The following is a 57,671-nucleotide window of genomic DNA, read 5'->3' as shown; positions in this document are numbered from 1 at the left end:
GACCTGCATAAGGAATAAGGTTGGCGACAGCTGCAAACACCGCTATAGTCAGTGCATACTCAATTCCCATGATGGTCAGACCGATGGAAGCTAATGAAAAAATACTGGTCAACTGGATCAATAAACCCACCAAGTAATTGGATAGTAGCCGTTCAACTTTGTTGAAGGTTGAGACTGCCAATTCGAAGTAAGCATTTGGGATCAAATTCATAATGTTCCTTCTCAAAAGGCCATTTTCCAAAAGCAGGAAAAAAGTAATAAAAGAAACTGCCATAATGGCAATAAATATTGTACTGGTCGTATTAAAAACAGTATTGAGGATGCCTTGTACATTGATGCCTCCAATGTTGGATATCAAATTTTCCCTTACCTGAGTGATTAAAAAACCAGGTTCGCTTTTTACAAATTCATATTTGATCAAAAGATCTTCAAACTTTCCTACCGGATTTTGGATCTGCTCATAGAGGTAATCCAAGTCATAAGTAGCAATAATTTGGATCTGGGTGCTGATCAAGGGGACAAATAATGCGCCTATCAAAAAAAATACTAGTCCAACAACTGCGAATGATAGAAGGATTGCAATCCAGCGGGGTACATTCTGACCGAGAATATGGAAAGAATTGAGTCTATTGGTAAGCGGTCTAAGTATGGCCGCAATCACCAGTGAAATAACAAAGTATAAGGTAATATTTGAAAAATACCAGCCTGCTGCAAATAGCAGTAACAATATCAATATGAGGTATATAACCGGTTTTTTCATAGTCTATGAAAAAAAGAAAGAAACTTAAGTGAGCATAATATATCAATTAAGCCAACAAGGGGCAAAATAAATATTATCTACATAAGTTTCTTTCCTGATGTAAATGAAAAGACGGGAATTAATCCCACTTCAGTTCATCATCAAATTCACTTTCTGATTCCTCTCTTTCAAACTGTGAAAAGTCAAAATCAGACATCAGATCATTTTTTACATGATCTACGGCTTCTTGAAGCGCCTCAATAAACTTGGCAAAGTCTTCTTTGTAAAGAAAAATTTTGTGCTTCTCAAATGTGAAAGAATCATCTCTCATTCTTCTCTTACTTTCCGTTATGGTCAAGTAGTAGTCATTTGATTTGGTAGCTTTAACATCAAAAAAATAAGTTCTTTTACCTGCTTTTACTCTTTTAGAGAAGATTTCTTCCCTGTCATTACCTCTGTTGTCTTCCACTTTTAAAAGAATTTATGTGTTATGTGTTTGGAATGATTTGCGCAACAAGTTAAATCATTTCGCAAAACATATTCAAGGGAATGTTAAGTTTTTTTTAAATAAAAGGGCCTATTAAATAAGCAAGGGGTTAAAAATCAGAAGTATTTGATCGGATTTAATCAAAAAAAGAGGGTGATGACTCCCTCTTTTTTTATTCTCCGTGCATGAATATTTTTTTGGCAAGCAGTTCTTCCTCGGACTCTCTGTGATCCGGATCATCTACACAGCAGTCAACCGGACAAACAGCAGCACATTGTGGTTCCTCATGGAAACCGGTGCATTCCGTACATTTATCTGTCACGATATAATAAAACTCATCAGAAACGGGGTCTTGTTTTTCATTGGCGTCTATTACGGTACCATCTGCCAAGGTGACTTCTTTTAGTTTGGTACCTCCGGCCCAGGTCCACTCAATTCCACCTTCATATATAGCAGTGTTTGGACACTCCGGTTCGCATGCACCACAGTTGATGCATTCGTCTGTTATCATTATAGCCATAATAGGTTCATTTTTTATTGAAATCCAAAATTACTAATCAAATAACCATTGTTGCAAAAAAAAAGTTGTCATGCTAATTAATTTATATTCATTCTATCAAAAAAAACTTCTTTTCAATTTCAATATCTTTGCAGCAGAACAGGAAAAAGATGACGATACTAGAAAGAATTAAAGCTTTTGGTTTATTGGGCGACGTAATTCGCAATTTAAGTGAGGATGAATTTAATGATCTAGCAAGAAGGATAGAAAATAACAATAATTGGTTTACACCAACCCAAATCAAAGTGGCATTCGAGGCATTGACGGAGTTTTTGGATGAAAAAAAAATGATAAGCTGGCTAAAGTCTTATCAATTGGAGACGCCTGATCAACCAAAGAATATAGGCATTATGATGGCTGGAAACATTCCTGCTGTGGGATTCCATGACTTGTTATGTGTCTTGGTAGCAGGCCACCGCGCATCTGTAAAATTGAGTTCCAGCGATGCAATATCCATTAAATGGTTGGTGGACAAGCTTATCCAAATCGAGCCTCGTTTTGAGAAGGAAGTTACTTTTGAAGAAATGCTGAAAGGAAAAGATGCCTATATCGCCACGGGAAGTGATAATTCAGCTAGGTATTTTGATTATTATTTCGGTAAATATCCACACATCATCCGTAGAAACAGGACTTCTATAGGGGTCATAACTGGAGAGGAATCCCAGGAACAATTGTCTTTGTTAGGGGAAGATATCTTTCAATATTTTGGATTGGGATGTAGGAATGTTTCGAAGATTTATGTCAAAGACGGAAAAAATCTCAGGGATCTTCTAGACAGTCTTGAAAAGTACAGTTATGTGGCTGACCATCATAAGTATCATAATAATTATGAATACAATAAATCTATTTTCTTGGTCAACAAAGAGCCACATTTGGACAACGGCTTCCTCCTTTTGAAGGAAAGCGAAGAGCTTGTGTCCCCAATTGGTGTACTATATTACGAGTATTATCAGGATAAAAAGGATTTGGAAAGGAAAATAAAAGCACTGGAAGATAAGGTACAATGTGTGGTCAGTAATAAAGGCTGGTATCAGGAAAGTCTTAGTTTTGGGAATGCCCAATGTCCAACTTTAAATGATTATGCCGATGGAGTGGATACGATTGCTTTTTTAAAAAAACTTTCAGCCTCCTAATGCGCTGATTTGGGTAAGTTAAAACTAAAAACGCTTCCTTTGTTGAGTTCGCTCTTGATGTGTAGGGTCCCGCCGTTTTTGGTAATGTAATCTTTGACCAGGATCAATCCGAGACCGGTTCCGGTCTCTTTGTTTTTTCCTCTTGTCGTAAAGGATTCCCCAAGATTGAGTTTTTTGAGGTTTTCTTCGGGAATTCCCATACCTGTATCAATAACCTGAATAGAAACAGCATCAAGTTGTTCTGTGGCAGACAAAAGGATTTGGTCTCCCCGTCCACAGAATTTTACGGCGTTACTGAGCAGGTTTCGGATAATCAGGTCAATCATGTTTTTATCCGCAAAAACTTCCAGTTTTCCATCTTTTTCGGTTTTCAGCACGATTTGTTTGTCATTGGCGAATTTTTTAAAAAGTGCTTCCTGCTGATCGATCAGAGGACCGATATTGAATAATTTCTTTTGGATGAATTCACCCTTCATCTGAGCACTTGTCCATGCCAATAGGTTTTCAAGCAATATGGAAACCGAATCCATGTTTTTTGAAATCTCCGGCATCAGCTCAAAAAATTCTTCCTGGCTTATCAGGCCTTCATTGGTCATTTTTACCAATTCCCTAATCCCAAAAATAGGGCCTTTTAAATCATGTGAAATGATCGTAAAAAGCTTGTCTTTTAAAGAATTCAGGTTTTTTAATTCCTCTGTCTGCTTACTGAGCCTTTCAGAAATCTCTTTTTCCTCAGTGATGTCATCAAACATGATGATGGAGCCATTGAAATTCCCCTTTGAATCGAAAATAGGAGTGATGTTTACCCCATATTTCTTTTGTAGACCGTTGTGGTTTAATTCAATTTCTGTTTTTTGGTTTTTCTGGGAGTCAAAGGCTTCCTCGATTATCGGCTTATCTTCAAATAGTCTGTTAAGTTTAATTCCGACAAGTGATTTTTTAGGGTACATCAGAATCGAAGCCATAAAGGGGTTGTAATCGATCACCTGTTTTTGGGAATCGAAGACCAATACCCCTTTGTCCAGGGCATTGAAGATTTTGTCCCGGGCAATAGGCCTGATGTTGAATAACCGGAATTTAATCAGGGCTATTCCAACGATAATGTAGAGAAACAAAAAAGCAAATGGCGTGAGGTCAATATGTTTGAATGGACCCAGTCCCAGCATGTAGGTCATGTTGATCAGCCAGGGTATGGTTCCTGCGGAGATCAAGAGATAGGTCTGTTTTCTGAAAAAAGTATCTTTATCCTTGAACCTGCTAAAAAGCAATAAGTTGCCTAACAAAAGTGCAAGATAGAAATACCCAACATGAACAAAATACCAAGGGCCTGCTTTGATGACCAATAAAGGAAAAGAAGCTGTTTCTAAGTCCAAGGAAGTTTTGGCATAATGAAAATGATGCCAGTCATTTGTTAAAACCAAAGAAAAGGTAAGGATGGGTATAAGAAAAATTGAATAGAAAACTTTTGTTTTGTTCCATCGCTCGAACCCAACATATTGCAGACAAAACCATAGCCAGGTGGCGGGAGCAAAAGATATACCTATATACTCCAGCTTGATCCAAACGAGCATGTCTTCCAAGCTTAGACTGGATAACTCCAATCCATAGCCAATTGCCCAAATGGCTACGAGCATCATGGTAATGGCAAACCATTGGATGACCCCTTTGGATTGTCTGATGATGACAGCGGAAATACCTGCCACTAACAAGCCAGAACTCAGTAAAATAAGGGAGAAGAGGTTGAAGTTCAATTTTGTACTAAGGGTGAAATCGGCTCTAAAAGTAAATATTTTTTTTAAGATTGATTAGTTTTAATATTTTGGTTTTGCGATTATCGTCCAACAGAAATTTAACAAACTGCATCAAGCTGATTTGGTATGAAGAAAAAGCTGAAATTCCCCTCAACTTTTGAGATAGCCTTACTACTGAGTTTGGTGGTGTTTTTGTTTGCTCTATTTCTCACAAAGCCACAAGGTGACCATTATGCTTTTTATGCTTTTAATGTGTTGAAATTTTGGCAGCAAGGTTTTTGGGAGCTCTTGGAGTTTACGATGCAGATGGTCCTCATATTGGTCTTTGGTCATGCCCTGGCTATCTCCAGGACTATAGATAAATGGCTAGGGAATATTTCCGCTGGTGTCCAAAGTAATAGACAGGCCGTACTGATAACAGGCCTTGTCGCAATTTTTGGGGGGTATATCAATTGGGGGTTCGGATTGGTGCTTGGGGCTGTCTTAGCTAAAAAAATAGGAGAAGAAGGAAAGGAGAGGGGTGTGCGGATCAACTATCCTTTGGTGGGAGCTGCAGGGTATCTTGGCATGTTGGTTTGGCATGGAGGTCTGTCAGGCTCAGCGACTTTGAAAGTGGCAGAGCGAGACCATTTTCTGGCCAATATTACTGGGATTATCCCAATCAATCAGACCATCTTTTCCGAATTCAATCTATGGATCAATGCGGTAATGATCCTTGTTTTGATTTTTTTATTGGTTTTCTTGTCCAAAAAAAAGGTCTCGGAGACAGTGGAAAATTTTCTTTCTAAAGAAAAAGTCAGGATTTTTCAGGGAAAAGATAGCTGGGGGTTTCTATTGGGCCTGTTGATCCTTTTGCTCGTACTGGGTGATTTTTTGCAATCCAAGGGTGTAGATTGGTCATTTGTGGACTTGAATTTTGTCAATTTTGTTCTTTTAGGTGCAGGTCTTTTTGCCTATAAAAGCCTCGAAGCCTATGTAAAAGCATTGGGGTATGCGGTCAAAGGTGCCACTGATATTGTGATACAGTTTCCTTTTTATGCCGGGATCTTGGGTATGATGAAATATTCAGGTCTGTTGGTGATGCTGGCGGATGATATGGTCATGAGGTCAAGTGCTGACTCTTTTCCCTTGTTGGCTTTCTTAAGTTCGGCTTTGATCAACCTTTTTGTCCCCTCCGGTGGTGGTCAATGGGCCATACAGGGACCAGTAATCATGGAAGCTTCCATGAAGATGGGTTTGGATTTGTCCAAGATGATTATGGCGTTTGCTTTTGGGGATCAGTTGACGAATATGTTGCAGCCCTTTTGGGCCCTTCCTTTGCTTTCCATCACTGGTATTCCCGCAAAAGAAATCTTCAGGTATACCTTTTATTTCTTTATTGCCGGACTTCTGGTCTTTGGTTTGGGAATATGGTTTTTTGTCGGTTAGGAAGCTGAAAGGTGAAATAATAACTTCTTTGATTAGAGTGATTTGGATGTCAAAGAAAATCTTTTTAGGCAACTTTAAACACTAAAATAGCGGAGATGCTTATGGTAAATTGAAATATCCCGTGGTTAATTTTGGACTTGAATGATATAAATTAAATGGAATCTGATATTTTTCGTCAAAAGCTTGCCTACAGTGTTATTTTACTTCCATTTTTGCCCCGTTTTTTTATCTTTGCGGTCGATTTGAAAATATACATACATTACCTTTAAATTACAACTAGCAATGGCGTTTGATATAGAAATGATCAAGGCGGTCTATGAGAAATATCCTTCAAGGATATCGGCTGCCCGAAAAGCAGTAGGAAGACCTCTTACCTTGACAGAAAAAATATTGTATGCGCACCTCACTCAGGGTGAAGCCTCTGAGGCATTTGGAAGAGGTGTGTCATATGTAGACTTCAATCCTGATAGAGTTGCAATGCAGGATGCTACTGCACAGATGGCTCTTTTGCAGTTTATGCAGGCAGGAAAAGATAAAGTAGCTGTTCCATCTACTGTTCACTGCGATCACTTGATCCAAGCTGAGGTAGGGGCAACTGCTGATTTGAACAAGGCCAAAGATAAGAACAGAGAAGTTTATGAGTTTTTGTCTTCTGTTTCCAATAAATATGGTATCGGATTTTGGAAACCGGGAGCTGGTATCATCCACCAAGTAGTATTGGAGAATTACGCATTTCCAGGTGGTATGATGATCGGTACCGATTCCCATACACCAAATGCAGGTGGTTTGGGTATGATCGCTATCGGTGTCGGAGGTGCAGATGCCTGCGATGTGATGGCAGGTCTTCCATGGGAACTTAAGTTCCCGAAACTGATCGGTGTGAAGTTGACAGGCAAATTATCAGGTTGGACTTCAGCTAAAGACGTTATCCTGAAAGTGGCAGGTATCCTGACTGTAAAAGGCGGTACCGGTGCAGTTGTAGAATACTTTGGAGAGGGTGCAAGATCTTTGTCCGCTACTGGTAAAGGTACGATCTGTAATATGGGAGCAGAAATAGGTGCCACTACTTCTATTTTCGGTTATGATGAAAAATCAGAAGCCTACTTGAGAGGAACTGAAAGAGGTGATATTGCAGATATGGCCAATACCATCAAAGAACACCTGAATGGTGATGCTGAAGTGTATGCCAATCCTGAAAAATATTTTGACCAGGTAATTGAAATCAATCTTTCTGAGCTGGAACCACATGTTAATGGTCCATTTACTCCGGATTTGGCTTGGCCGCTTTCTAAATTTGCTGCTGCAGTGAAAGAAAACGGATGGCCTGCTAAATTGGACGTAGGTTTGATCGGTTCCTGTACCAACTCTTCTTATGAAGATATTTCCAGGGCTGCTTCACTTGCTCAGCAGGCAGTTGATAAAAAATTGATCGCAAAATCTGAATACACCATCACTCCTGGTTCTGAGCAGGTAAGATTTACAGTTGAAAGAGATGGATTCCTGGATGTTTTCGGGAAAATGGGCGGTGTCGTATTGGCCAATGCCTGTGGACCTTGTATCGGTCAGTGGGCACGTCATGGAGCCGATAAGCAGGAGAAAAACTCCATCATCACTTCATTCAACAGAAACTTTGCGAAAAGAGCTGATGGTAACCCAAATACACATGCTTTTGTAGCATCTCCAGAAGTCGTTACAGCATTGGCAATTGCCGGTGACCTGACTTTCAATCCAATGACAGATACCTTGACCAATGAAGATGGTCAGCAGGTAAAATTGGACGAGCCAAAAGGTTTGGAATTGCCTACAAAAGGATTTGCGGTAGAGGATGCAGGATATCAGGCCCCAGCGCAGGACGGTTCTAAAGTGCAGGTGATTGTTGATCCTCAATCTGAAAGATTACAACTATTGGAGCCTTTCAAAGCTTGGGAGGGAACAGACCTGAAAGGACTGAAATTGTTGATTAAGGCTAAAGGAAAATGTACCACTGATCATATTTCCATGGCAGGACCTTGGTTGAGATACAGAGGTCATTTGGACAACATTTCCAATAATATGTTGATTGGAGCAGTCAATGCCTACAATGAAGAAACAAATAAGGTGAAAAACCAATTGACTGGTGAATACGGAGAAGTTCCTGCTGTTCAGCGTCAGTATAAACTTCAGGGTATTGGTTCTATTGTCGTTGGTGACGAAAACTATGGCGAAGGTTCTTCCAGAGAGCATGCTGCTATGGAGCCGAGATTCTTGGGTGTTAGGGCTATTTTGGTGAAATCATTTGCCAGAATCCACGAGACTAACCTTAAAAAGCAGGGGATGCTTGCCCTGACCTTTGCCAATCCTGCCGATTATGATCTGATCCAGGAGGATGATTCCATCGATATCCTTGGATTGACAGAGTTTGCACCAGGTAAGCCTTTGACAGTAGTATTGAACCATGCAGATGGTTCAAGAAATGAGATCAAAGTAAATCATACTTATAATGAAGGACAGATTGAATGGTTTAAAGCAGGTTCAGCATTGAACTTGATTAAAGCAGGTATCTAATTCTTTTTGAATTAAAAAATTGAAGCCAAGTGGGTATCCCGCTTGGCTTTTTTTGTTCGATTGAATTGAAAATTTAAAGCTAGAATCGAGCGGTCCTAGGGTTCCCTTTAAGCGATATTTATTGAATCTATTTGTTTAAAACATGAATTAGGGCTGCTTTTAATGAAACGAGTTTGAAAAAATGATCAAAATTTCATTTGACAGATTAAAAAAGGGGTAGCACTTGTATGGATTTTATATGTAGTTCCCTGTCATTGGTTTCTATTGTTTTGTTTTTGGTGAAAAATCACAAAAAAATGCTGATTTTTTTTGTAAATAATCTGCCTAAATGATTCAAAATCGCTTGTTCTTTTCATAATAATTCTGAAATTGGACAAGAATTAGTTGTTTACTTATTGGCAATAAACAGCCTTTTATGCACCGTTTGATTTCAAAGGTTTTAAAATTTCTTTCCTTTTCACTCCTCTTTTTTCTAACGATACTTGTTAGCGAGGCACAGACTGTGGAGTCTGATGAAAGGGCATTGCTCAAAGTCGATGAGGGTATAGGCTTTTCTAAGGACTCAGTATTCCTGATGAACTTTAGGTTCAGGATGCAGAACCGTGCTGGATTTAATACACTTGATGGGGATGATTTTGAAGTGAACCAGTTTGAGATGCGTGTAAGGAGGTTAAGGTTGCGCTTCGATGGATTTGTAGGCAACCCAAAACTTCAATATTATATTCAATTGGCGTTTTCCAGGGCTGATCTTGATCTAGAATCCGGTCTTGTCGCCCAACCAATCAGGGATGCTATTTTATATTATGTGTTCAATGACAACTTCTATATTGGTTTTGGTCAGTCCAAATTACCGGGGAATAGGCAAAGGGTGATCAGTTCAGGAAATCAGCAGTTTGCAGACAGGTCTTTGGCCAATGCCCTGTTCACCATTGACAGGGATTTTGGATTGTTTCTTTATCAGACTATTCCTTTTAAGAATGCTTCAATTATTCAATTAAAAGGCGTAATTTCCACAGGGGATGGGAGAAATGCACCTGCGATCAACAATGGCTTGGCTTATACCGGTCGCTTGGAATATTTGCCATTTGGGAAGTTTACAAACAGTGGGGATTATTCAGAGGGTGATTTGGAGTTTGAACCCAAACCAAAGCTTGCTTTGGGGATAACCTTTTCCAAAAATTATAAAGCCAATAGGACAGGAGGGCAATTGGGACCAGAATTGTTTGCCACAAGAAATATGGACAGCTTTATCGTCGATGGTATATTTAAATACCAGGGTTTGGCAATTTCTGTGGAGTATCTGCAAAGAACCTCATCAGACCCAATTACAAGTAATGCAGAAGGAGATATCAGGTTTGTGTCAGTGGGAAAAGGACTCAATTCCCAGATCAGTAAAATGCTTGATCCAAAAAATGAAATAGCCTTAAGATATACAAAAGTGACCCCTGATGCCAGTATAGCCCAGTTTCAAAATAGGGCGGATGAGCTTTTGGCAGGATATTCTCATTATATAAACGGTCATAGGATAAAAATACAGGCAAATTTTGGATATAAATGGCTAGAAGGTTTGCGTAGTTTTAACAATACGGGCAACTCTTGGGCAGGAATGTTTCAGGTTGAATTTGGGATTTAATATGTTAAAAAACATTTTCATACATTTTAAAAGCAAAAAATTTGGTACAAAAAACAAATTAATGTATGTTTACAACGTTAAATGATAATGATTTGAATTATCACCCAGTTTTAAGCTTTAAGAATCATATTTAGATTTAACTTTCAATGAAAGAAAGAGGTATTAATAATACTTTTAAGAAGATAATTTTCGAATCCAGCGAAATGGTTTTTTTGGCTGATGATTCTTATCCATATAATATTTTTTATAGTAATCAAGCCTTTGAAAATCAAATAGGTCAATTCTTGGATGAGCGAAGTTTGGTGGGATTGGGACTGGATATCAATTCCTACATCTTCAATGAAGAGTTGATTTTGACTTTCATGGGGGTTGAGTACACCTTTTTCTTAGAATTGCCTCAAGAGAATGCATCTAACTATTTCCTTTTCTATAAGGGCAAGGAAATGAGAGGGCAGGGATTGCCTGCCAAAAAAGACTCTCAATATTTCTTTAGAAACTCCATTGATCTTATCGGTATTGGTCAGGAATCATTTCTGACTTGGGTGAGTAATTCTATAAAGCCATTATTAGGTTATAATCCTGAAGAAATTGTCAATATTGAGCTTTGTAGCTATTTTCATCCTGATGACCTAGAAATGGTCAAGTCTTTACTTTTTGATGTTAGACAGGAGAGAAAAAACAGCAACTTTGTCGCCAGGATTCTCTCGAAAAACAGCAGTTATAGATGGTTTGAGTTTAATGTTCACTTTATCGTCGGCAAGTTTTATGCTATAGGACGGGATGTAACTGATATCCAACAGCAGATAGTAGACAAGCAGAATCTCAACGAACTCTATGTTTTAGGTGAGAAGATCAGTCAGATTGGTTTCTGGGAAGTAATGCCCCAGGATAACGCCATCTACTTTTCAGAAGAGATTTACGATATTTTTGGATTAAAAAGAAATGCGGCATTTGCCATTGAAGATATGGTAAACCTCTTTGCTGCAGGGGATAAGACTTTGGTTAAAAACGCCATTTCTTCCCTTACCGCCTCGGGTAAGGATTTTGATATGGTGCTTCAGGTCAAGGCTGGTGAAGATGGATATAAGTGGGTAAAATTCGCAGGTAGGGCCCACATGCTGACCAATAAACCACCCAGGGTTTTTGGCACTATTCAGGACATTACCAAAGATCAACAGCATCTTAATCAATTGTCTGTATATAAGGAAATATTTGACTTGACTCCTGATCCGGTATTTATCACGGATATCTCAGGCAAGATTACTTTTTACAATCAACAAGCTTTATTAAAATACAGTCCTTCCAATAACCATCAATTCCCTCAGGAAATCCGTGATATTGAACCTTTATTTATAGAAAAGGAAATTTGGGACAATCATGTGGAGCAATTGACTTCGCAGGGGAATAAACTGTACCAAAGTAGTTTCAAGAATGCTTCTGGGGATGAAAGTACGGTGGAAATATCCACTAAGTTTACCCAAATCCAAGGGCAAAACTATTTGATTTCCAGTATCCATGAAATCTCTGAGAGGGAGATAACTGTCAAAACATCCATGAATGAATCTATGGATGCCCTTTATCATTTGACAGAGAATATCCCTGGAGCACTTTATCAGTTTGTAGTGGATAAAGAAGGTGATATGAACTTCACTTACCTAAGTCCCGGTATTAAAAACCTCTTGGATCTTGAGGAACAGGAGTTGGCAGCATTTAAGGATGTAGGCAAAGCAATATCCAAAGTGCATCCTGAAGATATTGCAACCGTACTTACTTCAACAGTATCCTCCGCTAGGAAAATGACTTCCTGGACCTGTAAATTTAGGATAATTGAGCCAGGTACGAATAATTATAAGTGGGTACTCGGAGCTGCCAAACCAGAAGAGTTGGAAAACGGCGATGTGGTATGGTATGGCTACCTGACCGATATCACGGAACAGAAGAAATTTGAAGACAGATTGAGAGACGCCAAGGAAGAAGCGCTAAAAGCCAGTCAGGTGAAATCTGAATTTTTGTCCATTATCAGTCATGAACTAAGGACCCCTTTAAATGCAATTTCAGGTTCTGTTTATTCATTGCTTCAGGACGATCATACCTCTGTTCAAGCCTCTGCTTTCAATACCATCAATTTTGCTGTAGAGAATTTGATCACCATGATCAATGACCTTTTAGATTTCCAGAAAATTGAGGCTGGGAAACTAACGCTTGAAAAGAGTCCTATGAACCTGGAAGAGGTAGTCAGGAATGTGATCAGCGGATTGGAATTCCATGCCAAAGACAGTGGTAATAAACTTAGCCTGAAACTGAAGAATGACCTGGGATTTGAAGTGAAGGGAGATAAAGTCCGACTAGCGCAAATATTGAATAATCTGATTACCAATGCATTGAAATTCACGAATAATGGAAATGTGGAATTGGTAGTTGAAATTAAAGAAAATAAAGATTCAAAAGTCAAGGTTTATTTTGAGGTAAGGGATAATGGTATAGGCATAGCCAAAGAACATCAGGAAAGAATTTTTAACGAATTTGATCAAGTTCAACATTCTTTCAGTAAAAAATACGGAGGTACAGGACTTGGTCTCTCGATCACTAAGAAGCTTCTTGGTCTTATGGGAAGTAAAATTGACCTTCACTCTGAAGTTGGTGTAGGATCCTCTTTCTTCTTCGAAATTAACTTCGATAAATTATTCGCACAAACTTCGGTAAATGCTAAAGTCGAGCAAAAGCCGGTAGTTCCTGTCAAATCAGTACAGGATGTTAAACCGGTTGAGGAGGTAAAGCCTTCCCAGGAAGTAAAGACCGAAGCAGCTAAGGAAGCGCCAACTCCGCAAGCTGAGACACCGGTGACTTATTCCAGACCAAAAAGCTTGTCAGAAGTGAAATTGCTGATGGCTGAGGATAATGACGTAAATGCCTTGGTTTTAGGAAAAATCATCAAAAAATGGGGTATTCAGTACCATCGCGTCAGCAATGGCAAGCTTGCTGTTGAGGCAATTGAGGACGGGGAATACGACTGCGTTCTGATGGATATTCAAATGCCTGTCATGAATGGGTTTGAAGCTACTGAAAAGATTAAAGCCATGTCAAATGTTCCTGTTTTGGCCCTTTCAGCTGCTGACAAAATCGAAGTGATGGACAGAATAGACAAGACCGGCTTTGATGGCTATGTGGCCAAACCTATTGATGCCTCAGAACTTTTGAGAAAAATCAAAGAAGTGCTCAAAATCGCCAATCAGAGCGTCTGAGCCCTTTCCAGATATTCCTGAAGCAATTCCATTTCGGGCCTTTTGCTGAATACATCTTCCAGATATCTTAAAGCCAGTTCTTTGTCGCCTTTAAGGGTGTAGTAGATTCCTTTGTTTCTAAGCGCAAATAGGTTTTTAGAGTCCTGCTTCAATGAATAATTAATGTCTTCAATACCTGCCTCTAGATTCCCTAGAAATAAGTGGTAAAGGCCCCTATTGTTATAATAATAAGGCTCCCTCTGATTCAGTTGAATAGCTTTTTCCACTAAATCAAAGGCTTTCTGATAATTATTCAGATCAAAAGCAATCATGGAACGAAGGTTGAAGATATTGGCTTCGTTGGGTTGAAGTTCTTCCGCTTGTTTCAACAATAAATCCGCCTCCTCATAGTTTTTTTGATAAAACAGAATAGTTGCTTTATTGACAAGAAGGTCAGTGTTTTCAGGTTGGAGCGTGAGACCTCGATCAAAAGATACCAATGCCGCTTCATAGTTATCCATCCTCTCCGATATGAGGCCATGAATAAAATAACTTTGCCACTCATCTGGATAAGTTTTAATCAGTGTTTCTGCATCCACCAGCGCCTTGTAATATTCACCATTGTCCAATAAAGCCAATCCCCTTTGAAACAAGCTATTTTGATGTACTGGATCATTGACCAGGACCTTTCCATAATCAGCAATGGCGTCTTCAAGTCTATTGAGTCTTTGGTAAACCAACCCTCTGTTATAAAGGGCATCTATATAATCAGGGTCTATTTTAAGTGCTTCCGAATAAAAATCTACCGCTGCTTTGGTGTCATTTTCCATCAGTTTTTCATTTCCTTTTAATAGAAAGCGCCCCTTTTTATCTTCAGGACTATCGCAGGATGCGAAGAGAAGCATTGCCAATAAGGGCAGCAGCAAGCTAAGTCGTATCAGTGTTTTCATCAGTTTGGTTATTCTTTTCTTCTCCAAATAACAAAGCAAAGGGCTTGGTTGATTCACTGAGCTCAAATATTTGTCTCAATACGGCCAACGAAGGGATGATAATGATCATTCCGGCCACACCCCAAATCGAGGCACCTGCCATTAGGCCCACAAAGGTAATAAAGGCATTCAGGTTGACATTGCTTCCAACAATTTTTGGAGTAAGAAAATTACTTTCAATTATTTGGATCACCTGAAAAGCAGCAACTACACCAATGGGATACCAAAGGCTATCTTTGGTCAGGAAAGCAAAAATAGTCGGCAAAACAGCTCCCAAAAAAGGTCCAAGGAATGGGATGATATTCAAAACACCCGCAAATACACCAAAGAACACAGCATGTTTGATGCCTAATCCAAATAGTACTGCTGTATTGAGTACAGCTAGTATGGCCATGACTTTCAGTACGCCAATGATGTACTGTTGGATTACTTTTCGCAGATTTTTGATTTCCTGATTTACTTTTTCAGGTTTTTGGTTTTTAAATAGATGTGAAATAAAAGTCGTTAAATGATCTCTGTACAGTAAAAAAAAGAAAATGAATACAATTAACAGGAGAAATGAGGAAAGAGAGCCCAGTGTCCCCAATATAAAATCAGCCACTGATTTACTATTGGTCTGAAGTAGGCTGATCAGGTATTCCTGATCAATCCCTTTTCCGATTCCGATTTCTATTTGCAGCTTATCGCTCAGAAAAGTTTCGATTTGATTTAAATACCGATTTAATTTTTCACCTACATTTTCAAGATCACGACTGAAACTGGCCACTTGAAAGGCGATAAATGTTAGAATTCCCAAGATTCCCAGAATCCCTGATAACAGAGCAAGGATGGAACTTAGCGTTCGGGATACGTTTTTGCTTTCCAGCCAATTTCCTAGGGGTACCAATAATGCAGAAATGAATCCCGCCAAAAAAAGGGGTACTAAAATCCCCTTTCCAAGCACCAAAATAAAAACAATGACGATAATAAGCAGTAGGACTGCAAGTGCTTTGAGATAGGGAGGGAGCATCAGTTTTGTCTGATCCATATTGATTGAACGAGGTTTGAACAGTTTAGTAAAAGGGTATGTTTGTGGAATATTGAAGCAGATTGCGATAAAGTGTTTTTAAATTCATGCTTTGCTTCAGATATCTTTAAAAATAGCTTTATTTTGAGACTTTAAAAATTCACTGGTGGAAAGTAATAAATCTGTTTGGGTAAAAATCTCTTTTGTGGTCAGCTTTTTATTGCTGATTGTCAAGTTCTATTCATTTTACATTACCAAATCAACAGCCATTCTAACCGACGCACTCGAGAGTATTGTGAATGTGGTCGCTGCCAGTTTTGCAACATACAGCATTTACCTCAGTTCAAGGCCCAAGGATGATAATCACCCTTATGGCCATGGGAAAATTGAGTTTTTCAGTGCTGGAGTTGAAGGTACTTTGATCATGTTGGCAGGCCTGTTTATCATTTATCAGGCTGTCTATAATTTCTTTTTCCCCAATGAGCTGGAGCATTTGTTGGAGGGTATTGTCTTGGTGGCTTTTTCAGGTCTGGTGAATGGCGTATTGGGGGTGGTGTTAAAGAAAAAAGGTAAGGAACTGAATAGTTTGACGTTAGAAGCAAATGGGAAACATTTGTTGGCGGATACCATGAGCAGTTTTCTGTTGATTCTGGGTGTCATTGTGATTTTGCTGACAGGTCTTGATTTTCTAGATTCGGTGATTGCCATCTTATTTTCTTTTTACATTATTTATTCAGGATATGGCCTGGTCAGGCGATCAGTGGGGGGATTGATGGATGAGGCAGATCCAGTTGCGGTTGATGCTACGGTTAAAGCCATCAACGATAATAGAAAACAAAACTGGATAGATATCCATAACCTGAGGGTACAGCAATATGGTGGAGACAGGCATATTGACCTGCATCTCACCTTGCCCTATTACCTTGATCTGGGTCAGGTTCACGACGAAGTAGAGGAGTTGGAAAGTGTGCTGGAGGCCGATTGGCCGGGAGTCATGGAGGTGTTTGTGCATGCAGATCCTTGTATCCCGGATATGTGCTGCCATTATTGTCAGATTACCGAATGCCCTGTACGCAAGCATCAGATGGATACCAAAATAGAGTGGACAGCATCAAATATGTCCAAAAATCAAAAGCATTATCATGAACTAATTTAGTGATTTTCAGAGCGGAAAAAATAATTGCAAATAAAATTTTATAAAACTGTTGAAACGCAACAATTTACTTTGTATATTCAACAAAAAAACAGCTATGAACGAGGAAAAACAATTCAGAATACTTTTGGCGGTTTCGTCAATCGTTTGGTTGGTCCTTGTTGGGTTACTCATTGTGGTCTAACAGGATCCAAGAGTGCTAAGCTTGTTTATACAACAGCTAATGCTTTTCAAATGGATTAAGGAGTTTAAAAAGGGATACGGAGCAACCGTGTCCTTTTTTCATTTTTAGCCTATTTCGCTTGGTAGCATCGGTAATAATATCATTTTTAGCCCGTATTGATGTTTTTTTCAAATAAGCGAAACATTATTCTTTTGATCATGACGTTCTTTTTTTGTAATCGGAAAGCTTTTGTTATCCTTTTTATGCTCAACGATTCAACTTGTTTCTTATTATGTTTTGAATTAAAAAACCTTCTCTTAATTTTAGAGGAGAAGAAATTCATGAAATTATCCACTAAAAAATCCGCAATATGAAAAAAACATTACTTGGCATCTTAGGGGTCTTGATTTACCTGCCTATCCTTGCACAGGAAACTTCCCATGATTCATTTATCATCAAGAATCTTGATGCCAATACGGAAAGATATTCCAAAGCTGCCAGAGAAATTTGGGAAAATCCTGAATTGGGATATTTGGAATTCACGAGTTCTAAAGTCCTAATCGATGAATTGAAAGCTGCTGGCTTCAGTGTAGAAACAGGCTTGTCCGGAATGCCCACTTCATTTCTGGCAACTTATGATAAAGGAGGTCCGGTAATCGGGTTTTTGGCAGAATATGATGCCCTGCCTGGTCTTTCTCAGGATGCAGTACCTTACAGGTCTATATTGGTAGATGGGGGGAATGGTCATGGATGTGGCCATAATCTATTTGGAACAGCTGTAGTGGCCTCAGGTGTAGCCTTAAAAGAATGGATCGATGCGAATAATATTAAGGCTACCATCAAAATATTTGGAACGCCGGCTGAAGAAGGTGGTGCCGGTAAGGTTTATATGGTAAGAGATGGTCTTTTTGACGGCGTAGACGCCGTAATCAATTGGCACCCAAGTGATCGTAATGCAGCCAATGCCTCAACTTGTACTGCGGTGATGCAGGGGTATTTCAAATTTTACGGTCAGACCTCTCATGCTGCAGGAGCTCCAGATCGTGGTAGGTCTGCCCTAGATGCCGTGGAAGCCATGAATATGATGGTCAATATGATGCGGGAACACGTAGATCAGGGGAGCAGAATTCATTATGTGATTACTAATGGTGGTTTGGCAGCAAATGTAGTTCCTGATTATGCTGTGGTAGAATATATGGTTCGTCACCCTGATGTCACGGAAGTTAAAAACATCTGGCAAAGGGTGATTAAAGCTGCTGAAGGTGCAGCTATGGGTACTGAAACAAGAGTTGAGGTGGAGGTTGTGGCAGGAATCTATGGTCTTCTTCCCAATGAGACTTTAGCAAAGACAATGCATAAAAATCTTAGCACTGTAGGTGGTGTTGAATATGATGAGGCGGAAATTGAATTTGCCCGTGAAATTCAGACAACCTTCAATACACCAAGGGTGCCGCCGCTTTCCGTGGCCAAAGAAATTCAACCTTATCAATTGACGCATTTTCCAGCTTCGACAGACGTGGGTGATGTGAGTTATGTTGTCCCTACAGTAGGGCTAGGTACAGCTACTTGGGTACCTGGAACAGCAGCCCATACCTGGCAGGCTGTAGCAGCTGACGGGATGAGCATTGGTTATAAAGGGATGATGGTTGCTGCCAAAACGATGGCCTTGACCGGAAAGGATTTGATTTTGAATCCTTTATTGATCAAGGAAGCGAGAAAAGAATTCGATGAGCGTCTGGGAGGTTTGAAATACGAGCCTTTGATTGGTGATATGGCTCCGCCTTTGCATTTCAGAAAAGATCAAAATAAGGTTAAATAAGGTCGTTTTTTAAATCGACAGACATTTTTGTATAGTCCCACAAAGGAATCCTGGAAAGCCCAATTTACTTTCTGCATAAAGGTTCCTATGTGGGACTTTTGATCTACCAATACAATGAATGCTGTTTAATTTGCCAACCCAGCTCTTTTCAGTAAAGCTTCTGGCTTGGGATCTCTTCCTCGGAATCTTTTGAAAAGTACCGATGGATGTTCACTTCCTCCGGCAGAAAGGATATTCGTTTTAAAGGATTCTGCTGTTATAGGATCGAAAATCCCTTTCTCCAAGAACAACTCGAAAGCATCGGCATCTAATACTTCTGCCCATTTGTAGCTGTAATAGCCTGCGGCATAACCTCCCTGGAAAATATGGGAGAATGAAGTACTCATCAAAGTGCCTTCCACCTCCGGCAGCAATTGCGTGGCCTTCATGGTTTCTTTTTCAAAAACCTTGATGTCGGATATTGATGCAGGGTCTGTTCCATGGTATGCCATGTCCAGAAGTCCAAAACTGATCTGTCTCAAAGTTTGGTAACCCTGATGGAAGTTTGCGGCATTTTTGATTTTTTGTATCAGGTCTGCAGGGATAGTTTGGCCTGTTTCGTAATGCCTTGCAAACAGATCCAGACACTCTTTTTCATAACACCAGTTTTCGAAAATCTGGGAAGGCAATTCTACAAAATCCCAATAAACGCTCGTTCCTGAAAGGGACTCATAATTCCCTTTTGCAAGCATACCATGCAAGGCATGCCCGAATTCGTGGAACAAAGTCGTAACTTCATTGAAAGTCAATAAGGAAGGTTTTGTCTTGGTTGGTTTGGTGAAATTACAAACGATGGAAACATGTGGTCTTTGGTCTTTGCCGTTTATGGTTTTTTGGCCTCTGAAGCTTGTCATCCAGGCACCATTTCTTTTACCTGCTCTTGGAAAAAAGTCGGCATAGAAAACCGCTACATGATGACCATCCAAGTCTTGTACTTCATAGGTTGTGACCTCCGGGTGGTATTTAGGGATCTCATTGTTTTCGATGAATTTAATGCCATATAACTTTTCAGCTGTGGTAAATACCCCCTCTATCACATTTTCCAATTTGAAATAAGGACGTAGAAGCTCATCATCTACTTCGTATTTCTGCTTTTTCAGTTTTTCGGCATAATAGGCAAAATCCCACTTCTCCAATCTTTCCAAACCGTCCAGTTTATTGGCATATGAAGTCAGTTCAGCCAGTTCCTCTTGAGCTTTTGGTTTGGCTTTTTCCAGTAGGTTTTCCAAAAAGTCCTTTACGTTTTGGGCGCTTTTGGCCATTCGCTCCTCCAGCACAAAATCAGCATACCTTGGATAGCCCAAAAGGTTTACCCTTTCGTTTTTCAGACGTAGCATGTCCTTGATGAATTGCTGATTGTCCAGTTCATCACCCTTACAGGATTTGGTGTTGTAGGCGATAAAAAGTTCTTTTCTCAATTCCCTGTTGTCCGCATAGGTCATGAAAGGAATATAACTAGGGAATGCTAAAGTGAAGATCCATTTGCCTGATTTACCTTTTTCTTCCGCCGTTTGTGCAGCTGCTTCTTTAATGGCATCAGGTAATCCAGATAGGTTGGCTTCATTTTCTACCACCAATTCATATTTATTGGTTTCAGCCAATACATTTTCCCCAAACTTAAGTCCAAGTTGCGATAACTCCCTGTCTATTTCCCGAAGTCTGTTTTTTTGCGCATCATCCAAATTGGCGCCATTTCTGACAAAGGCTTTATAGGTTTTGTCAAGTAAAGTTTTTTGTTCCTCAGTAAGAATGAGTTGTTCTCTTTGTTCGTAAACTTGCTGAATCCTGCCGAATAGCTCCTCATCCAATAGGATGTCATTGCTATGCGCTGTTAGTAGAGGTGAGATTTCTCTTGCCAAAGATTGTATAGTATCATTAGTTTCGGCACTATTGAGGTTAAAAAAGATAGCTGAAATAATATTCAATTTTTCTCCTGCTCTATCCAAGGCTACGATGGTGTTTTCGAAATCAGGTAAAGAAGCGGATTTGATATTCTCAATTTCTGATTTTGCCAATTGTATGGCCTCCTTGACAGCAGGGAGATAGTGTTCGTTTTTAATGAGATGAAAAGGTGGTGTTTCAAAAGGGGTATTGAATTTTTCCAATAATGGATTCATAAAATCTCTCGTTTATTTATTCCTGTTAACAGCAACAAAGGTAAAGAAGTTTGGCGGAAAGTGGGGAAAATTGATGGGAGATACGGGATACGACAGGCGAGAAGCGAGAAGCGAGAGACTAGATTCTATTCAAGAGGCATGAAACAAGAAACAAGAATCAAGATGTACCAAAAACTAGATGCCAGATACTATATGCTTTGAGAGAAATTGTTTGAGGGGGTAAGAGAAGAAAACGGGGAAAGGTTATTTCCCCGTTTTCTTCTTAAACTTTTTGCATCTGTTTTATTTTAAAATCTGAACATGAATGGCTGTAGGTGCATCAGCATCATGATAGACGGAATGTGTCGCTTTGATAAAATCCCCATCACCTGCTTTGAAAATATTCTCAACATATTTCTGAGGGTTTCTATCGATCAAAGGAAACCAAGTGCTCTGGATTTGAATCTGGATTTTATGGCCTTTTTTGAAGGTATGCATGACATCCTGCAGCTGTAGTGGCACCTCTGTTTTTTGATTCGGAACGAATGGTTTTGGTTCAGAAAAACTTTCTCTGTATCTGCCTCTGATGACCTCAGATCTGACCATCATGTGGTAATGGCTCATTTGGGTACCTTGCTGTATATAGTCATGATTTGGGGTGTCACCAGGGAACACATCCACCAATTTCACAATCCAATCTGCATCTGTTTCAGAAGTGGCAACCATTAATTTGGCCATGATTTCACCTGCCAAAGTCACATCTTCTTCCAGGACATCTGTTTCGAATACCAAAACATCGGGTCTTCTCGCAGCGAATCGCTGATCATCGGCCATGTACTTTCGCGGAGTGAAGTTAAATTTGATATCAGGGCTATGCGGTACTGGTTTGGCAGGATCGGATACGAAAGTTGAAACCGCATTTCCTATTGGTGCTTGCTGACTTAATTTCCCGTTTGCATGAGGATAGAAGATGGTATTTTCAGCTGCTTTTGGAGGCCAGCTGTCGAATTTTCTCCATTCATTTTTGCCTGTGTCGAACACATACGCTTCCGGCAAGCCTGTTTTGCCATCGGCAGCGCCTTTAAGGAAATGGTGGAAAAATTCAGCTTCCACATTGTTTTGGTACCAAGTGGAGATGGAGTCTCCAAAATAAATATTGGACACCGTCTGATACCCTCTCTCCCTGGACCAATCACCATGGGACCAAGGTCCCATCACCAAAGTGTTGTAAGTGTTAGGGTTATTTTTTTCAATGGTTTTGTAGATCGTCAAAGGTCCATACAGATCTTCGGCGTCAAACCATCCGCCCACAGTCATCACAGCGGGTTTCACATCATTTAGATGCGGGATAATGCTTCTTTTTTGCCAGAATTCATTGTAATCTGGATTTTCTTTCAATTGGGTCCAGAAGAAATTGTCCTCACCGTAATATTTGTCAGCATTTTTCAATGAACCCATGTCCATGAAAAACTGATAGGCGTCCCTTGTTCCGGGATTCACCATTTTGTACCAAGGCTTATCTGTTGGGCCGTCATGTTGGTAGCCAAAAACAGGTGTTGCACCCCAGTAACTGAGCATGTATGCACCATTATGGTGGAAGTCATCAAAGTAGAAATCCCCAATAGGGGCTTGTGGGGATACTGCTTTAAGGGCAGGGTTTGCAAATGGCAAAGATGCAGCAGAGTAGAAACCAGGATAAGATATGCCCCACTGACCGAATTTACCATTGTGGTTGGTGATGTTTTTCAATAACCATTCAATGGTGTCAAAAGTATCGGTACTCTCGTCAATTTCTTTGCTGCCTTTTTTGCGGGTTGGTACTGTAGGTCTCATGTTGTCATACAAACCTTCTGACATCCAACGTCCACGTACATCCTGATACACGAAAATGTAGCCATCCTTCATCATTTTAGGGGAAGGACCCAATGCCGTTTTCATTTTTCCTTCTCCATATGGACCGGAACTGTAAGGTGTTCTCTGCATGACAAAGGGATATTTCTGACTTTTGTCTTTTGGAGTATAGACTACTGTGTGAAGTTTGACGCCATCCCGCATCGGGATTTGATACTCTGTTTTTTCATAGTTGACGTCAACATAAGAGGGCTCATTCTGTGCCCAAGTCTGAAAGGACAACAGGACCACGACAAGCCATAAAAGGATTCGTTTGTTAGTTCTCATAGAAATGCTATTTCAATGAGATAAATATAAGATTTAACAAACAGATGCCCCGATGATTTTTTGGGAATGGGCTTATTTATATACCAAAATGTAAAAAATCAGCCATAACAGGAAAAACAAGACATAGCTGAACAGGATGACTAGAATAGACTCTTTGATACTTCGTTTGCTGATGGTATGAAAGCCTAAAATCAATAGGATGATGTAGATCAGTTCAAAAAGGTTGAGGGCCCTCAAAGGGTAATGGTATTTTGAGGCAACTGAATGTGCATCAATCATGGAAAACAAAGAAAATGGATAAAAATCACGTATCTCTTGAAAGGTGACCCCATCAGCAGGTTGAATGAAATAAATCATTTTAAGCAACTCTGGAACGATAAATACAATCTCTGCAAAGAGGGCAAACTGCCAGAGTTTCACAAAAGAGGTTTTATAACCAAAGGCAAAGGATCCTGTCCAAATAATGAAAGCAGTCAATGTAAACTTCCATAAAAGCGCAAACGGAGTCCAGAGATAATTGAGCGTATTGAAAATGTGAAAAATGGTCAGAGAGCCATCTTTTTCGAGTTTTTCGTAACCAGGTATGGATTCCAGGATCAGGTCATTGGTGATATACCTGATCAGAATGAAAAAAATAACCAAAAGGAAAAAAAATAACCTCTTATCGAAATCTAAAACTGATTCCATGCGTTGAGAGATTAGGGTCTGCGGTTTGCTCATGATTTTAAAATAATTATGCCAAATCTAAACGATTGTTTGGAATACCCCTTAATTTTGTAGAAAATTTAGAATAAGAATGCGAGCTAGTCTTAAAATAGCAGTAATAATTTGTGTGTTAGGCTTAGTAGCTTTTCCGGCGTCTCTTTTAGAAGGTCTTCAGGCAAGGCAGTTGCAGGAGTCTTCTGGAATGCAGGCTTTGGATAAGATTGGCGAAGGAGAATCTCCATATTTGCTTTTGGATAAAGGTTTGCAGTTCAGGATTACCGAGACGGTAAATGCGCTGTACAATTTTGAGTTTGAAAAGGCGGAAAGAGGTTTCAAAGTCATGGAATATCAATATCCTGAACATCCGCTGCCATATTTTTTACAGGGGCTCAGTACTTGGTGGAAAATTGCTCCAGATGTAGAAAATAAACGTTTTGATGATCTTTTTCTCAAGCAGATGGATGTGGTCATTGACAAAGCAAAGAAAATATTGGATAATGAACCTGATAATAAAGAAGCTGCGTTTTTCCTCGCTGGTGCTTATGGGTTTCAAGGAAGATTGTTAAGTGAGAGGAAAAGCTGGACCAGAGCGACCTTTGCGGGTAAAAACGCTTTGAAATATCTCAATTTGAGCAGGGGTGAAGAGGAGTTAAATCCCGAACTCTTGTTGGGTGATGCGCTTTTCAATTATTTCTCGGTTTGGATTCCTGAAAATTATCCGATTCTTAAGCCGGTGGTGGCCCTTTTTCCTAAAGGCAACAAAGAATTAGGATTGAAGCAGTTGGAAGATGTGGCCCAAAATGCTTTTTATGCAAGAGTTGAGGCACAGTATTTCCTCTTTAGGTTATATGCTTCCGATGAAAAGCAGCCATATAAAGCCTTGGCCATCACGGATTATCTGCATTCCAAGTTTCCTAACAACCCGTATTTCCACCGATCATATGCTCGGCATTTGTATACAGTGGGCAGAATAGTGGAGTCCAAAGTACATTCTGAAGAAATTCTTAGAAGAATTGAAGAAAAATGGACCGGTTATGAAGCCAATAGTGGTAGGTATGCTGCATTCTATCTTGCCCAATATTATGATAGGGTGAATGATAAGCCATTGGCAAAAAAATATTATTTGCAAACCCTCTCTTATGGGGAAGAGTCCGAAAGCCAGGAAAGTGGTTATTATTTGTACTCCCTGATCGCATTGGGTAAAATGGCCAATGAGGAAAAAAATAAAAGCAAAGCCAAAGAGTATTTCAATCAGGTGAAAAAATACGCTAAAAGAAAGCACCCGGCACACAAAGAGGCAAGAGAATATATCAAAAAGAATAAACTTTAATTCATGTTTTCTCGTTATTTGTTTTAAAATTCAAGAGATAATTTGAATTAATTCAGTAATATGGAGTGAAATCCATGTAAAAATTTCGAAATCACTACAATCATGTAACAATATTTCGAAATTACTCACGTTTTTTGTGAATAATTGCTTTAAAACAATATCAAAATATATTACCTTTGCACGACATAAAATTTTGAAAATTCTTCAATTATGGATAACAGCATAAAAGTGAAATTCGACAAAATAGACCGCAAGATCCTTGAGATCCTTCAGGCTAACGCCAAAATAACTAACGCACAACTTTCAAAAGACATTGGACTTTCACCTGCTCCAACTTTGGAAAGAGTTAAAAAACTTGAGCAGTCAGGTATAATTAAAAGTTATCATGCCAAATTGGATCCTGAAAAAATCGGTTTGGGTGTCAGTACATTTGTGTTGGTGAGCTTAATAGGTCACAACAAAACCAATATTGATGCTTTCATGAAAGAGATCAATGGTATTCATGAGGTGATTGAATGTCATCACATTACCGGTACAGGTGACTTTATTTTGAAGATCATTGCTAAGGACATCACGGCTTACCAAAAGCTGATGCTTGAAAAAGTAAGTGAAATCAAAGAGGTGGATTCCATGCAATCTATGGTTATTCTTTCTACCTTTAAGGACAGCAAAGTATTGCCTATCCCTGCTTAAAACTTAATAAGAATACAAAGTGAAAAGGGTGGCTTCCAGTCACCCTTTTTTTATGTTATATGATGGAAAATCCTTGGAAAACAAAATCGAAGAGGGTCATTTACGAAAACCCTTGGATCAAGTTAGAAGAACATGATGTCGTTATTCCTTCTGGGAAAGATGGTATTTATGGAAAGGTTTCCTTTAAAAACAAGGCGCTTGGAATTATTCCAATAGATGAACAAGGCAATACCTGGCTTGTTGGGCAGTACCGTTATCCCTTGGATGAATATTCATGGGAAATCCCCATGGGGGGCGGGCCGATTGCCAAAGATATTCTTGATTCAGCTCAAAGAGAACTCAAGGAAGAAACAGGCCTTCTTGCTGAAAAGTGGACCATGATAATGAGGATCCATACCTCTAATTCTGTCACAGATGAGGAGGGATTTGTGTTTCTGGCTGAAAATCTCAGTCAGGGAGAAACAGCATTTGAAGAAACCGAGCAACTTCAAATTCTCAAGTTGCCTTTAAAAGATGCAGTTCAAAAAGTGATGGATGGAGAAATCACAGATGGGATTTCTATAGCGGGCTTATTGAAAGTTGCAAGACTCTTGAATATTTAAATCAGCTTATTGATCATGATTTCCAATTTTAAAGATAATTTTTCCAAAACTTTTTCTTTGGCTTTCCCTGTGATGCTGAGTCAGTTGGGGCAAGTGTTGGTAGGTGTGGCGGACAGCATGATGGTGGGACGACTGGGAGCGGAACCTCTTGCTGCTGCTTCGCTGGCCAACAGTATCTTTTACGTCGTACTGATGTTTGGTATTGGGGTTTCCATGTCCATTACACCTTTGGTAGCAATGGCTGATGGTAAGAATAACCCAAAGCGGATTTCCAGACTTTTCAATCATGGTTTTATCATCAATATGGCATCAGGAATCATGCTGTTCCTATTGATCGTGATGTCTTCTCCTTTATTGCATCACCTGAACCAGCCAGGTGAAGTGGTGGTCTTGGCAATTCCTTACCTGGCTATCATTACCCTTTCTTTATTGCCTTTTATGTTTTTTCAGACTTTCAAACAGTTTGCAGAAGGGCTTTCCCAAACAAAACAGGCCATGTATATCACTTTGATCTGTAATGGGGCAAATGTGTTTCTAAACTGGGTTTTGATCTATGGAAATCTTGGATTTCCAGCTATGGGATTGAATGGGGCAGGATGGGCTACTTTGATTTCAAGGGTGTTGATGGGTCTTTTTATGGCATATTATATACTCAAATCAAAAAGATACAAGCCATTCAATATCAGTTTTAAGTTGAAAAGGCTCAGCTTCCCAATGATCAGTAAGATGTTGCGAATTGGTGTCCCAACCGGTTTTCAGTTTATCTTCGAAGTAGGAGCCTTCAGTTCTGCGGCGATCATGATGGGATGGATAGGCGTAACCGCCTTGGCGGCACATCAGATTGCGATTAATTTGGCATCAATAAGTTATATGATGGCTTCCGGCTTGTCCACGGCTGCAATGATCCGAGTTGGGAATCAGTTAGGCCGGAAAGATATCCGGACATTGAGAGAAGCAGGATTCACTACTTTCGTGATGGTGGCCATATTTATGAGCATGACGGCCTTGATATTTATATTGTTCAGGGAGTTTTTGCCTTCCCTATATATTGATGATATGGACGTGATCAAAATGAGTGCAACACTGCTGGTCATTGCGGGATTGTTCCAATTGTCTGATGGAATTCAAGTTGTGGGCCTTGGAGCATTGAGAGGAATGTCCGATGTTCGGGTACCGACGATCGTAACCTTAGTAGCTTATTGGGTAATAGGTTTGCCTTTGGGCTATGTTTTCGGTTTCGTAATGGATATGAAGGAAGTAGGAATTTGGTATGGCTTGCTGATTGGGTTGACTGTGACCGGGATTCTGTTGCTCTACCGTTTCCATTCACTTAGTGCGAAGTTGTTGCAAAAGCAAAATTTACCCCTCTCATCGGTGTAGATTCACTTTTTATTTAAACTTTTCTTTCCTATTTTCCCAAAAGAAAATATGGAACGAGATGCAGCGCGAACGGTTAGCTTTTCCAAGACCGTTATTACAGAATTAATGATTCCTTCCTATGCCAATTTCGGAGGAAAAATCCATGGGGGAATTCTTTTATCACTGATGGATAAAGTGGCTTTTACCACAGCCAGCAAGCACAGTGGTGCTTATTGTGTCACGGTTTCGGTTGATACCGTTGATTTTTTGCAGCCTGTGGAAGTTGGTGAGCTCGTGTCCATGAAGGCATCGGTTAATTATGTTGGAAACAGCTCCATGGTCATCGGCATCAAAGTCATTTCTGAGAATGTGAAAACAGGGGTCGTCAAACATACCAATACCTGCTACTTTACCATGGTGGCCAAAGGGGAAGATGACAAGCCTACACGTGTGCCTGCTCTGATTTTGGAAAGCAAGACTGATGTGAGAAGGTTTGTGGAGGCTATATTTAGGAAAAAGCTCAAAAAGGACCATGATGCCAGCATGAAGGAGATGAAAGAGAATTGGGACAAAGGAGAGATGGCGAAATTGCTGGAAAAAGAAAGATGCATAATACAATCTTAAAATAGAAAATATGAAAAAAACCGTATTGCTTTTGGTGTCCGTGATTTTATTGGCCCAGACAGCTTTTGCCCAAAAATTCCATGTGCTCAGTCAAAGGGAGCAGGCAGCAGTCATCGATCAATGGCTTGAAGAAAGAATCGAGACACTTTTGCCCGATTTGATGGACAGGGCAGGGATTGATATGTGGGTAATCATCTCACGTGAATACAATGAAGATCCGGTCATCCGTACATTTCTGCCTGCTACTTGGCATGCGGCCAGAAGAAGGACTATGCTGTTGATGTATAAGGCACCGGGATCTAAAGAAGTAGAAACCTTGGCTGTGGCGAGATATGATGTGGGTAAATCTTTCAAAAAGGCCTGGGATCCAGATACACAGCCTGACCAATGGAAGGCCTTGACGGATTTGATCGTTAAGAGAAATCCCCAAAAAATAGGGTTGAATATCGCCAAGGATTATGGACATGCCGATGGTTTGAATGTGACTGAATACAATACCTTGAAAGAATACCTCCCTAAGGAGATGCATGAAAAAATCACCTCTGCACAAAATCTTGCTGTAGGATGGTTGGAGAGCAGAACCCCATCTGAGATGGCTACCTATAGACATATTCAGGCAATCGCGAATGATATCATTCAGGATGGTCTCTCAGAAAAAGTGATCACCCCAGGAGTTACCACTACAGAAGATGTTCAGTGGTGGTATAGAGAGCGAATCAAAGAACTGAAATTGGACACTTGGTTCCATCCAAGTGTAGATATACAGAGGCCTGATCCAGGATCGAAAGAACATGAAAGATCTTTTGCCGTAAAGGCAGAATCTCAGGTGATTATGCCAGGCGATATGTTGCACATTGATTTTGGGATCACCTATTTAAGATTGAATACAGATACCCAACAGTTGGCTTATGTCCTCAAACCAGGGGAGAATGATGCCCCACAATATTTAAAAGACGCTTTCAAAGTGGGGAACAGGCTTCAGGATATCCTCACTTCTAATTTTGTGACAGGTAGAACAGGGAATGAAATTTTGAGAGAGAGCCGAAAAGTTATGGAAAAAGAAGGGATCAGAGGAAGTATTTATTCCCATCCTCTTGGTTTCCATGGACATGCCTCCGGACCTACTATTGGTATGTGGGATAATCAGGGAGACACCCCAGGTGCAGGAGATTATCCTCTCTATCCCAACACCGTGTATGCCATAGAGCTGAATGCTGTGGTATTTGTAAAAGAATGGAACAAAGATGTGAGGATTATGTTGGAAGAAGGAGCCTTTTATGACGGGCAAAAAGTGACTTACCTGAATGGTAGACAGCAGGATTTCATGATTATTCCAAGGAATCAAGGCTATCTTAAAAACTGGTAATCTGTAACGCTATAAATTGCTTAGATCTTTATGATCAATCAGCTGTTAATCTGCATACAATTTCCCATGTCTAAAAAGGCATGGGATTTTTTTTAAGGTGTTGCGCCAGTGGTTGCATTAATGGTTTTTGTCTTCTGGCACCAAGAATTTCTGTTCCCTTGGAAGGGTAAACAAATAGAAAAATGCCAAGAGTGAAGTAATTCCTCCAATGGCGAATACCAATGGGAAGTTTTCTGATTTATTGGCAAATACATACCCTGATACAAGTGCACCGATGCCTATACCTGCTTCAAGGGCAATATACATGGTGGCCAGCGCCCTTCCCCTGAACGCATCCAAGGATAAATCGATGGTCCAAGCAGAAATGGTAGGGGAGTTCATGCCCACTGAGCAGCCGAAAATAACCCCTCCAAGCAGGAGCATGGTTTTGGTTTGGGCAAAGGCTATCATCATCATCGCTATGGTCATAGAAATGGTGGCTACTTTCATGACGGGGATTCTTCCGTATTTGTCAGATGTTTTACCCGCTATTATTCTGATGCCCAGGGAGGACAAGGTAAATACTGCGAAGAACAGGCCTTTATTTTGGATGCCCAGAAATTCAGAATAATCCGGAATAATGGTCAAAACTGTGCCAAATGAAAAAACAGTCAGGAGCAATACAAATGAAGGTTTGAGCACCCTTTTTTCGATGATTTCATGGCGGTGCAGCTTCAGGTGTTTTCTGCTCATTTTCTCTTTTTCATTTACGGTCTCTTTCAGCCTGATGATTACCAGGATAGATAGAATTGCTGTAAATGCAGAAGCATAAAACAAGGGTTCAATTCCCCAAATTTGACCGATAAATCCCCCAAAAGCAGGTCCGGCAGCCATACCCATGGAGCCAAATAATGACTGTAAGCCCATTGCTTCACCTCTTCTATTGAAGGGAACGATGTCTGCGACATAAGCGGAGACACCGGTAGGTGTAAAGCCGGTAGAAAAACCATGAACAAACCTCAATAGTAAAAAGCCGGCAACAGAAGTGATTACAGGGTAAAGCAAGCTGACCACAAAGCAGATGGCCGCCCCAAAAATCATGACAGGTACTCTTCCTATTTTATCCGCAAGCTTACCACTAAAGGGCCTGGATAAGCCAGCAGTCAGAGTGAAAAGAGCGATGATCAATCCTTTATAGTCTTCTCCTCCCAAAGAGGTCAGATATGCCGGTAATTCAGGAATGATCATGTTGAAACTAGCGAAAAACAAAAAAGAGCTCAGGCAGAGCAAGAAAAAATTCAGCGTAAAGAAGGGAGGGAGAAATTTCATTGATGATGCTGCAGGATGCTAAAAAAACCTCCCAGGATCAATACCTGGAAGGTTTATAGGTCTATTTAATTTTGATTGGCTTCCTCTTCGCTCTGCGCTAAAAGGAAGGCTTTGATGAATTCGTTCAGATCACCATCAAGAACACTTTGCACATCTGAGGTTTCATGTCCTGTTCTTGCGTCTTTAATCAGCTTGTATGGATGCAGGACATAGTTTCGTATCTGAGAACCAAAGTCTATTCTCATTTTACCCGATTCGATTTTTGCCCTTTCTGCATTCCTCTTCTCCATCTCCATTTGGTATAGTCTGGATTTTAACATCTGCATGGCCCTTTCTCTGTTGGCCAACTGCGAACGTTCTATCTGGCAGACTACCACAATGCCGGTTGGTTTGTGGGTCAATTGAACCTTAGTTTCTACTTTGTTCACGTTCTGCCCACCTGCACCACCTGATCTTGAGGTGTGGAGTTCTACATCTGCAGGATTGATGTCGATTTCTATCGTATCGTCCACCACAGGATAAACATAGACAGAGGCGAAAGAAGTGTGTCTTCTGCCATTGGAGTCAAAAGGAGAAACCCTCACCAATCGGTGTACACCTGTTTCAGATTTCAGAAAACCATAAGCCAAAGGTCCGTCAAATTGTAAAGTAACGGATTTTATACCCGCGACTTCACCTTCTTGAAGGTCAACTTCGGTCACTTTATAGCCGTTCTTTTCACCCCACATGATGTACATACGCATCAGGATAGAAGCCCAGTCATTACTTTCTGTCCCACCTGCACCCGGGTTGATTTCCAGCATGGCAGAAAGTTGGTCTTCCTCACCACTAAGCATTTTCTTCAGCTCTAGTTCTTCTACAGCTTTCTGGGCTTTTTTATATTCCACTTTGATTTCCTCTTCGGAAACTTCATCCATGGAATAAAAATCATATAGGACTTCTAGATCCTGAAGGATAGTCTCCACTCCTTCGTAGGAACTGGTCCAACTTTTTCTGGCCTGTATCTGCTTCATTGTTTTTTCAGCCTCTTCCGGATTGTTCCAAAATTCAGGCTGTGCAGAAACTGCCTCTAAATCTTCTATCTCAGCTTTCTTTTTATCGTAGTCAAAGATACCTCCTCAAAGCCGAAACGCGGGCTTTCAAGTCTTTCAACTGGTCTGATGTCATAAATTATTTTGTTTTTCGAGGTGCAAAATTCGGAAAAATTATGGTCTAAACCTATTTCTTTTCAATCTCAGTAAAGCAGTACCAACTGTATTTTATTTCTGCCCTTATGTTTGAATTCCTTATACTGTATTTTTGAAATGATAAAACCTGCTGTGAAAAAACCAATTGGCCAACCAATGGAGTTTCCTACTGTAGATAAATCACCTTCTTGGTATAAGCTATTGACAGAGGTGACAAGTAAAAATAATCCTCCAGCGCCCATGCCCAGCGAACCGAGATTTTTCAGGGTGGAGTTTCGGGGATCTTTTTTGCTGATATCTACCGCCACAATGTCTGAAGGTTGAAGTACATTTTCTGTCAATACAATAATATCGGTCTTGATATCCACAATTTTATCCGTTACATAAAATGCCATGTCTTTGGATTTGTAGGTGAAATCTTCCCCGATTTCATATTTTAACCTGGTTTTTTGATTAGCGCCTTTTTGTAGGAGTATAAATTTTTGGGAAAAAACAGGATTTGCTATCAGGCTTAGAAAAAAAGTAAAAATGAAAATCAGGCTTAAATTAAACTTCATAGACTTAAAGGTTATACTTACTCCTAAATAAACGAAAAAACCACCCTAAATGGATGGTTTTTTATGTATATGTTAAAATATTAAAATTTCATGATCCAGCCTCTGGTATCTGCCACTTTTCCATATTTGATATCATCGAGTTTTTTCAAAACCTGATGAGAGAAGGCATAGCTTGGTTTAGCTGGTAGCTCATAATCGGTTCCATTGACATGGATTGTTGCGATATGGGCAATAGTTGCAGCTGTTCCGGTCCCAAATGCCTCCTGTAAAGCGCCTTTTTTCAGGGCATTTTCCAGTTCACTGACCGTCAGGAATCTTTCTTCTACTGTATATCCCATTTCTTTGGCAATTTTTAGGACAGAGTCGCGGGTGATGCCTTTCAAGATGGTTCCTGTATGAGTAGGAGCGGTGATAAGCGTATCATTAATCATGAACATCACATTCATGGTACCACTTTCTTCTATGTTTTGATGTGTCTTGCCATCTGTCCAAAGCAACTGATCGTAACCTAGTTTTTGGGCTTGAAGGGCAGGATAGAGAGAGGCGGCATAATTTCCTGCAGCCTTTGCGAAGCCAGTACCTCCTTCAGCAGCTCGGGTGTATTTCTGTTCTACTTTTACACTCACAGGCTTGGAATAATAGTCTCCAACCGGGCAGGTGAAAATCATGAATTTATAAGTTTCTGACGGTCTGACTCCTAGGTAATCATCTGTAGCAAAAATAAATGGGCGGATGTAAAGGGAATGACCAAGTTTGTTTGGGATCCATGCCCTGTCTAAATCCAGCAAAGTAGTCAAGCCCTCCATGAAAATTTCAGCAGGAATCTCAGGGATACACATCCTTACAGCAGATTCATTCAGGCGCTTTTGATTGGCGTCGGCTCTGAAAAGCAATACCTCACCGGCTTCATTTTTATAGGCTTTCATGCCTTCAAAAATAGACTGACCATAATGCAAGGTTGAATTGGCAGGCATCAGGTGAAGCGGCGCATAAGGTTCAATTCTCAAATCTGTCCATTCACCATTTTTATAGTCTGCGACAAACATGTGATCACTGATGGATTTACCAAAAACCAAATTGTCAAAATCTGTTTCCTGTAATCTTGATTTTGAGGTTTTGGTAATGTTGATCTGTAAAGTGGTTTTCATCTGTTATAGTGTTTTTTCAAAGGTCAGATGGAATCTGGCATAGTTGATAATCAAGACTCTAATGGTTGTCCTGAATCATGCTCGATTTCATCTGATTACATTCTTGGCTTCCAGGTAACTTCTTCAACTCCTAACTCCTGGGCAATCAGTCTTCCCAGCACAAAAAGATAATCTGAAAGCCTGTTTAAATATTTTACAATAATTTCATCTACGTGCTCAATTTCCATCAGGTCAATGACACAACGCTCCGTTCTCCTGCAGACCGTTCTGGCAATATGACAAAAGGAAACCACTTGATGGCCGCCTGGAAGAATAAAATGCCTTAAAGGAGGCAGTTTTGACTCCATTTCATCAATTTCTTTTTCCAGTACTTCTAAATCCTCGTCGTGAAGATCCGGCTTTTTTACATTTTCTTTTCCAGGTTCTGTTGCCAATGTTGCGCCAATGGTAAAAAGTCTGTCCTGAACTTCTTTCAGTAAATCCTCTCTTTTTTGGTTGATTTCTTGATCCCTAAGCAAGCCAATAAAGCTATTGAGTTCATCTACTGTGCCATAGGCATCGATTCTCAGATGTGCTTTGGAAACTCTCCTTCCACCGAGCAAAGAAGTTTGACCTGTATCTCCTGTTTTGGTATAAATCTTCATCTTTTAATTCTTACGGGTGAAATAATCGCAGCCCCCTTATTGGCACAAAAGTACTAAATCTAATTCAAATACTTAGGCCTTTACTCTGTTACCTCAACTGTCCTACCTCTTGTCGGGTTTGGATTGATGGTATCAGATTCCACTAACCCGTCTCTCAATCTGACTACCCTATGAGCATAATGGGCAATATCATCTTCGTGGGTTACCATAATAATGGTGTTCCCTTTCTGATGCAGCTCATGGAATAATTCCATAATGTCATAGGAAGTTTTGGAGTCCAAGTTACCCGTAGGCTCATCCGCTAGAATAATACTTGGATTGTTTACTAATGCCCGGGCGATAGCCACTCTTTGACGTTGACCACCTGAAAGTTCATTTGGCTTATGATGGACCCTGTCTCCCAATCCCACGCTGTCTAAGGCTTCAAAGGCCTTTTCTTCACGGTCTGTTTTGTTATATCCGGCATATATTAAAGGAAGGGCAACATTTTCAAGGCAAGAGGCTCTAGGAAGCAAATTAAAAGTCTGAAAGACAAAACCGATTTCTTTGTTCCTCACTTCTGCGAGTTCGTTTTCAGTCATATCACTCACATCCTTGTCGTTCAGGATATAAGTACCTGCAGTTGGCGTATCCAAACAGCCGATGATATTCATAAGGGTGGATTTTCCTGAACCGGATGGCCCCATGAACGCTACATATTCACCCTTATTGATGGTAATGGATACTGACCTCAGAGCCCTGACCTGTTCAGCTCCCATAATGTAGGTTTTTTGGATATCCTTGGTTTCTATGATTTTTTTCATCGGAGAATAATTTTTGCTGAATTTAAGAGAAAAAGAACTTAAGGAAAAGTTATTAGGTCATTTAACGCTTTTTATGGTTAGAAGTTTTCCATTTGAAGCCGGTCTATCTGGGCAGGACTCAGCCAGCCCTGCATCGTCATCAGGGCATTGCTACCATAACTTTCAAGACCTACTTTTCTGCTTTGTTTCACATAAGCAATCCATAACCTGGGGTCTTGATTGAATTGGATGGCTTCCTGTAATATTTCATATTTGTTAAGCTCATCCGGCTCTTCTTTCACTTTTTTCCAGACCAAAGGTGCCCAATAGGCATTTCTGTCCAATCCCCGACAGGGTTGAAGGACTTCCTGAATCTTAGTAGGTAATTGATCTTGTCCTTGATGGACAAAAGAAAACCAAGCATCCAACTCTTCAGCTGTCCAGGTTTCAGGTATATGAGTTAAAATGGTGGTTTTTACTATTTCAAATTTGGCATTGTCCAGCCAATGCAACTTGTGTTTCATCAGGTAAAGTGCCCACTCCGCTTTCAGAAGCGGTTCTTCAATGTTTTCCAATGCCTCCATAAACTGGTCAGGAAGCATTTGATGGAGTTTGGATACTGAGCTCCAAAAACGGGTTTGGTGGTTTGATACTAATCTGCCGGTTTCATCCCAATCCATCCAGATTGGAAAAGGAACTTCAAATTTTCTGTTGATCCCCACCGCCTCTGCTTGCTTATCTCCGAAGTACAAAACAGCCAAATGGAAGGGCTGAAAATTTTCAAAGCCTCTTTCCACAGCTACCAATAAATCAATGGCTGCTTTTTGAAAGTCCAATTGGCCGACCAATATCTTCGAAGCAAGTGAATGGTAATAGCCTGCTGAATTGGGATAGGCTTGGGCCATGCCGTTCAGATATTTCAAACTTTCATTTATATACCCGCTCTGTATTGTCCTGATGATGCGGGTTTCTTTATAATTCCGCTCTTCATAACTCATTTGTTCCTGAGCAATTAAACTGTCCAATAATGCAAGGTCGGCTGTTAGGTTTCCTTCAATTTTGTTACTCCATTGATTGCGCAGGATGGAAGTCTTGAGATGGTAATTTTCAGGTAAATTATATGTATCAAGTGTAAATGGCGCGTAATTTCCCTGCTTATTGGCTAAGGTAAGGTAATTGATTTTGAAAATCAGATCATCTGGGATGTTGGTTTCTTCTGATAAGACTATGTTATGTTTGACCTGTAGGCCTAATAGATTTGCTTGGGATGCTTCGTTGGAAGTCGGAAGATTTGCTAAACTTTCCAAAGCATCTTGAGGTCGGTTCAGTTTAGAGTAAAGCAGTGCCAGGTTATTCCACAGATAGGGATTGTTTGGGAAAATTTCCAATCCTTTTTCCAGATAAAATAAAGCATCAAAAACCTTGTCCTGTCTATGCAAGGTTGCGCTTAGCAAAAGGATATTCGGTACACTTGGGGCATAATCAAAACTCTCAATCAGATGTTCTACAGCTTGGGAAGGTTCCTTAAGCTGAAATCGGAGATGGGCAGCGGCATTTTTGGCTTTTTGGTTTCGCCTGTATTGCATCCAGCTGTTTTCATAAAGGATAGAAGCCTCCAAAGGTTTGTTGCTCTGATAGTAATAGTCTGCATCGTTATTGATACTGGCTGTGCTGAGCTGAACACCGATAACAGCATCTGCATAGACTGTAAGGATCACCAAGCCCATGACTGCCCCAATTCTCATATGGAAATAAGCAAAGAATTTTGGGGTGAAAATAACTTTTTCAATGTCTTTACCTGAATTGATGACTTGAGAAAAGTTAGCCATCAGGTAAAGAAAGAAGAGCAGGCTCAGTGCAAGTTGTCCATATATAAATAAATGGTTGAAGAGATCAAACAGGGGTTGATTACCTGAAAAACCAGCTTTTCCCCAGGTGAATACGGTAAAGGCAAAGCCGATCCAATAAAAGCTCTTTCCTACCAAAGGGATGTCGAATGCCTGCTCGGTTTGTTCGATTTTCAGTTTGACAACAGTATATCCCAATCCGCCAGCTAACAGCATCAGGATGATGGGAGGGATGGTAGGGAATGGCAGATTGACTTCCCCTGTGAGGGAAAGGAAAGTGAAAACAAGCAGAAGAAAGTAAATAAGAAAGATAACTATTAGGTGCCAGGAAATCTTGATGCCGGTTCCTTTGTTGAGATGAATCAGTATGACCGCAGTTCCTGAGATGATAGCATGGCCAATATGAAGGAGGAACAATGCGGAAAGAATGGTTGCAGGAAAAGTAGCATGTTCAGCCAACCATAACCAAGGCTCGTGGATATCTGAAAAGTTTTTAAGGCTAAAAAGCGTAGTGGAACTGACCAGAAGAATGATTAATAATCTTTTCCATAGATACCAATGTGGTGAAAAAAAGGAAATGAAGATTACGGGAACCAAAGAACCTGTCATCAAGCCGATAAGGGCATAGTTGCTGGCAATACCTCCGATATTTAGCCCATTGATGCCGCTGAAAGTCAAAAGAAAAATTGTAAAGGCCGCTGCAGCGATAAAGTACATTTTTTTCAAGGCACTGATCAGAGCAAGTCCAAGATTAAATAACAACCAAATGATTGCACCATACAAGATACTGACCCAAGGAAAAACTAGCGGAGGTAGGGATTCAAATGATTGGAATACCAGAAAATTATCCATCTCGATGGGGATAATTTCTGAAACAATCTGTGCAAAACTGATGGGTACAGAGGTGGTTTCGGTGAAAAGCCCAGGAATGATGGGCATATGACCATCTTTCCAGAAAAAATAAACCATCAAAAGCAAAATACTTCCTATGACACTGAGCACCATAGGAAGCGTTTTAAAGATTAAATTTTCAATTTTTTGTACCTGTCTGTTCGGCATTATTCCAGAACCTTAGGTACCCTGAAATAGTCGGAATCCTTTTGAGGCGCATTGAGGAGTCCTTTGTCGTGAGACAGGTGCTCTCCGACCACATCTTCTCTTAGCACATTAACCTCGGAGGACATGGTGGTGATGGGTTCAACACCCTCTGTGTCCACTTCATTGAGTTGCTCTACCCAGTCCAGGATTTGGGTCATATCCTGTTGGATTTTTTCTGCGCCTTTTTCGTCAAACTCCAATCTTCCCAAATGGGCAATTTTTTTTACAGTATTTAAATCTATTTTCATGATGTCTTCAGTTTTGTCTTTTCATGACCGGGTAAATGATTGTCTTCCCAAAGTTGATCCTGAATAATATTGTAGCAGGATTCTCTGAGTGATACAAGGTCTTTGGAAGTCATATTTTTTGTTTCCAAAGGTTCATGAAAGACAATTTTCCCCTTTTTGAAATGTAACAGGAATTTCCCGTCATCCGGCAAAATTAAATGATTATATGATAAGGTGACAGGAATCAGAGGTATTTGTTTATCTATGGCCATGCTAAAAGCGCCATCTTTGAATCGGTTCATGTGGGGTGGTTCACCGGTTGTAATACCTCCCTCTGGGAAAATCACAATACTGCTTCCATTGCTGATGGCTTTTTTTGCTCTTAAAAAAACTTCTGCCCTGCTTTTGACTGATGACCTGTCTACTGCGATATGTAGTTTTTTGAAGTAATAGCCAAAAAGTGGGACTTTTCTAATGGAGCTTTTACCGATGAATACCACATCACCTGGAATCAATCCCATCATGGCGATATCCATATAGGAAAAGTGATTGGCGGCAAATACATAAGGCTGTCCTTTTTTGATATATTGCTTGCCTTCTATGATTACAGGTTTGAATATCAATAAGAAATAGGACTTTGCCCAAAACTGATTGACTTTCCTGCCATATCTTTCCCAGCCCGGAACCCATGCTGCTATCAAAAACATTGGGAACAGGATCAGGAAAGTGATCATAAAGACCAGAAATGCGTAAATGGAATAAATCCTTCTGAACAGGTACATCTTATTGGTTGATCATGTGGTTAGCCACTTTGATAAAATAGCCCATCATGGCTTCCCTGGTATTGGTGTCCAATTCTATTTGATCCATCGCGTGGGACATGCAGTCCAGCCATACATTTCTCATTTTATCATCAATGGCCCATTGAAAATGCCTGCGTCTTAGCATAGGATGGCCTCGCTTTTCCAGATAAGTATGGGGCCCTCCAAAGACATGGATGAGAAATAAAAATAATCTCTCCTCTGCCGGTTCGAGATCTTCTTCGGGATATAGCTTTCGCAGTTCGGGGGTTTGGGACACTTTCTGGTAAAAGTGATGAACCATCTCTTTGATTTTCGCTTCGCCTACTGCTTCGTATATGGAGGTATTGGAATTCATGACACGAAAATAAATTGAAAATTTGAATTGCCTGAAGCATTCGGGAATATTTACGTGAAAGGCAAGGTCAGTCTTGGTTTGATAATAGTATTCGTTTTTTCCAACCACAACACATCTCTTCTCGAGGATGAATTGTAGACGGATTTTTTCAAGAAGATTTTTTTACTTTCAGAGAAGTGCCTTCCGTACTGATAACTTTGATTGCTTCTCCCTTGTCAATAAATTCTCCTCTAGAATAGGCATCATAGATTTCATCTTCAATCAGGACTTTGCCGCTTGGCATCAAGCGGGTATGGGCAATACCTTCTTTTCCCAAAAGGCCATCCTGGTAGGAAGTGGAAGTGTAGCCTTCGTCTCTTCTCTGGGTAGTGGCAAGAGCGATGCTGCTGAAAGCCTTCCATTGGTTTACTTTGGGAGCAAAAAAGAAGATCAATCCAATTGCGGCGATAGCGGCAAGAATAACGGTCAATAAGGCTACAAATAACTCACCGGAGGGTACGAAAGTAAAGTCAAAGGCGTCATTTGGGATCATTCCCAAGGTCAGCCCTGTCAGGATGCCGGCAATCCCTAGGATACCAAACACCCCAAAACCTGGAATCAGAAATATTTCTACCAATAGGAGGATACAGCCGGCTATGAAAACCGCTATTTCCCAGTTTTGGGCAAGGCCGGTGAGGTAATATGGGATGAAATATAAGACAATGGCGGTCAAAGATGCGGCTAAGGGAAAACCTACGCCAGGAGTTTGAATTTCAAAGTAAATACCTGCGAAAATCACCAAAATCAAAAAGCCACTGACAGCCGGATTGAGAAAGAATGCAATGATACTTTCCACATTGGAACTTTCATATTCGAGGATTTCAAAGTTGTCGACTCCCTGTATTTCGATCACTTCAGCTATAGAATTAACCTGTCCTTCGCAGAATCCGTTGGCAATGGCTTCAGAGACAGAAAAAGTGATGACAGAACCTTTTGCGGAAACTCCTTCGACTTCCAGGTTTTCATCCACCATGGCTTCAGCTATTTTGGGGTCTCTTCCTTTTGCTTCAGCAGTACTGCGCATCATCGAGCGCATATAAGATTGGTATTTATCTGGAGCAGCCTCTCCACCTCCTCCCATCACTACTGTGGCAGCACCTATACTTCCTCCTGGGGCCATATAAATACTGTCACAGGCTATAGAAATCAATGCTCCTGCTGATGCTGCATCTTTATTGATCCAAACATGGATTGGTGTTTTTGTTTCCAGAATCATGGTTCTGATATCGTCGGCATCGTTTACAGCCCCACCGTAGGTGTCCATTTCGATGATGATCATGTCAGCGCCTTTATTTTCCGCATCCTCAAGGGCTAATTTCACCCTTCGGTTCATCCGAGGGTCTATATTGTCATCGATTTTAAAAGTGAAAATTTTCTTTTTGCCAGACTCCGGCAAAGTGTCATTTTGTGAAAATGCCTGTATAGAGATCAAAAAGAATGTTAAAATCCAATAAAATCCTGTGTACTTCATGATGAATCGGTTAAGTTTTTGAATATACCAATATTCCTGAATATCCAAATTGTAAATTCCATCGTTAAGAAAGCTAAAGCAAATAAGAATAGCCCCATTGCTCTAGTCTTTGCTTGCAATTGATAAAATTAATCTGAAATTTGTGCATTAAAATTAGCGGAAAGTTTATGAAGAATTTGATTGTATTTTGTTTTGGGCTCATGTTGATATGGAATGCCAATGCCGCGGAATTGACACCATTGGATTCCATTGGGATAGAAAAAGTAGGAGACAAAACCTTCATTATTCACCAGGTAGATCAGGGAGAAACTCTTTTTGGTATATCCCGAAGATATCAGGTGGCTATCAGTGATATTCTTCAGAGTAATGAACAATTACAGGATGGGTTGAAGATGGGTCAGAGAATCCGTGTGCCGTATATCACGAAAGCAGCCATTCCTGAGGGTTCTCAGCTGCATAAAGTTGCTCAGGGTGAAACTTTGTTTTCCATTTCCAGGCAATATGGAGTGACAGTTGGGGATATCATGAAATGGAACAACCTGCAAGGTAATGACCTGAGTGTCGGGCAGGCATTGGTGATTCAGAAAGCTGCAGCTGCTCCAGTAGTGGAGAAAAAAGAGGAAGTAGCCAAACCTGTGCAACAGCCTGTAGCCGCAGCCACTGAAAAAGTGGAGGAAGCTAAGAAAAAAGCAGAGACGGAAAAGCCTGTAGCAAAAGCAAGGGAAGAAGATAAAGCAGTGTCTGCTCCAGCGGTATCTACGCCGTCTGCTTCAGCAAGCGGAAGTGTTAACACAAGTGGTCTGCCTGGAGATTGGATTACCCATACTGTAGCACAGGGGGAAACCTTGTTTGCCATAGCCCAAAAATACGATGCAAAAGTAGAAGACCTGATCAAATGGAACGCCTTGTCATCCAATAACCTGAGTTTAGGACAAAACCTGAAAGTGGGAAGGGAAAAGGCTGATGCTGAAAAAGTTCCTGTTGTCACTGCTTCCGTTCCTGTGGTGATAAACAATGAAAGAACTGAAGGAAGATTGACTACCTCCAATCCAGAAGTCTCTACTGACAATAGCAATACAGCTTACAAAAATATCAAGGAAACAGGTTTGGCGGAAGTAATAGAAGGAACTGGTAATCATAAGAAATACTTAGTACTGCACAGAAATGCACCAGTGGGCACTATCATGAGGGTTAGGAATGAAGAAAATGATATCACCATCTTTGCCAGGGTGGTAGGGAAGTTGCCGGAAACAGGCGATAACAGCCGTTTGGTGATCAAACTTTCCAAAGCGGCATTTGACCAACTTAGGGCGGTGAATGCGAGATTCCCTGTTGAGATTTCGTATTAATTGCCAATTATCAATTACCAATTACCAAATTCCAAAACTCAAAGCTCAAGCTTCAAAATCCAAAACCCAAATTTTGAAATAGCGAAATGCCGTTGGAAAGTATTTAAAACAGTTTGACCGGTGAGTTACGATGGGATGTTGTATCTGGCTAATTTTGCGAAAGAGGAGATAAGACTGTACCTTTGTGGCAGTTTAGAATACCTTCATGAATAAATTCCAACTGATATTTCACCACATCTTCAGGTTTATCTGGAATGCCATTTTCATCATTTCTTATCCAGTGCTTGCGACATTCGGGATGTTATTTGTGGGAATGACCTATGTTTTTTCTGCACTTTCCCGATTTTTTACACAGCTCAAGCCGGGTGAGAGGAAGCCGATTGTACAGAAATCAGACTGGGAAGAGTTGCCAAATACCAATGGTCTGTTGGAAGCCAAGGTTTTCAAACAGATCATGTTTGGCCCCACTTGCTATCAGATTAGGAGAAAAGATGGTGTTCCTTCTGTATTGGAGGATTTTTATTTTGGAGGAAAGATCAAGTTTTTAGAGGAAGGTTTATTGTTGGAAAAATGGAATGCCACGGATTCCAAGGATCTTCCAGATTTTGATATTTGTTTGTATGATTCGGACAGTGACAAAATCACTTCTTTGACCACGATCAAATGTTTTGATTGGCACCTTTCAGAGCGTCAGGGCAATAATCTGATGTTCAAATGGTTTGATGGGATTCAGGGGGGAGAAGTAAAGGTGGCGATCTGAGATGGAGTTAAAAGAATTTTTAGATCAGAAAGTTGCCGAGTATAACCAACCTGATTTTATCACGCTCGATCCTATTTCCATACCCCATAGATTTTCCAAAAAGCAGGACATTGAAATTGCCGGTTTTATAGCCGCCACCTTGGCTTGGGGACAGCGGAAAACCATCATTAACAAGTGTTTGGAGCTATTGGCCATGATGGACAATGCGCCACATGATTTTGTGCTGAATCATCAAGAGGAGGATTTGAGGCCTTTTTTGAATTTCAAGCACCGGACGTTTAACGATATTGATACACTGTATTTCATTGCATTCTTCAGGTGGTTTTATCAAAACTATGAGAGTTTGGAGGAGGCTTTCACCATAGGATGGACTGAGGAAGTGGATGTGATGGAAAGGCTTTTGATCAACTTTCACGATTTCTTTTTTCAATTGCCCGATGCGCCTCAGAGGACTAGAAAGCATGTGGCGACGCCCAAGAGGAAGGCTGCCTGTAAGCGGATCAATATGTTTTTGCGCTGGATGGTGCGGGAGGATGATAAAGGTGTTGATTTTGGTATATGGAAAACCATCAAACCGTATCAGTTGATCTGTCCCTGTGACCTGCATGTGGATAGGGTGGGGAGGAAGCTGGGATTGATCAGTAGGAAGCAGACGGACTGGCAGACGGCAGTAGAGTTGACCGAGAGGTTACGAATCTTTGATCCTCAGGACCCTGTGAAGTATGACTTTGCGCTTTTTGGTATGGGGATTCTGGAGCCTTGATGTATCGATGGGATATCACGCCCCTTCGGGCCTGGACTAGTAAGGTATTCATTCCATTAGAGTAGGTTAGACATAATAACAAAAAAGCCCCGAAACCGGGGCTTTTTTGTTGGGCTTATTATTTATCCAGGACTTGGAAGATATCTATCTTCGTAGCCTTGGCTTTTTCTTCGAAAGGTTTCCAGTCATTTTCGAAGAATGCACTATACACCTTCATCGCTTCTTCAGCACTTTGTTTGGCATGTTGCATCAACCTTTGTTCAGTTGCTCCAGGTGCTCCATAAGAGGAGTTGGCATAACTTCTAGGAGCAAAGAGTCTGCTCATTGTGGTTGGATATAGATTTCTCACAATACCTTGTCCTTCTCTTGTTGGACCATAGAATGCTTCTCTTGTGCTATCTATTTTCTTTTTGGTATCATTGGCCAATTTCACCAATTCTTTCACTTCCGTATCTTCGATACCTCTGGCATAGGCCAATAATTTATCGATGGTGTTTTTAGCTTCATCCAACTGTCTAGTGGCCTTCATCACATCAGCACTCAAGACTTCCACTTCTTTGATGAAGGTCTCTCTTGCCTGAAGATCCGCCAAAGCAGGGTTGATTCTTGGATCAGCATGCACTTTGATGCTGGTTTCGGAAGAAGCATCCGCATATTCAAATACTACTTTATAAGTTCCTGGCAAAGCAGCGCCGCCACTAGGTTCGAAGAAACCTCTGGCTCTTGATCCACCACCGGCTCCACCTCTGCCCATTGGGGTGTCCACTGAGGACTTACGATCAAGATTCCAGATTACCTGATTGACACCCTGTTGAGGTACCGTCTTGATGGTTCTGATTTTTTCACCTGCTGCATTGATAATGGAAACGGTCACGGTATCCAATTTTTCCTTACCAGCATCATTAAGGATAAAATGCAGTCTACCGCCAAAAGCCCTGTTTTCAGCAGTATACTTAGCACTTGCTGCAAACCGCTCACCGTGCGGTTGGTTGATTTCTGCCTGATAGGCATCAGAAGGTTCTACAGCTGTAATTTTTGCTGCAGGTGCTTTGCCTTGGTTTTTGGCATATACCCTCAATGGTCTGATATCATCTAACACATAAATAGAACGGCCAAAGGTACCGATGACCAAATCCGCTTCTCTTTCCTGAATTACCATGTCATAAGTTGACACTGCATTTGGATAGCCATGTCTCCATTGGTTCCAGGTTTTTGCATTGTCAAAGCTGACATACAATCCAAACTCAGTTCCCAAGAAAACGAGGTTTGGCTCTACTGGGTCTTGGATAACAGACAGGGTATAACCCCATACTTTGCTGTCATCTGCAATTCTTTCGTAAGTACTGCCATAATTTTTGGTTCTGTACGCATAGGCAGAGAAATCATTGTTACGGTAGTTGTTGGCGACAATCCAGGCTTCACCTGCATCGTATTTGGAGGCTTGGATTTGTGGAATCCAGCTGCCCTTTGGCAATCCGGTCAATTTGGCTGCGGTATTTGTCCAGGTTTTACCGCCATCACGTGTTACCTGCACATTGCCATCATCCGTACCCACCCAGATCACATTTGGATCAATCGGGCTAGGTGCAATGGCGATGATAGTGGTGTGGTTTTCCGCTCCTGTGATGTCAAAGGTTAAGCCACCAGTTTCCTGTTGCTTTTGTTTTTCAGGATCATTAGTAGTCAAATCCGGAGAAATGATTTCCCAGGTTTCACCACGGTCAGTACTCTTGTGCAAAAATTGGCTACCATAATAGATGGTTGCAGAATTATGTGGAGAAAGGGCAATAGCAGCGTTCCAGTTGAATCTTAGGAAAACATCCTTATCTGGATGGGTAGGTCTGATGGTTCTCTTATGTCCTGTTTCTTTGTCAAATCTCGCCACGTTACCTCCTTGAGACATGGCATAGCCATATCTGGAGTTGTCCGGATCTGACACCACATCGAATCCATCACCGAACATGATTTCCTGCCAGTAGGTGTTGCGGATACCGTCTCTTCTCCATACGTAGGATGGACCAACCCAGCTACCGTTGTCCTGAAGACCTCCATAAATATTGTAAGGCACTTCATTGTCGACGTTGATATGGTACCACTGGCCAACTGGGATGTTTTCTGCAAAAAACCAGGTTTTGCCACCGTCTCTAGTGATGTTCAGCCCACCATCGTTACCATCAATCATAAAATTTGGATCATTCGGATTGATGTACCAAGCATGGTGGTCAGGGTGTACACCTTCATAAGAGAGGAGCTGCGAAAAAGAACGTCCACCATCTTCACTCATACCCACTCTGGAATAGAGGGTGTAAATTCTGTCTGCGTTTTTAGGATCTGCGTAGATTTCAAAATAATAGAATGGACGGTCACCGATTTCACCTTTGTCATTGACCATTTTGAAATTGTCTCCGCCATCTTCCGATACATAAAGGGCATTTTTGGAAGATTCTACCAAAGCATAGATTTTGTTGGAATTGGATTTTGACATGGCTAATCCCATTCTGCCCAAGTCTCCTTTTGGCAGACCGTTTTTGTCATCCAGTTTTTTCCAGTTGTCACCACCGTCAATGGTCACATACAGACCTGAAGAAGGTCCACCTGATTTGAAGAACCAAGGGTATCTTCTGTGTTCCCACATATTGACAAAGATCTTGTTGGGATTGTTGGGATCCATGATCATTTCCCCAACACCCGTCTTAGCGTCTATATAAAGGATTTTTTTCCAGGTTTTACCGCCATCTGTGGTTTTGTAAACACCTCTTTCCTCTTGTTCGCCCCATGGGGAGCCAATAGCCCCTACAAAAACGGTATTTGGGTCGTCTGGATGGACGATGATTCGGTGTATGGCTTTGGTTTTTTCCAAGCCCATCATTTGCCAGGTTTTACCGGCATCTAGTGAGCGGTAAACCCCATAACCCATATTCAGGGAGTTTCTTGGATTGCCTTCACCTGTACCTACCCAGATAATGTTTGGGTTTTTCTGGTAAATCGAGATGGCACCGATAGAATGCACTTTTTCTTCGTCGAAAATCGGATCCCAGGTAATGCCTCCGGAAGTGGATTTCCATAGGCCTCCTGAAGCCGAGCCTGCATAAATGATATTCGGGTTTTCATGGACTGCATCTATGGCAGTGATACGGCCGCTCATGGCGGCAGGGCCCACATTTCGAGTTTTCATGGCCTTGAACTGGCTCATGTCCACCTGTTGGGCGAAAAGGTTTTGCTGTGGAAGGATGAATGCCAGGAGCATTATCAGACCAAGCCAGCCTATTTGGGCAAATTTTGTATATGTTTTGATCATCGTTTAGGATGGTTTTTGAATAATTAATACTCAAATAAGTGTATAAAAACCAATGAAAACAAGCTTTTGATATGGAGGGGGATTTAGGTTGATGAATGGAAAGGGGTGGGTTGAAAGGTGGATTTCGAAAGTCGGATTTCGGAAAATAGGAGCTTGGTGAGTTTGGGAGCTTGGTTCGGTAGGAGAAGTGTTTTTTAAACCGCGAATTACACGAATTGCACTAATTAATTTTTCCTGGAATTAGGCAGCGGTGAATGTGTAAAGCTATTTTTACATCATTGCTTCTTAGGTATATGAATTTTGCGCGAAGCTTATGAATTTGCACGAATTCTTGTGTTGATTGAGATTACGTTTTTGGTTATGGCAAGGAATTCATTGACCACTAAGGTCACTAAGGTCACTAAGGCCACGAAGAATCACAAAGCATCACAAAGGGAAAAGGAGGAAAGGGGAAGTTTTTTAAGTAATTTTGGCGACATAGAACCGAGAATTAAATTGAAATAAAAACCACAAATTTCATTAATTATTATATTCTAAATTTTGGCTGCTGGGGGGATTTTGATGCCTTTTTCTGATCAATGCATCACAAGGGAATGAATTATGCGTGAGGCTTGCGAATTAACAGGAATTCTTGTGCGGATTGAGATTACGTGAGTCCGGCTTCTAGAGAAGTAGGATATCTATAATTTCCATTCACTTCGGGATATTGGTAAAAAAAAATACCTGACTGGGAAACTGTTTCCCAATCAGGTATTGAATGGAAAGCTGATCAAGTTTTATTTAATCTTGTCTATAAAATTGGCAAGAGGTTTGGTGACAGCGCCGCCTTGACCTGAACGGATCAAGGTGATCAGAACCTTGTCGCCTACTTTGTTCATGGAAGAAATTGATCCTTCCATTCCCTGACTGTTCAGCAATTCTGCTTTCACAGAGTTCGCTGCCAAAGTTATCAAAAAGATGTTTTTACCGGAATATCCGATGATCTGATTGTCTACAACAGAATACCCTGCACTAAGTGTCTCCAAGCTTAAGTCAAACTCCCCAATAGCTCTTCTATTACCTCCATTGATGTCGGCATTCGTCACCGTAACTTTTCCTGAATCTCTGTTTTCTGAGAAGAAATAGATCTGATTTTCACGCTCAACACCACGTAAAGCTGTATTGCCAATTAATTCCAGATCACCATTATGGTTGATTTTATAGGTACTGCCTTCTATCACTACCATAAAGAAATTCCTCATGGAGCGAATACTAGTGGTTTCCACATAATAATCACGTAATTGTTCTTTGATCAATTTGTGTTCACGGACAACTACCTTACCTTCTTCCAGTCCGATTTTTAATAATAGGTAGTTTGGATTACTGGTCGCCAAACCATTGACGATAGTTCTGTAAGGAACCAATACTGTAGTACCTGCCGGGTCCATACCCATTACATCACCTTGCCAAAAAGGAATGTCCTCAAATGTGGAAAAATTAGGATCGAACGTCTTTAGGTCAAGAACTGTGGCATTATCCCGGTTGACTGCATTGATAGGGAATAAAAAAACTTCTGTTTCTGAACGGGATATAAATATATCTTGTGATAGGGGAAGTCTGTATCTGCCGAGCCTTGTCAGGAAATTCACGATACTCTGAGGATTGCTCACGGCATCTAATTGTACATCAAAGAACAGATTGTTTCTGCCAAGAATAGTCAGTTTGTCGTTAATCACCTGACTATTGTAAACGTCACCGGTCAGGTTTTCGACTTTTGCCCAAGGAACAGACGTTACTGGGTTTTCATCTTTGGGCTCATCATCGTCAGAGCAGGCCATGAAAACCAAAGAAGCCAATAGAGGGAAGATAAACCTCATTATATATAGCTTTTTCATATGGATTAGAGTTAAAGTAACAAAATTAGGTATGGATGAAGATGGTAGATTTTTGGTTAAAAATCTTCACTTCACCTCTGCTTATAGTAAACATCATGACTATTTTTTTTATCCCCAAGAGATTTTTGAATTATTTTTTCTGACTTTGCATTTTAGTGGATAATTTATGTATTACGAGTCATTTATGTTTTGAAGAGTTGGGTTTTCGGATTTTGAAGTGCGGATTTCAGTAAAGAGTAAGAGCCAAGACAAAAAGTAAAAGTAAAAAGGTTGGAGTGTTGAAAAGTTTGGGAGATGGGTTCTGCGGGAGAAGGATTTTTTAACCACTAATTTCACTGATTTTTATAATCTAGATTTTGGCGGCTGGGGGTTTTTGATGTCATTTCCTGATCAAGGCATCATAGGAAAATGAATTAGGCGCAAGGTTTTGGAATTGATGCGAATTCTTGAACTGATGGAGAATAGAGAAGTCCAGCTTCTGGAGAAGCAGGACAACTTTGTCTATCTTAAGAGAAGGCTGGAATAATCCCAGCGGGATTGCCTAACAGTAGGGTTGGAATGCCCAGCCCGTCACCAGAGCAGAGAATGATATGGTTTGGTCTATCATAAGGATTAAAAAAATCAAAAAACAGCAGTCTCGTGACTGCTGTTTTCTGTTCCGTATTCTTGCAGAACAACTTTGGAGTGATCGCAACTTTTACTTGTTAAGCAACTGTATTTTTTTGGTTTAATTAGAAATAACGGTGTAATACCACGTTGAATTGTCCCATATGGTCATTCCTGTTATTGTGGCCAATATTTCCATCCAAATCATCCGCAAAGGTTTTGAAGAAAGTGGCTTCAAGTCCGATATTAAATAAGTCACCGATGACATAAGTCACCCCCGCACGGATTGGGAGGTAGGAAGTCACGGTACTGACCCTATTGCTGTTTTCACTATCGGGGTTTTGGTTACGGTTGATGTAAAGTGCACCGAAACCAATTCCACCATAGGCATTGAATTTTGGTCTACTGGTGATATGGTCTTGAGGGAACAACAAAAATTGTGGCATGATGTCAAAATACATAGCAGAACCCTTATAGGAAGCTGTTTGGTTTCTAGATGCCCAGTTTTCAAGAGTTCCGGGATTAAATCCGTCCCAGCTACCTACTCTTTGCAGACCTGTGCTGAAGCGAATCCCCATCCATTTGACCAAACTTTTGGTATAGGCCAATGAAAAGTTAGGCCTGACGGGAAAGGTCATACTGGGGTAGTCTCCCCCATTGTCTGCATAGATGAATGATGGTCCCACGCCTAAACTTACTTGATGGGTTTTGTCAGTTGCCTGCTTTTGAAAATTTTGAGCGGTAACCAGATTGCCTGAACATAGGGCAATACAGAAAAAGAGAGTAGTGATCAGTTTAATAGAAGTTAACTTCATAATCCTATTTTGTTGATGAAATAATCAATAAGGAGGCATCAGAAAAAAGAATGCCTGAATAAAATAATGATTTGTATAAACTAGGGCGATTAAATGCAGTCAATTGTAAACAATTTGATTGCAGAGTAAATCTAAAATAAAAATTTTAATTTCAAATTATCATCAACAAAGTTTGATAAATCTTATCTAGTTTGCCGGTCTCTTCCTCTATTCCCTTAAATTCGTAAATTGATTCTTTGTATAAATAGATTATGTCCATCATAAACGTTATTCTTAGTGGCGGGGTCGGTTCCCGTCTTTGGCCTTTATCCAGGAAAAGCAGACCTAAGCAGTACCTGCCTATTTTTGAGGGGGAGACTTTGTTCCAAAAGACGGTGCGGAGAAACCAGTCTTTTTGTCAAGAGATTTTGATTGTCGGCAACAAAGACAATTACTTGTTATCCAGAAAAGACCTCAATAAAGCAGGGGTTGCCCATTATAGAGAAATTATTGAGGCCTGCCCACGTAATACCGCAGCAGCTATAGCATTTGCAGCTTTCTCAGGGGATCCAAGAGACATCTTGTTTGTAACCCCTTCCGATCACCTCATTCAGCCTGGTAAAGCCTACTCAGAAGCAGTGAATCGGGCCATCCAATTGGCGGTGGAAGGCCATGTGGTGACCTTTGGTCTGACACCAAAGAGTCCGGAAACAGGTTTTGGCTATATTGAAGCGAATGGGGAAGAGGTAGTGAGTTTCAGGGAAAAACCGGATCGTCCAACCGCCGAAGTTTTTGTAAAAAGTGGTGATTTTTTCTGGAATTCAGGAATGTTCTGTTCTAGGGCAGAAGTTTTTCTTCATGAACTGGCCAAGTATGAGCCTGAGGTGTATGAAAAATCATTAGAAGCTTTCAATAGCTTGGAGGGAGCGTTTCTGAGCGAAGAACTTTCATTAGCTATACCTTCCATTTCCGTGGATTATGCGGTGATGGAAAGGACGGATAAGATCAAGATGGTTTCTGCTGCCTTTGATTGGTCCGACATGGGCTCTTTTGAATCCATCTATCAATACCTCAGTGAACAAGGCTATCCCAAAGACGATTTGGGCAATATGGTAATCGGCACAGACCTGCATACGGAGTTTACCGGTTTGACGAACACGATCCTGATCCATACGGAAGATGCCATTTTGGTTTTGCAGAAGGAAAATGCCCAGGAAGTGAAGCAGATTTATGAGCGGTTGGAGAGGGAGAAACCTGGGCTGGTTTGATTTTTAATGTAGAGTGATGAATGAAAAATGAAGAATTTCGAATTTTGAAAGGCGGATTTCGGGAAAGAGTAAGAGCCAAGGCAAAAGGTAAATTAAAAAGGTTGGAGTATTGAAAAGTTTGGGAGATGGGTTCTGCGGGAGAAGGATTTTAAACCACTAATTACACAAATTATTCTAATCTAGAATTTAGCTTTTGGGGGATTTTGATGCTATTTTCTGATCAATGCATCATAAGGAAATGAATTTTGCGCGAAGCTTGCGAATTGACACGAATTCTTGAACTGAAGGGGATTACCTTTTTGGTGAGGACAAGGAATTTATTTACCACAAAGGACCACAAAGGACCACAAAGGATCACAACTTGTCCCGTGAAACGGGAAAGTTTCACAAAGAAAATTGAAAGGATGGGGAGGTTTTTCTAGGTAATACTGGCGTTTGAATTAGGAATAGACGAAACAAGGGCGCTAAGCAGCTGGTGCTGGTATTCTTAATACAATATTGGAAATTGAGTCCAACCACGAAGTGGTTAAACTTTTCAATAGCCCTGGGTGAGGGGTACCGAAACCCAGGGTAAAAATGTATAGACCGTCCCCAGAGCCGGGGCTGTAATCTTATACGGAAAATGGTCTGAATACGCCGGCGAAACGGAACCGCGAATTGATGGAAAATTTAACCGCGAATTGCACGAATTACTCGAATATTTAATTTTTTGGATTTGAGGGAAAAATCTGGAGGAAATGTTTAACCTGGTCAAAGGCTTCCTAGGTAAATGAATTTTGAGCGAGGCTTGCGGATTGACACGAATTCTTGATTTGATTAGGGTTACGTTTTAGTAAGGGCAAGTGAATTAGAAATAGCCCTGAATAGCCTGTCCCGAAAGTCGGGAGGCGACATGTGATAGTCCAGGGTGAAGGGAGGAACGACCAAAACCCTGGGTTAATAGTGATTTGCCCGTCCCCGAGCCTGCCTCCTAAAGGGAGGCAGGCGCAAGATTCCGATACGGAAAATGGTCCACATACGCCGGCGAAATGGAACCGCGAATTGATGGAAAAGTTAACCACAAATTGCACGAATTACTCGAATATTTAATTTTTTGGATTTGAGGGAAAATCTAGAGGAAATGTGTTTCCAGGTCTATTGCTTATTAGGTAAATGAATTAGGCGCGAGGCTTGCGAATTGACACGAATTCTTGCGCTGATTGAGATTCTGTGAGTCCTGCTTCTGGAGAAGCAGGACAATAAGTTCTTTCATCAATACACGGAAACACAAACGCTATCAAAAAAAATCCATCTAAATTAATCCTTCCTTCAATATTCCTTATTCTTAAATCACAATAACTTATACTCAATCCTTATATTTACGCCGAAATTTCAAACTAAACATATTTCCATTTTTACACTGATTAAAAAATGCTGACTCCATTACAAGATTCCAAAATCGCCATTATTGGTTTGGGCTATGTAGGCCTGCCTTTGGCGGTAGCATTCGCAGAAAAATTCAAAACCGTTGGTTACGATATTGACCCGAAAAGGGTGGATGAACTCCAGAAAGGCACAGACCGTACCTTAGAAGTAGAGGACGAACTTTTACAGTCTGTACTGATTTCCAATGCCATTGCACTGGATGAAAAAGGCAAAGGCTTGCTGGTTACCGATGCAGTCTCCGCCATCTCCAACTGTAATATCTTTGTAGTAACCGTTCCTACCCCTACGGATAAACACAACCGGCCTGTGCTCACTCCCATGATCAAGGCCTCCGAAACCATCGGTAAAATCCTGAAAAAAGGGGATGTGGTCATTTATGAATCCACCGTTTATCCAGGTGTGACGGAAGAGGAGTGCGTGCCTGTATTGGAAAAGGTTTCCGGACTGAAATTCAACGAGGACTTTTTCGCAGGTTATTCTCCTGAGCGTATCAATCCAGGGGACAAAGAACATACCGTAACCAAAATCCTGAAGGTAACTTCCGGTTCCACGCCTGAAGTAGCGGAATATGTGGATCAACTCTACAAAGCCGTGATCGTGGCTGGAACCCATAAAGCTTCTTCCATCAAAGTTGCCGAAGCGGCCAAGGTGATCGAAAACTCCCAAAGGGACATCAACATTGCCTTTGTGAATGAACTGTCCAAAATCTTCAATTTGCTAGGGATAGACACCCATGAGGTATTGGCGGCTGCAGGTACCAAGTGGAACTTTCTACCTTTCAAACCGGGATTGGTAGGTGGTCACTGTATCGGAGTAGATCCTTATTACCTGGCCCAAAAAGCACAGGAAGTGGGGTATCATCCCGAGATCATTCTTGCCGGGAGAAGACTGAATGATTCCATGGGCCGACATGTGGCCACCGAACTCATCAAACACATGATGCGCAAGGACCTGAAGGTGATCGATTCCAAAGTCCTGATTTTGGGTATTACTTTTAAAGAAAACTGTCCCGATATCCGCAATACCCGAGTGATCGACATTTACCATGAGTTGAAGTCCTTCGATATGGATGTGGATGTGTATGACCCTTGGGCCTCTCCGGAGGAAGTGATGCATGAATATGGCATTGGAATTCTGAACGGCGATCATCCTTTGGATCTTGGAGCCTATTCAGGTGTTATACTTGCTGTATCCCATGACAAATTCAAGGGCATGGAAATTCAGAAATCTGATAGCTGTGTGGTGTATGATGTGAAAGGGTTCCTGTCGAAGGAGGCTGTGGATGCGAGGTTGTAATTCTTAAGAGCCAAGGCAAAAGGAAAAAGGACCAAGTAGGGTTAATTTTATAAGAGCCAAGGCAAAAGTAAAAAGAACCAAGTAGGGTTAATTTTATAAGAGCCAAGGCAAAAGGAAAAAGGACCAAGTAGGTTAATTTTATAAGAGCCAAGGCAAAAGTAAAAAGAACCAAGTGGGGTTAATTTTATAAGAGCCAAGGCAAAAGTAAAAAGGACCAAGTAGGGTTAATTTATAAGAGCCAAGGCAAAAGTAAAAAGGACCAAGTAGGGTTAATTTATAAGAGCCAAGGCAAAAGTAAAAAGGACCAAGTAGGTTAATTTTATAAGAGCCAAGTAAAAAGTAAAAGGGCAAAAGTGAGTGACCAATTCAAAAGTAAAAAATAAGATGAATAAATGAGAGAGAATGATTTGCTGGAAAGGACTTTTAATTTCGGTGTAAGATGTTTGAAGCTATTAAGAGATTTGCCTCATTCTTCTGAATTTCAAATCATTAAATTTCAATTAGGAAAATCTTCGACTTCAGTTGGCGCTAACTATGAGGAAGCGCAAGCAGGATCATCAAAAGCAGATTTTAAAAATAAAGTTAGAATTGCTTTAAAAGAAGCTCGAGAATCCAATTATTGGCTCAGAGTATTAAAAGCTTTGGAAGATAATCCAAATGAAGAACTGGAATTCTTGGTTACTGAAAGCAAAGAGCTGAAAAATATCTTGGCTAGTATTCTCAAAAAAATGGATTAGTAATTAAATGGAGGAGTCGGACACTTTTTACTTTTGCCTTTTTCCTTGGCTCTTTACAATATTTAAATTTGATGAACCTCGAACTTCTCAGCTCCCTCGCTCAATCCACAGCCCTGCAAGCAGGGAAGGCCATCCTTTCTGTGTACCAATCCTTCGATCAGGGAGTGGAATATAAGAAAGATGACTCTCCGCTGACCAAAGCAGACTTGGCTGCACATGAGGTCATTGTAAATGGCTTACTGGAAACGGGTATCACTATCCTTTCTGAAGAAGGTGCTGAAATCCCTTACGAAATCCGAAAAAACTGGGACTATTACTGGCTGGTAGATCCGCTGGACGGCACGAAGGAGTTTATCAAAAAGAACGGGGAATTCACCGTCAATATCGCCCTCATCCATCAGCAGCAGGCCATTCTTGGAGTGGTGTATGCACCTGTTTTGGATTGGTTGTACTGGGGTAGCGGGGAAGAAGGAGCATGGAAACAGGAAGGAAAGCAAGAACCCATTCGATTACAGAATTCAGCTTTACAAGAAATCACTACCATTGTTGCCAGCCGTTCCCATCTGAGTGAGGAAACCCAAAAGTTTATAGATCAATATCCAGGCGCGAAGACCATCAGCATGGGTTCGAGTTTGAAGTTTATGCTGGTAGTAGAGAACAAAGCCCAGCTTTATCCCCGCTTTGCGCCCACCATGGAGTGGGACACTGCTGCTGCGCAGGCCATTGTGGAGGCTGCAGGCAGGCAGGTGTTGACCTATCCGGATTTGAAACCGATGCGGTATAATCGGGAGGAGATGCGGAATGGGTGGTTTGTGGTGAAATAAAGGCAAAGTAATTGTTGTCGGGTTATCAAGTTGTCGTGGTTGGAGTTTAGAAGGTTTTAAGAGGCAAAGCATAAGGAGGGGAGGAGTAATGTAGAATGATTGAAGAGCCAAGGCAAAAGGTAAAAGGCAAAAGGGTTGAGAATGTTGAATTAAGAATGAAAAATGAAGAATTTCGGATTTCGAAAAGGGGATTTCAGGAAAGAGTAAGAGCCAAGGCAAAAGGTAAAAGGGTTGAGGATGTTGAATTAAGAATGAAAAATTAAGAATTTCGGATTTTGAAAGGGGGATTTCGGGAAAGAGTAAGAGCCAAGGCAAAAGGAGAAAGTAAAAAGGTTGGAGTTTTGAAAAGTTTGGGAGATGGGTTCGGTAGGAGAAGGATTTTTTAACCGCGAATTACGCAAATTGTATTAATTATAATCTCGATTTTGGCAACTTGGAGATTTTGATGCCATTTTTTGATCAATGCATCACAAGGAAATGAATTTTGCGCTAGGCTTGCGGATTGACACGAATTCTTGTGCGGATTGAGATTACGGGAGTCCAGCTTCTGGAGAAGCAGGACAACGGGCAAATTGATGGAAAATTTAACCACAAATTGCACGAATTACTCGAATATTTAAATTTTTGGATTTGGGGGAAAATCTGGAGGAAATGTGTTACCAGGTCTATTGCTTCTTAGGTAAATGAATTATGCGCGAAGCTTGCGAATTGCCACGAATTCTTGTGCGGATTGAGATTACGGCTATTCGGCTTCTGGAGAAGCAGGACAACGGGCAAATTGATGGAAAATTTAACCGCGAATTGCACGAATTACTCGAATATTTAATTTTTTGGATTTGAGGGGAAAATCTGGAGGAAAGGTCTAATCTGGTCTAAGGCTTCTTAGGTAAATGAATTATGCGCGAGGCTTGCGAATTGACACGAACTCTTGTTCTGAAGGGGATTACGTTTTTGTTGAGGACAAGGAATTTATTTACCACAAAGGACCACAAAGGACCACAAAGGATCACAAAGTTTTACAAAGAAAATTGAAAGGATGGGGAGGTTTTTCAAGGTAATACTGGCGTTTGAATTAGGAATAGACGAAACAAGGGCGCTAAGCAGCTGGCGCTGGTATTCTTAATACAATATTGGAAATTGAGTCCAACCACGAAGTGGTTAAACTTTTCAATAGCCCTGGGTGAGGGGTACCGAAACCCAGGGTAAAAATGTATAGACCATCCCCAGAGCCGGCGCTGTAGTCTTATGCGGAAAATTGTCTGGATACGCCGGCGAAATGGAACCGCGAATTGATGGAAAATTTAACCACGAATTGCACGAATTACTCGAATATTTAATTTTTTGGATTTGAGGGGAAAATCTGGAGGAAATGTGTTTCCAGGTCTATTGCTTCTTAGGTAAATGAATTATGCGCGAAGCTTGCGAATTGCCACGAATTCTTGTGCGGATTGAGATTACGGGAGTCCATCTTCTGGAGAAGCAGGACAACGGGCAAATAGAAAAATAATGGTTAGATCAATAGACTTCTCGCTTCACTACCATTGACAGATAAGAGTAACCGTCATTCTGAGCGAGGAACGAGCGAAGAATCTCC

The 57,671-nt window shown here is 40.8% G+C and carries 43 protein-coding genes (1 of these 43 running past the window's edge); 20 read left to right on the top strand and 23 right to left on the bottom strand.

All coding sequences use genetic code 11. The features are described 5' to 3' along the window. The 3 genes from ACFFIP_RS11770 to ACFFIP_RS11760 form a co-directional block, all read right to left on the bottom strand. Positions 1-760, bottom strand: the 5' portion of a protein-coding gene (locus tag ACFFIP_RS11770; RefSeq protein ID WP_382387848.1) for an AI-2E family transporter. The gene continues 323 nt to the left of window position 1, outside the view; only the first 760 of its 1,083 coding nucleotides appear in the window; it begins with the start codon at positions 758-760; its stop codon lies beyond the left edge, outside the window. Between the two features lie 118 nt (positions 761-878). Next, complete coding sequence (locus tag ACFFIP_RS11765) at positions 879-1,208, bottom strand: DUF3276 family protein (RefSeq protein WP_382387847.1); 330 nt, start codon at positions 1,206-1,208, stop codon at positions 879-881. Between the two features lie 190 nt (positions 1,209-1,398). Then, positions 1,399-1,746: a 4Fe-4S binding protein gene (locus tag ACFFIP_RS11760; protein ID WP_382387846.1), complete on the bottom strand. Its 348-nt coding sequence runs from the start codon at positions 1,744-1,746 to the stop codon at positions 1,399-1,401. 149 nt (positions 1,747-1,895) lie between these two features. On the opposite strand from ACFFIP_RS11760, the gene ACFFIP_RS11755 reads away from it, so the two are divergent. Next, positions 1,896-2,918 carry an acyl-CoA reductase gene (locus ACFFIP_RS11755; protein ID WP_382387845.1) on the top strand — a complete coding sequence of 341 codons (1,023 nt, stop codon included), beginning with the start codon at positions 1,896-1,898 and terminating at the stop codon, positions 2,916-2,918. On the opposite strand, the gene ACFFIP_RS11750 is transcribed toward ACFFIP_RS11755, so the two are convergent. Further along, positions 2,915-4,669, bottom strand: a complete 1,755-nt coding sequence (locus ACFFIP_RS11750; RefSeq protein ID WP_382387844.1) for a sensor histidine kinase — start codon at positions 4,667-4,669, stop codon at positions 2,915-2,917. The genes ACFFIP_RS11755 and ACFFIP_RS11750 overlap by 4 nt on opposite strands. 126 nt (positions 4,670-4,795) lie before the next feature. Between ACFFIP_RS11750 and ACFFIP_RS11745 the strand changes: the two genes are divergently transcribed. The 4 genes from ACFFIP_RS11745 (at position 4,796) to ACFFIP_RS11730 (ending at position 13,516) form a co-directional block, all read left to right on the top strand. After that, positions 4,796-6,097 carry a TIGR00366 family protein gene (locus tag ACFFIP_RS11745; RefSeq protein ID WP_382387843.1) on the top strand — a complete coding sequence of 434 codons (1,302 nt, stop codon included), beginning with the start codon at positions 4,796-4,798 and terminating at the stop codon, positions 6,095-6,097. A gap of 282 nt (positions 6,098-6,379) precedes the next feature. Beyond that, positions 6,380-8,641 (top strand): aconitate hydratase, encoded by a 2,262-nt coding sequence (locus ACFFIP_RS11740; protein ID WP_382387842.1) that lies wholly within the window; start codon positions 6,380-6,382, stop codon positions 8,639-8,641. A 415-nt stretch (positions 8,642-9,056) separates the two neighbouring features. After that, positions 9,057-10,274 carry a porin gene (locus ACFFIP_RS11735; protein ID WP_382387841.1) on the top strand — a complete coding sequence of 406 codons (1,218 nt, stop codon included), beginning with the start codon at positions 9,057-9,059 and terminating at the stop codon, positions 10,272-10,274. 146 nt (positions 10,275-10,420) lie between these two features. After that, a complete protein-coding gene (locus ACFFIP_RS11730; protein ID WP_382387840.1) occupies positions 10,421-13,516 on the top strand; it encodes a PAS domain-containing hybrid sensor histidine kinase/response regulator in 3,096 nt (1,031 codons plus the stop codon). Here the strand turns inward: ACFFIP_RS11730 and ACFFIP_RS11725 are convergent. Further along, positions 13,504-14,445 (bottom strand): tetratricopeptide repeat protein, encoded by a 942-nt coding sequence (locus tag ACFFIP_RS11725; RefSeq protein WP_382387839.1) that lies wholly within the window; start codon positions 14,443-14,445, stop codon positions 13,504-13,506. The genes ACFFIP_RS11730 and ACFFIP_RS11725 overlap by 13 nt on opposite strands. Continuing rightward, on the bottom strand, positions 14,423-15,511 hold the full coding sequence (locus ACFFIP_RS11720) for an AI-2E family transporter (protein ID WP_382387838.1): 1,089 nt from the start codon (positions 15,509-15,511) through the stop codon (positions 14,423-14,425). The genes ACFFIP_RS11725 and ACFFIP_RS11720 overlap by 23 nt, the downstream gene beginning before the upstream one ends. 145 nt (positions 15,512-15,656) lie before the next feature. Here ACFFIP_RS11720 and ACFFIP_RS11715 point away from each other — a divergent pair, with 145 nt between their 5' ends. Both ACFFIP_RS11715 and ACFFIP_RS11710 read left to right on the top strand, forming a co-directional pair. After that, positions 15,657-16,646, top strand: coding sequence for a cation diffusion facilitator family transporter (locus ACFFIP_RS11715; RefSeq protein ID WP_382387837.1), 990 nt, complete (start codon positions 15,657-15,659; stop codon positions 16,644-16,646). 530 nt (positions 16,647-17,176) lie between these two features. Next, the gene (locus tag ACFFIP_RS11710; RefSeq protein WP_382387836.1) at positions 17,177-18,625 is read left to right on the top strand and encodes an amidohydrolase; all 1,449 of its coding nucleotides are present in this window, start codon (positions 17,177-17,179) and stop codon (positions 18,623-18,625) included. Positions 18,626-18,750: 125 nt separating this feature from the next. Here the strand turns inward: ACFFIP_RS11710 and ACFFIP_RS11705 are convergent, their stop codons facing one another. From ACFFIP_RS11705 to ACFFIP_RS11695, 3 genes are all read right to left on the bottom strand, one after another. Further along, on the bottom strand, positions 18,751-20,781 hold the full coding sequence (locus tag ACFFIP_RS11705) for a M3 family metallopeptidase (protein WP_382387835.1): 2,031 nt from the start codon (positions 20,779-20,781) through the stop codon (positions 18,751-18,753). Between the two features lie 282 nt (positions 20,782-21,063). Then, the gene (locus tag ACFFIP_RS11700) at positions 21,064-22,938 is read right to left on the bottom strand and encodes a CocE/NonD family hydrolase (protein WP_382387834.1); all 1,875 of its coding nucleotides are present in this window, start codon (positions 22,936-22,938) and stop codon (positions 21,064-21,066) included. A gap of 72 nt (positions 22,939-23,010) precedes the next feature. Then, the gene (locus tag ACFFIP_RS11695) at positions 23,011-23,625 is read right to left on the bottom strand and encodes a sulfate ABC transporter permease (protein WP_382387833.1); all 615 of its coding nucleotides are present in this window, start codon (positions 23,623-23,625) and stop codon (positions 23,011-23,013) included. A gap of 220 nt (positions 23,626-23,845) precedes the next feature. Between ACFFIP_RS11695 and ACFFIP_RS11690 the strand changes: the two genes are divergently transcribed. The 6 genes from ACFFIP_RS11690 to ACFFIP_RS11665 all read left to right on the top strand — a co-directional run bounded on the left by ACFFIP_RS11690 (position 23,846) and on the right by ACFFIP_RS11665 (position 29,617). Beyond that, positions 23,846-24,973, top strand: a complete 1,128-nt coding sequence (locus ACFFIP_RS11690; RefSeq protein WP_382387877.1) for a tol-pal system protein YbgF — start codon at positions 23,846-23,848, stop codon at positions 24,971-24,973. A 210-nt stretch (positions 24,974-25,183) separates the two neighbouring features. Next, complete coding sequence (locus ACFFIP_RS11685; RefSeq protein ID WP_382387832.1) at positions 25,184-25,666, top strand: Lrp/AsnC family transcriptional regulator; 483 nt, start codon at positions 25,184-25,186, stop codon at positions 25,664-25,666. Between the two features lie 59 nt (positions 25,667-25,725). After that, a complete protein-coding gene (locus tag ACFFIP_RS11680; RefSeq protein ID WP_382387831.1) occupies positions 25,726-26,268 on the top strand; it encodes an NUDIX domain-containing protein in 543 nt (180 codons plus the stop codon). Positions 26,269-26,283: 15 nt separating this feature from the next. Next, positions 26,284-27,648 (top strand): MATE family efflux transporter, encoded by a 1,365-nt coding sequence (locus ACFFIP_RS11675; RefSeq protein WP_382387830.1) that lies wholly within the window; start codon positions 26,284-26,286, stop codon positions 27,646-27,648. Positions 27,649-27,696: 48 nt separating this feature from the next. Continuing rightward, positions 27,697-28,251: an acyl-CoA thioesterase gene (locus ACFFIP_RS11670; protein WP_382387829.1), complete on the top strand. Its 555-nt coding sequence runs from the start codon at positions 27,697-27,699 to the stop codon at positions 28,249-28,251. A 10-nt stretch (positions 28,252-28,261) separates the two neighbouring features. Beyond that, entirely contained in the window at positions 28,262-29,617 is a 1,356-nt protein-coding gene (locus ACFFIP_RS11665) for a M24 family metallopeptidase (RefSeq protein ID WP_382387828.1), read from the top strand. 117 nt (positions 29,618-29,734) lie between these two features. On the opposite strand, the gene ACFFIP_RS11660 is transcribed toward ACFFIP_RS11665, so the two are convergent. The 11 genes from ACFFIP_RS11660 to ACFFIP_RS11610 all read right to left on the bottom strand — a co-directional run bounded on the left by ACFFIP_RS11660 (position 29,735) and on the right by ACFFIP_RS11610 (position 41,083). Beyond that, positions 29,735-30,925, bottom strand: a complete 1,191-nt coding sequence (locus tag ACFFIP_RS11660) for an MFS transporter (RefSeq protein WP_382387827.1) — start codon at positions 30,923-30,925, stop codon at positions 29,735-29,737. 65 nt (positions 30,926-30,990) lie between these two features. Beyond that, a protein-coding gene (gene prfB / locus ACFFIP_RS11655; RefSeq protein WP_382387826.1) for a peptide chain release factor 2 occupies positions 30,991-32,092 on the bottom strand; the annotation gives its coding sequence in 2 pieces (ribosomal slippage) (positions 30,991-32,031 and positions 32,033-32,092; 1,101 coding nt in all). Between the two features lie 67 nt (positions 32,093-32,159). Beyond that, positions 32,160-32,669 (bottom strand): hypothetical protein, encoded by a 510-nt coding sequence (locus tag ACFFIP_RS11650; protein ID WP_382387825.1) that lies wholly within the window; start codon positions 32,667-32,669, stop codon positions 32,160-32,162. An 80-nt stretch (positions 32,670-32,749) separates the two neighbouring features. Then, the gene (locus ACFFIP_RS11645; protein ID WP_382387824.1) at positions 32,750-33,817 is read right to left on the bottom strand and encodes a branched-chain amino acid aminotransferase; all 1,068 of its coding nucleotides are present in this window, start codon (positions 33,815-33,817) and stop codon (positions 32,750-32,752) included. A gap of 95 nt (positions 33,818-33,912) precedes the next feature. Continuing rightward, on the bottom strand, positions 33,913-34,461 hold the full coding sequence (locus ACFFIP_RS11640) for a cob(I)yrinic acid a,c-diamide adenosyltransferase (RefSeq protein WP_382387823.1): 549 nt from the start codon (positions 34,459-34,461) through the stop codon (positions 33,913-33,915). A gap of 80 nt (positions 34,462-34,541) precedes the next feature. Next, positions 34,542-35,264 carry an ABC transporter ATP-binding protein gene (locus tag ACFFIP_RS11635; protein WP_382387822.1) on the bottom strand — a complete coding sequence of 241 codons (723 nt, stop codon included), beginning with the start codon at positions 35,262-35,264 and terminating at the stop codon, positions 34,542-34,544. Positions 35,265-35,341: 77 nt separating this feature from the next. Then, positions 35,342-38,095, bottom strand: a complete 2,754-nt coding sequence (locus tag ACFFIP_RS11630; protein WP_382387821.1) for a tetratricopeptide repeat protein — start codon at positions 38,093-38,095, stop codon at positions 35,342-35,344. Positions 38,096-38,148: 53 nt separating this feature from the next. Further along, complete coding sequence (gene gatC / locus ACFFIP_RS11625) at positions 38,149-38,436, bottom strand: Asp-tRNA(Asn)/Glu-tRNA(Gln) amidotransferase subunit GatC (RefSeq protein ID WP_382387820.1); 288 nt, start codon at positions 38,434-38,436, stop codon at positions 38,149-38,151. Beyond that, entirely contained in the window at positions 38,433-39,197 is a 765-nt protein-coding gene (locus ACFFIP_RS11620) for a lysophospholipid acyltransferase family protein (RefSeq protein ID WP_382387819.1), read from the bottom strand. The genes gatC and ACFFIP_RS11620 overlap by 4 nt, the downstream gene beginning before the upstream one ends. Before the next feature lies 1 nt (position 39,198). After that, the gene (locus tag ACFFIP_RS11615; protein WP_382387818.1) at positions 39,199-39,573 is read right to left on the bottom strand and encodes a globin domain-containing protein; all 375 of its coding nucleotides are present in this window, start codon (positions 39,571-39,573) and stop codon (positions 39,199-39,201) included. A gap of 148 nt (positions 39,574-39,721) precedes the next feature. Further along, a complete protein-coding gene (locus tag ACFFIP_RS11610) occupies positions 39,722-41,083 on the bottom strand; it encodes an NfeD family protein (protein WP_382387817.1) in 1,362 nt (453 codons plus the stop codon). A gap of 167 nt (positions 41,084-41,250) precedes the next feature. Here ACFFIP_RS11610 and ACFFIP_RS11605 point away from each other — a divergent pair, with 167 nt between their 5' ends. From ACFFIP_RS11605 to ACFFIP_RS11595, 3 genes are all read left to right on the top strand, one after another. Further along, complete coding sequence (locus ACFFIP_RS11605) at positions 41,251-42,432, top strand: LysM peptidoglycan-binding domain-containing protein (protein ID WP_382387816.1); 1,182 nt, start codon at positions 41,251-41,253, stop codon at positions 42,430-42,432. Positions 42,433-42,637: 205 nt separating this feature from the next. Further along, the gene (locus ACFFIP_RS11600) at positions 42,638-43,192 is read left to right on the top strand and encodes a hypothetical protein (RefSeq protein ID WP_382387815.1); all 555 of its coding nucleotides are present in this window, start codon (positions 42,638-42,640) and stop codon (positions 43,190-43,192) included. Between the two features lies 1 nt (position 43,193). Beyond that, positions 43,194-43,955: a TIGR02757 family protein gene (locus ACFFIP_RS11595; RefSeq protein ID WP_382387814.1), complete on the top strand. Its 762-nt coding sequence runs from the start codon at positions 43,194-43,196 to the stop codon at positions 43,953-43,955. 118 nt (positions 43,956-44,073) lie between these two features. On the opposite strand, the gene ACFFIP_RS11590 is transcribed toward ACFFIP_RS11595, so the two are convergent. The 3 genes from ACFFIP_RS11590 to ACFFIP_RS11580 all read right to left on the bottom strand — a co-directional run bounded on the left by ACFFIP_RS11590 (position 44,074) and on the right by ACFFIP_RS11580 (position 50,548). Beyond that, the gene (locus ACFFIP_RS11590; RefSeq protein WP_382387813.1) at positions 44,074-47,253 is read right to left on the bottom strand and encodes a VPS10 domain-containing protein; all 3,180 of its coding nucleotides are present in this window, start codon (positions 47,251-47,253) and stop codon (positions 44,074-44,076) included. 776 nt (positions 47,254-48,029) lie between these two features. Continuing rightward, positions 48,030-49,127, bottom strand: a complete 1,098-nt coding sequence (locus ACFFIP_RS11585) for a hypothetical protein (RefSeq protein WP_382387812.1) — start codon at positions 49,125-49,127, stop codon at positions 48,030-48,032. Between the two features lie 731 nt (positions 49,128-49,858). After that, positions 49,859-50,548: a hypothetical protein gene (locus tag ACFFIP_RS11580; protein ID WP_382387811.1), complete on the bottom strand. Its 690-nt coding sequence runs from the start codon at positions 50,546-50,548 to the stop codon at positions 49,859-49,861. 251 nt (positions 50,549-50,799) lie between these two features. Between ACFFIP_RS11580 and ACFFIP_RS11575 the strand changes: the two genes are divergently transcribed. The 4 genes from ACFFIP_RS11575 (at position 50,800) to cysQ (ending at position 56,077) form a co-directional block, all read left to right on the top strand. After that, positions 50,800-51,795, top strand: a complete 996-nt coding sequence (locus ACFFIP_RS11575; RefSeq protein ID WP_382387810.1) for a mannose-1-phosphate guanylyltransferase — start codon at positions 50,800-50,802, stop codon at positions 51,793-51,795. A 1,410-nt stretch (positions 51,796-53,205) separates the two neighbouring features. Next, positions 53,206-54,516, top strand: a complete 1,311-nt coding sequence (locus ACFFIP_RS11570; RefSeq protein WP_382387809.1) for a nucleotide sugar dehydrogenase — start codon at positions 53,206-53,208, stop codon at positions 54,514-54,516. A 392-nt stretch (positions 54,517-54,908) separates the two neighbouring features. Next, complete coding sequence (locus tag ACFFIP_RS11565; protein ID WP_382387808.1) at positions 54,909-55,253, top strand: four helix bundle protein; 345 nt, start codon at positions 54,909-54,911, stop codon at positions 55,251-55,253. A gap of 71 nt (positions 55,254-55,324) precedes the next feature. Then, a complete protein-coding gene (gene cysQ / locus ACFFIP_RS11560) occupies positions 55,325-56,077 on the top strand; it encodes a 3'(2'),5'-bisphosphate nucleotidase CysQ (RefSeq protein ID WP_382387807.1) in 753 nt (250 codons plus the stop codon). Positions 56,078-57,671 lie beyond the last annotated feature (1,594 nt).

The sequence above is a fragment of the Fontibacter flavus genome (assembly GCF_042432905.1).
Taxonomy (GTDB): domain Bacteria; phylum Bacteroidota; class Bacteroidia; order Cytophagales; family Cyclobacteriaceae; genus Fontibacter; species Fontibacter flavus.
The sequence above is the reverse complement of the archived record's forward strand: the minus strand, read 5'-3'. Positions and strand labels throughout refer to the sequence as shown.

What these genes read in the sequence shown, in the direction of transcription:
- ACFFIP_RS11595 (WP_382387814.1), top strand. Translation starts at nt 43,194, where the DNA reads ATGGAGTTAAAAGAATTTTTAGATCAGAAAGTTGCCGAGTATAACCAA.
- ACFFIP_RS11600 (WP_382387815.1), top strand. Translation starts at nt 42,638, where the DNA reads ATGAATAAATTCCAACTGATATTTCACCACATCTTCAGGTTTATCTGG.
- ACFFIP_RS11680 (WP_382387831.1), top strand. Translation starts at nt 25,726, where the DNA reads ATGATGGAAAATCCTTGGAAAACAAAATCGAAGAGGGTCATTTACGAA.
- ACFFIP_RS11590 (WP_382387813.1), bottom strand. Translation starts at nt 47,253, where the DNA reads ATGATCAAAACATATACAAAATTTGCCCAAATAGGCTGGCTTGGTCTG.
- ACFFIP_RS11755 (WP_382387845.1), top strand. Translation starts at nt 1,896, where the DNA reads ATGACGATACTAGAAAGAATTAAAGCTTTTGGTTTATTGGGCGACGTA.
- ACFFIP_RS11730 (WP_382387840.1), top strand. Translation starts at nt 10,421, where the DNA reads ATGAAAGAAAGAGGTATTAATAATACTTTTAAGAAGATAATTTTCGAA.
- ACFFIP_RS11605 (WP_382387816.1), top strand. Translation starts at nt 41,251, where the DNA reads ATGAAGAATTTGATTGTATTTTGTTTTGGGCTCATGTTGATATGGAAT.
- ACFFIP_RS11575 (WP_382387810.1), top strand. Translation starts at nt 50,800, where the DNA reads ATGTCCATCATAAACGTTATTCTTAGTGGCGGGGTCGGTTCCCGTCTT.
- ACFFIP_RS11690 (WP_382387877.1), top strand. Translation starts at nt 23,846, where the DNA reads ATGCAGGCTTTGGATAAGATTGGCGAAGGAGAATCTCCATATTTGCTT.
- ACFFIP_RS11710 (WP_382387836.1), top strand. Translation starts at nt 17,177, where the DNA reads ATGAAAAAAACATTACTTGGCATCTTAGGGGTCTTGATTTACCTGCCT.
- ACFFIP_RS11565 (WP_382387808.1), top strand. Translation starts at nt 54,909, where the DNA reads ATGAGAGAGAATGATTTGCTGGAAAGGACTTTTAATTTCGGTGTAAGA.
- ACFFIP_RS11640 (WP_382387823.1), bottom strand. Translation starts at nt 34,461, where the DNA reads ATGAAGATTTATACCAAAACAGGAGATACAGGTCAAACTTCTTTGCTC.
- ACFFIP_RS11660 (WP_382387827.1), bottom strand. Translation starts at nt 30,925, where the DNA reads ATGAAATTTCTCCCTCCCTTCTTTACGCTGAATTTTTTCTTGCTCTGC.
- ACFFIP_RS11585 (WP_382387812.1), bottom strand. Translation starts at nt 49,127, where the DNA reads ATGAAAAAGCTATATATAATGAGGTTTATCTTCCCTCTATTGGCTTCT.
- ACFFIP_RS11570 (WP_382387809.1), top strand. Translation starts at nt 53,206, where the DNA reads ATGCTGACTCCATTACAAGATTCCAAAATCGCCATTATTGGTTTGGGC.
- ACFFIP_RS11635 (WP_382387822.1), bottom strand. Translation starts at nt 35,264, where the DNA reads ATGAAAAAAATCATAGAAACCAAGGATATCCAAAAAACCTACATTATG.
- ACFFIP_RS11620 (WP_382387819.1), bottom strand. Translation starts at nt 39,197, where the DNA reads ATGTACCTGTTCAGAAGGATTTATTCCATTTACGCATTTCTGGTCTTT.
- gatC (WP_382387820.1), bottom strand. Translation starts at nt 38,436, where the DNA reads ATGAAAATAGATTTAAATACTGTAAAAAAAATTGCCCATTTGGGAAGA.
- ACFFIP_RS11615 (WP_382387818.1), bottom strand. Translation starts at nt 39,573, where the DNA reads ATGAATTCCAATACCTCCATATACGAAGCAGTAGGCGAAGCGAAAATC.
- ACFFIP_RS11665 (WP_382387828.1), top strand. Translation starts at nt 28,262, where the DNA reads ATGAAAAAAACCGTATTGCTTTTGGTGTCCGTGATTTTATTGGCCCAG.
- ACFFIP_RS11630 (WP_382387821.1), bottom strand. Translation starts at nt 38,095, where the DNA reads ATGGTGCTCAGTGTCATAGGAAGTATTTTGCTTTTGATGGTTTATTTT.
- ACFFIP_RS11645 (WP_382387824.1), bottom strand. Translation starts at nt 33,817, where the DNA reads ATGAAAACCACTTTACAGATCAACATTACCAAAACCTCAAAATCAAGA.
- ACFFIP_RS11670 (WP_382387829.1), top strand. Translation starts at nt 27,697, where the DNA reads ATGGAACGAGATGCAGCGCGAACGGTTAGCTTTTCCAAGACCGTTATT.
- ACFFIP_RS11685 (WP_382387832.1), top strand. Translation starts at nt 25,184, where the DNA reads ATGGATAACAGCATAAAAGTGAAATTCGACAAAATAGACCGCAAGATC.
- ACFFIP_RS11580 (WP_382387811.1), bottom strand. Translation starts at nt 50,548, where the DNA reads ATGAAGTTAACTTCTATTAAACTGATCACTACTCTCTTTTTCTGTATT.
- cysQ (WP_382387807.1), top strand. Translation starts at nt 55,325, where the DNA reads ATGAACCTCGAACTTCTCAGCTCCCTCGCTCAATCCACAGCCCTGCAA.
- ACFFIP_RS11705 (WP_382387835.1), bottom strand. Translation starts at nt 20,781, where the DNA reads ATGAATCCATTATTGGAAAAATTCAATACCCCTTTTGAAACACCACCT.
- ACFFIP_RS11740 (WP_382387842.1), top strand. Translation starts at nt 6,380, where the DNA reads ATGGCGTTTGATATAGAAATGATCAAGGCGGTCTATGAGAAATATCCT.
- ACFFIP_RS11650 (WP_382387825.1), bottom strand. Translation starts at nt 32,669, where the DNA reads ATGAAGTTTAATTTAAGCCTGATTTTCATTTTTACTTTTTTTCTAAGC.
- ACFFIP_RS11675 (WP_382387830.1), top strand. Translation starts at nt 26,284, where the DNA reads ATGATTTCCAATTTTAAAGATAATTTTTCCAAAACTTTTTCTTTGGCT.
- ACFFIP_RS11700 (WP_382387834.1), bottom strand. Translation starts at nt 22,938, where the DNA reads ATGAGAACTAACAAACGAATCCTTTTATGGCTTGTCGTGGTCCTGTTG.
- ACFFIP_RS11610 (WP_382387817.1), bottom strand. Translation starts at nt 41,083, where the DNA reads ATGAAGTACACAGGATTTTATTGGATTTTAACATTCTTTTTGATCTCT.
- ACFFIP_RS11720 (WP_382387838.1), bottom strand. Translation starts at nt 15,511, where the DNA reads ATGGATCAGACAAAACTGATGCTCCCTCCCTATCTCAAAGCACTTGCA.
- ACFFIP_RS11725 (WP_382387839.1), bottom strand. Translation starts at nt 14,445, where the DNA reads ATGAAAACACTGATACGACTTAGCTTGCTGCTGCCCTTATTGGCAATG.
- ACFFIP_RS11745 (WP_382387843.1), top strand. Translation starts at nt 4,796, where the DNA reads ATGAAGAAAAAGCTGAAATTCCCCTCAACTTTTGAGATAGCCTTACTA.
- ACFFIP_RS11735 (WP_382387841.1), top strand. Translation starts at nt 9,057, where the DNA reads ATGCACCGTTTGATTTCAAAGGTTTTAAAATTTCTTTCCTTTTCACTC.
- ACFFIP_RS11695 (WP_382387833.1), bottom strand. Translation starts at nt 23,625, where the DNA reads ATGGAATCAGTTTTAGATTTCGATAAGAGGTTATTTTTTTTCCTTTTG.
- ACFFIP_RS11760 (WP_382387846.1), bottom strand. Translation starts at nt 1,746, where the DNA reads ATGGCTATAATGATAACAGACGAATGCATCAACTGTGGTGCATGCGAA.